Raw genomic sequence first — 57671 nt, forward strand, 5'->3', positions numbered from 1 at the left:
CGGGGCGGGACGGGCGGTCAAGGGTGGCCGCAGGCCATCGCGCAGCGACGCGACCGAAGGGAGCGCCCTTGAGGGCCCGGCACGACACGGACAGATGATGGGACTGACGGGAAACCCCCAAGCCCACCCCGATACCGCCCAACCGAGCCCCCGCCCCCACCCCGCCCCGCTCACCCCACCCTCACCACCGGCGTGATCGTCGTTTCCGCGGGGCCCCGGGAGTCCGCCTCGCGTTGGCGTTCCGCGCTGTCGCTGATGCGGAGGAGCAGGGCGATCATGATCCAGTTGGCCAGGAGGGAGGAGCCGCCCTTCGCCAGGAACGGCAGCGCCTTGCCGGTCAGCGGAATCAAGCCCGTCACGCCGCCCGCCACCACGAAGACCTGGAGCGCCAGCGCCGCAGACAGGCCCACCGCCAGCAGTTTCCCGAAGGGGTCGCGGGCACCCAGCGCCATCCGTAGACCCCGCTGGACCAGGAGCGCGTACAGGAGCAGCACCGCCATGACCCCCGCCAGGCCGAGTTCCTCGCCCACCGTGGTCAGGATGAAGTCGCTGCGGCCCGCGAACCCGATCAGTTCCGGGTGGCCCATCCCCAGTCCCGTGCCCGACATACCGCCCGTGCCGAAACTGAACAGCGCCTGTGCCGACTGGTCCGAAACGACTCCCGGCGGCCGTTCCTTCCAGTAGTACGAGAGGGGTTCCAGCCAGGCCGCCACCCGTCCCTTAACGTGCGGCTCCGTCGAGCCGACGACGAAGGCGCCGACCGCCGCCATGAGCAGACCGGTCACGATCCAGCTGGTGCGTTCGGTGGCGACGTACAGCATCACCACGAACACGCCGAAGAAGATCAGTGACGTGCCCAGGTCGCGCTCGAAGACCAACACCAGCAGCGACATGATCCACACGGTGATGATGGGTCCGAGTTGCCGCATCGGGGGGAGCCGCACGCCCAGGAACTTCCGGCCCGTCAGGGCCAGCGAGTCACGGTGGATGACCAGGTAGCCCGCGAAGAAGATCGCGATCATGATCTTCACGAATTCGCCCGGCTGGAGCGAGAAGCCGAAGAGGATGATCCAGCGCTTCGCGCCGTACGTGTCCGCGCCGAAGAACGCCGGCGCGATCAGCAGCACCAGCGCGACGGCCATCGTGAGGTAGATGAACCGCTGAAGCAGCCGGTGGTCGCGCAACAGCGCCACGACCGCGAGGCAGGCGGCCACGCCGATGACGGTCCACAACAGTTGTCCCGGCGCGTTCGCGTCGCCGCCGAACCGTGCGATGTACGACTGGTCGAGCCGGTGCAGCAGCACCAGGCCCAGCCCGGACAGCAGCATGGCGAGCGGGAAGACCAGCGGATCCGCGTACGCCGCGAACCGGCGCACGCCCAGGTGTCCCACCAGTGCCAGCAGGGTCATGCTGATCGTGAAGCCGGTGAGGTTCGCGGGCAGCTCGCCGTTCATCGCCAGGCCGGCGCTCGCGTGCCCCAGGACGGTGATGGCGATGACGAAGACGAGGAGCAGCGCTTCGGTGCGACGCCGCGCGCCCGCCGTCGTGAGGGGCCTCAGCCCACGCACGGTATGCCGCCACCGTTGAGGGCGGGGGTGAGGGCAGGGGCGGCGGGGGTAGCCGGAGGCGCCCCTGGTGCGTCGCTCGGGCTCGGAGCGGCGGCGCCCGCGGAGGCGGAAGCGGAGGCGGAGCCCTTCGGTCCGTTCTGCTCGGCAATGAGGCGCTTTATCTTCATATCGTCTACGACGCTCATGTCCTCGCCAAGGTTCCTTCCGAACCGCTCGACGGGCGCGTCGTGCTCCCCGTCCGCGCCGGAGGGACTCGGCGAGGCCTTCTCGGCTCCGACCACCGGAGATGCGCACGCCCTCAAGCGTCTCGTACCGGACGGGTGGTGGCGGGGTCAGCCCCCGGGGCACTCGTGGCTGTCGCCGCCGCTGAAGCACTGGCCGTACGTGCCGCGGTAGGTCGAGGTGGGCGCAGGGGAGGGTGGCCGCTGGCTCCCGTGCCATTCGGCGAAGGCCAGGCCGGCGGTGCCCACGAGGAGCGCCGCGCACACCAGCGCCTGGACGCTCCCGGTGACCGGGGCGCGGCCTCGGAAGGCGAAGCCCGAGACCACCGCGGCGACGACCGCCATCGCCCCGGTTCCGGTGAGCAGCCAGACCAGAGCCGTGTGCCCCCGGTCGTCCCCGGTGCCGCTGGGGTCCCAGCTGGCCACGATCGCCACGTACAGGCCGACCCCCACGGCGACGACCTCCAGGCCGGTCGTCAGTACGGCCGTGGAGATGTCCGCGGCCCAGTGCGCTCCGGTGCGTTCGCGTCGCATCTGCGTCGTCATGGCGGCAGTGTCACCCGTGTGGCGCGGGCCGCACCTGAGTACGGGTACTCAGTCCCCGCACGGCCCGGCACGGCATCGGGCCGGGGCCCGGGCGGCCTGCGAGGTGCTGGAAGAGGGGGGCGGGACGCCCTGATTCGGACACCGCGTCGGAGGCGTGTTGGCACTCCGCTTGACCGAGTGCTAATCGCCGGAATAGTCTCGCACCTGGCACTCGCCCCCGGTGAGTGCCAACACAGCGACGGGCAGGTCCGGCACCCGCGACGACGGATCGACCTGGTCGCCACCTCAGACAGTTAACCCCGTGAGATCTCCGAAGGGGGAGGTCGGATCGTGACGACCGCCAGCTCCAAGGTTGCCATCAAGCCGCTTGAGGACCGCATCGTGGTCCAGCCGCTCGACGCCGAGCAGACCACGGCCTCCGGCCTGGTCATCCCGGACACCGCGAAGGAGAAGCCCCAGGAGGGCGTCGTCCTCGCTGTGGGCCCGGGCCGCTTCGAGGACGGCCAGCGTCTCCCGCTGGACGTCAGCGTCGGCGACATCGTGCTGTACAGCAAGTACGGCGGCACCGAAGTGAAGTACAGCGGCGAGGAGTACCTCGTCCTCTCGGCCCGCGACGTGCTCGCGATCATCGAGAAGTAACGAGAAGCAACTCGCTTTCGCTTCACCTGTATTGCTTTGAGCTGCGCCCCTGGTCACCCCGCTGATTGCCGGGCGGCAAGGGGCGCAGTTCGTTAAACCCAAGTTTCCGAGAGGGCTGAACCGCTCCCATGGCGAAGATCCTGAAGTTCGACGAGGACGCCCGTCGCGCCCTCGAGCGCGGCGTCAACAAGCTTGCCGACACGGTCAAGGTGACGATCGGCCCCAAGGGCCGCAACGTCGTCATCGACAAGAAGTTCGGCGCCCCCACCATCACCAACGACGGTGTCACCATCGCCCGTGAGGTCGAGCTGGACGACCCGTACGAGAACCTGGGCGCCCAGCTCGTGAAGGAGGTGGCGACCAAGACCAACGACATCGCGGGTGACGGCACCACCACCGCCACCGTGCTGGCCCAGGCGCTGGTCCGCGAGGGTCTGCGCAACGTCGCCGCCGGCGCCTCCCCGGCCGCCCTGAAGAAGGGCATCGACGCCGCGGTCAAGGCCGTGTCCGAGGAGCTCCTCGCGACCGCCCGCCCGATCGAGGACAAGTCCGACATCGCCGCCGTCGCCGCGCTCTCCGCGCAGGACCAGCAGGTCGGCGAGCTCATCGCCGAGGCGATGGACAAGGTCGGCAAGGACGGTGTCATCACCGTCGAGGAGTCCAACACCTTCGGCCTGGAGCTGGAGTTCACCGAGGGCATGGCCTTCGACAAGGGCTACCTCTCCCCGTACATGGTCACCGACCAGGAGCGTATGGAGGCCGTCCTCGACGACCCGTACATCCTGATCAACCAGGGCAAGATCTCCTCGATCCAGGACCTCCTGCCCCTGCTGGAGAAGGTCATCCAGGCCGGCGGCTCCCGCCCGCTGCTGATCATCGCCGAGGACGTCGAGGGCGAGGCGCTCTCCACCCTCGTCGTCAACAAGATCCGCGGCACCTTCAACGCGGTCGCCGTCAAGGCCCCGGGCTTCGGTGACCGTCGCAAGGCGATGCTCCAGGACATGGCCACCCTCACCGGTGCCACCGTCATCGCCGAAGAGGTCGGCCTCAAGCTCGACCAGGCCGGTCTGGACGTACTGGGCACCGCGCGCCGCGTGACCATCACCAAGGACGACACCACCGTCGTCGACGGTGGCGGCAGCCACGAGGACGTCGCCGGTCGCGTCAACCAGATCAAGGCCGAGATCGAGTCCACGGACTCGGACTGGGACCGCGAGAAGCTGCAGGAGCGCCTGGCGAAGCTCGCCGGTGGCGTCTGCGTCATCAAGGTCGGCGCCGCCACCGAGGTGGAGCTCAAGGAGAAGAAGCACCGCCTCGAGGACGCCATCTCGGCGACCCGCGCCGCGGTCGAGGAGGGCATCGTCTCCGGCGGTGGCTCCGCGCTCGTCCACGCCGTCAAGGTCCTGGAGGGCAACCTCGGCCTGACCGGCGACGAGGGCACCGGTGTCGCGGTCGTCCGCCGTGCCGCGGTCGAGCCGCTGCGCTGGATCGCCGAGAACGCCGGTCTTGAGGGCTACGTCATCACCTCGAAGGTCGCCGAGCTCGACAAGGGCCAGGGCTTCAACGCCGCCAGCGGCGAGTACGGCGACCTGGTCAAGGCCGGCGTCATCGACCCGGTCAAGGTCACCCGTTCCGCGCTGGAGAACGCCGCTTCCATCGCCTCCCTGCTGCTCACGACCGAGACCCTGGTCGTCGAGAAGCCGGCCGAGGACGAGGGCGACGCCGGTCACGGCCACGGTCACGGCCACAGCCACTGACGAGCTGAGCGCCGAGCCACTGAGTCGCTGAGTCGAGAAGGCCCCGGTCACCGCTGCCGAGCGGTGGTGACCGGGGCCTTTCCCGTGCCTGCTGCGCCGTTTCCGACTACATGGCGCCCAGTTCCTTCATCAGGCGTATGGCGTCGTAGTGCCACCAGGCTTCCGCGATCATTCCGTTTTCGCAGCGGATGACCGTGGTTCCGGTCATCGTGCAGGTCTTGCCGGTCGGGGCCATCCCCATGAACTCGCCCTTGTGCTTGCCGGTCCAGGTCCACAGCGTGGTCACGTAGTCGTCCTGCGCCATCTGGGCGTCCCGCGTGAAGGTGAAGTCGAAGCCCTTGCGCCACATCTGCATGTCCTCGCGGATGCCGTCGCGGCCGATCTTGTCCTCGGGGTTGCTGATGTCGTGGTCGTGGTAGTCCGCCGCGAAGATCTCATTGACGACGGACATGTCGCCCTTCATCGCGATCTCGTCGAACATTCGGTTCGCGAGCAGCGCGTTGAGGTGTTCGTCGCGGATGACGTCCAGGTTGGTGAACCGGGGCATCCCCTCGCACAGGGCCACCATCTCCTGGAACATCTTGTCCGTTTCCGGGAGGTGAGAGTTCTTCATGGCCTCTTCGTACGACGGGAATTCGACGAGGTCGACGAAGTGCGTTTCGGATTCCCGGTCCTTGCCCACGACGGAGTGGGACACCGTGCGCTTGCCCTTCGTCTTCGCCAGGTACCGGTCGAGGACCTCGTTGACGGCCTCCGGCCTACTGGTCTCGTAATCGACTATTTGTACGAATGTCATGGCGTCTCCCGGGCTGGATGGGATACGTCCAGTTTAGAGAGATTTCGCCCGTTCGGCCGGTTAGGGAACCGGCCTACCCGTCGGTCACATGAGGGCTACCCGGGTGGGTACTTGGGCTACTGCGGCCCGTACTTGCGGCCCGTGCGGGAGGACACTCCGCCCAGCAGCCCGCGCGGCGTCAGCTTCACCACGCCCATCAACGCCTTGTACCGCGGATCCGGGACGGAGACCGTCTTGCCGCGCGCGAGGTCGGCCAGGGCCGCGGCCACCAGTTTGTCGGCGTCCAGCCACATCCAGTTGGGGATGTTGTCCGTGCCCATGCCGGCCCGCTCGTGGAACTCCGTCCGTACGAATCCGGGGCACAGGGCCATCAGCCGCACGCCCGATCCGGTCAGGTCCTTCGCCGCACCCTGGGTGAACTGCACGACCCAGGCCTTGCTCGCGCCGTACGTACCGCGGGGCACGAAGGCCGCCACCGAGGCCACGTTGACCACGCCGCCGCGGCCACGCGAACGCATCGACCCGGTGGCCGCCGAGGTCAGCCGGAGCACGGCCTCGATGTGCACCTTCAGCATGGTCAGCTCATCGGCCATGGAGACTTCGAGGTAGCGGCCCTTGTTGCCGAATCCCGCATTGTTGATCAGCAGGTCCACCGGGTGCGTGCGGTCGTCGAGACGCCGCTCGACCGCCGCGATGCCCCCGTCGGTGGAGAGGTCGGCGGTGAGCACCTCGGCCTCGATGCCGTGCCGGTCGTGCAGCTCGGTGGCCTGCTCGCCGAGTCGCTCGGAGTTGCGGGCCACCAGCACGAGGTTGTGGCCCTGAGCGGCGAGCCGCCGGGCGAACGCGGCACCGATGCCCGCGGTGGATCCCGTAATCAACGCTGTCGTCATAGGCGCAACCTAGCCGCCCCCGGCGACAGCTCAAGGGGGGCCGGCCCGGCGGTACCCCTTCGTGACGGTTCTGCTCGTGCGCCGTCGCTTCCCGCTTCGGAACTGCTACTTCCGGTTACTTCCGCCGTCCCCGCCGGGCCGGTCCCCGTACTTCTCCACGTACGCGCGGACGGTCTCGTGACCCTGCGGCGCCATCGCCCCGCCCGCCGCCAACGTGCGCGGGAGCAGCGCGCGCTCGGTGGTGAAGGCGCGGAACCAGAGGTCCACCGTCACGTCGTGGTCCGGCCGGTGGATCACCTCGACGGCGTCGCCGGGGGAGACCCGCCCCTCCTGGATCACGCGCAGGTACGCGCCCGGCCGTGCGGCCCGCGTGAACCGCTTGACCCAGCCCTCCTCGCCCAGGGCGCCCTGGAAGGTCCGGCAGGGGATGCGGGCCGAGGCCACCTCCAGGACGAGGTCCGCACCGACCCGCCAGCGGTCGCCGAGCAGCGCGCCGCTCAGGTCCAGGCCGGAGGTGGTCAGGTTCTCGCCGAAGATGCCGGCGGGCAGTTCGCGCCCCAACTCGGCCTCCCACCAGTCCAGGTCCTCGCGCGCGTAGGCGTAGACGGCCTGGTGGTCCCCGCCGTGGTGGCGCAGGTCGCAGACGTCGTCGCCCTCGACGCCACTGGCTGCGGTCCCCTTGGGACCCGGGGCGAAGACGCGGACCGGGCCGGGTACGGGCCGCTTGCCTATCCCGGTGAGCCCGCCGGCCGCATCGGTGTATTCGACGACCGTCGCGCGGCCGGTGTTCACGGAGATCACATGCATGGGCACCATGGGGGACACGCTAACCCAGCGCCCTCAAAGGGTCACGAGGATATTCGCGCTGCCGTCAAAGCGGGGCTTATGCTCGAAGAATGATCGAGGCACGTCATCTCCGGGTGCTGCGCGCCGTGGCCGGTACCGGGTCCTTCTCCGCCGCCGCCCGCGAGCTCGGTTGCACCCAGCCCGCCGTCTCCCAGCAGATGAAGGCGCTGGAGCAGTCGGCCGGCACCCCGTTGCTCATCCGGGCCGGCCGCGAGATGCGGCTGACCCAGGCCGGTACGGCGCTGGTTCGGCACGCCGCCGGAATCCTCGCCGGGCTGACCGCCGCCGAGGAGGAGGTCGCGGCCATCGCCGGGCTGCGCGCGGGCCGGGTCCGGCTGGTGTCCTTTCCCAGCGGCAGCTCCACGCTGGTGCCGACCGCGCTCGCGGCGATGCGTGCGGCGCACCCCGGTACGCGGATCTCGTTGGTCGAGGCGGAGCCGCCCCGCTCGGTGGAGATGCTGCGCGAGGGCGACTGCGACCTGGCGCTGGCCTTCCGGTACGGCGGGGACGGCGGGGACGGCGGGACCGCAGGGGCGACCGGCGCCGCTGCGGCCGAACGGTCCGCTCCGGCGACCGCCGGCGCGGCGTCGGCCGCCACTGCCGAGTGGGACGACCTCGTGGTGCGGCCGCTGCTGACGGACCGGCTCGTCGGGCTGGTTCCCGAGGGGCACCGGCTGGCGGGGGCCGAGCAGGTGGGCATGGCCGACCTCGCCGACGAGCCCTGGATCGCGGGCTGTCCGCGCTGCCGCCGCCATCTGGTGGAGGTGTGCGAGGGCGTGGGATTCACCCCGCGCATCGACTTCGCGACCGACGACTACCCGGCGGTGGTCGGCCTGGTCGGGGCCGGTCTGGGCGTCGCGGTGCTGCCGGAGCTCGCGGTGGAGTCCGTACGGGCCAAGGGCGTGAGCATGGTGGCCGTGGAGCCGGCCGTGGAGCGCGAGATCGTGGCGCTGACCCTGCCCGACCTGGCCCGGGTGCCGGCCGTGGCGGCGACCCTGGCCGAACTGGAAAGGGCCGCCGCGCGCTGATCATTGGCCGTACGGCGGTACGGCCGTACGGCCAATCGTGTGGTCCGGTCCCCGTACCGGAAAGGGAAACGTTCCTTCGCTTATGGCGTCGTACGCCCGGCTCAGTGCGGACGGGTGGGGCTGATCGTGCTCGACGCGGGGATCAGGCGATGGCGGGCGCGGCCCATCAGTTCTTCGCGCTCGTCCTCGGTGAGGCCGCCCCACACCCCGTAGGGCTCGCGGACGGCCAGTGCGTGCGCGGCGCATTCCGAGCGCACCGGGCATCTCATGCAGACCTCTTTAGCCGAGGCCTCGCGCGCGCTCCTGGCCGCGCCCCGCTCGCCTTCCGGGTGGAAGAAGAGGGAGCTGTCGACCCCCCGGCAGGCCGCGAGCAGCTGCCAGTCCCAGAGGTCGGCGTTCGGTCCGGGGAGGCGGGAGAAATCTGCCATGGGTAGTCCTCTTGGTGCCGGTACTGAGACGGATACGGTCCAAGTCTCCACACCTACTGTCGGAGTAGATGTAAATATGACTCATTGGGAATCTAGCCTCAGACACGTGCCGAACGGAAGAAAAGCCGCCAAATAGGGCATAGCTCCAGATGGAGGACGCGCAGCGAGTGGCTCCGGCGTCGTGATCGCCTCCTCACGTAGAGTGCCGAAGGTGTCCGTCCGACCCGTAACTCTTTCGAGTGACCATCGTTGAGAGTGCGAAGGCGGTTGAACCAAGAAGTTCCCGGACAGGTGTCCGAGAGCATCGACCGCACAGGTGACGATACGTACCAGCCTGGAGGCTCAAGGTGACGCGCATCAGCAGCTGCGGAGGGCGGTCATGACTTCCGTCCTCGTCTGCGACGACTCCCCGCTTGCCCGAGAGGCGCTCCGTCGCGCGGTTGCCACCGTGCCCGGCGTCGAGCGTGTGACGACGGCAGCCAACGGCGAGGAAGTCCTCCGCCGCTGGGGTGCCGACCGCTCCGACCTGATTCTGATGGATGTACGGATGCCCGGGCTCGGCGGTGTGGAGACGGTGCGCCGGCTGCTCTCGGCTGATCCCGGCGCCCGCATCATCATGCTGACGGTCGCCGAGGACCTGGACGGCGTGGCCCTCGCGGTCGCCGCCGGCGCCCGGGGATACCTGCACAAGGACGCCTCGCGCGCCGAACTGCGGGCCACGGTCACCCAGGCCCTCGCCGACCCGACCTGGCGACTGGCCCCGCGCCGGCTCCGCTCGGCCGAGATGGGCGCCGCGCCCACGCTCACCGCGCGCGAGATCCAGGTCCTGGAGGGCATGAGTCACGGCCGGTCCAACGCGGAGATCGGGCGCGAGCTCTTCCTCTCCGAGGACACGGTCAAGACGCACGCCCGCCGGCTGTTCAAGAAACTGGGCGCCTCGGACCGGGCGCACGCCGTGGCGCTCGGGTTCCGTTGGGGCCTGGTCCGCTGACCGCGGATCACTGAGAGCGGTCCCGTCCGCCACGGCGGGCGGGGCGGCACGCCAGGTGTCCGCCCGTCCCGCCCGCCCCATCCGTCCCGCAGATCCCGACAGTTCCCGTCCCGCCGTACTCGGTGCGCACCCGAGGATTGGCGGGGCACAATCCGGGGGACGTGTCGCTTCGCGCGCGATGCCGCATGCTTGAGGTGTGGCGCATTTTCTGGGATGGGGCCTCAGGAGTATCCGGTCGAGCGGGAGGGGAGGGCGCAGTGATGAGCTCAGGCGCACCCGCTCATAACGCTTCGACGCACAACACGGGCCGTGGTGCCGCGAATGCTCCGGCGCCAAGGCACCATGGATCGATGCGCGACGACGAGGCCCCGGGGTCACCCGCGGCCACAGGACCCACCGGCGCCGCCAAGGGCGGCAGCGCCGGGGGTGTCAGCGCGCTCGTGCGGCGCGCGGTCGAGGGTGACGAGCAGGCCACGCACGACCTGCTCGCCTTCGTGCACCCGCTGGCCATCCGCTACTGCCGCACCCGGCTCTCGCGGCTGCCGGGTGATGCCCGTCATTTCGTGGAGGACCTGGCGCAGGAGGTGTGCGTCGCCGTCCTGATGGCGCTGCCGCGCTACCGGGACACCGGCCGCCCCTTCGAGGCCTTCGTCTTCGCCATCGCCGCGCACAAGGTCGCCGACCTGCAGCGGGCCGCCATGCGGCACCCGGGCAGCACGGCCGTGCCCTCCGACGAGATGCCCGAACGGCCGGACGACTCGCTGGGTCCGGAGGAGCGTGCGCTGCTCAGCAGTGACGCCGCGTGGGCCAAGAAGCTGCTGGCCAACCTTCCGGAGAACCAGCGCGAGCTGCTCGTGCTGCGGGTGGCGGTCGGGCTGACGGCGGAGGAGACCGGGCAGATGCTCGGGATGTCCCCGGGTGCGGTGCGGGTGGCCCAGCACCGGGCGCTCAGCCGGCTGCGGGCGCTCGCGGAACAGTGAGCCCTGCGGCCAAACTCGTAGCAAGCTACGAAAATGATGGTCGATCTTGATCGTGGAATGAGACGCCGTGCGATCCCGTTAGCATGGACATCCGCGCCGAGCAAGACCATTTGGGAAGGTGTCATGACTGCCGACGGAGTACCCGACAAATTCGCCGCGCTCGGACTGACGTACGACGACGTGCTGCTGCTGCCGGGCGCGTCGAACATGGCGCCGGACGAGATCGACACTTCCTCCCTCATCTCCCGGAACGTGCGCGTGAACGTTCCGCTGCTGTCCGCCGCCATGGACAAGGTCACCGAGGCCCGCATGGCCATCGCGATGGCCCGCCAGGGCGGCGTCGGCGTACTGCACCGCAACCTGTCGATCGCCGACCAGGCCAACCAGGTCGACCTGGTCAAGCGCTCCGAGTCCGGCATGGTCACCGACCCGATCACGGTGCACCCCGACGCGACGCTGCGCGAGGCCGACGAGCTCTGCGCGAAGTTCCGCATCTCCGGCGTCCCCGTCACCGACTCCGCGGGCAAGCTGCTCGGCATCGTCACCAACCGCGACATGGCCTTCGAGTCGGACCGCAGCCGCCAGGTGCGCGAGGTCATGACCCCGATGCCGCTGGTCACGGGCAAGGTCGGCATCTCCGGCGTGGACGCCATGGAGCTGCTGCGCCGCCACAAGATCGAAAAGCTTCCGCTGGTCGATGACGCGGGCACCCTCAAGGGCCTCATCACGGTCAAGGACTTCGTCAAGGCCGAGCAGTACCCGAACGCCGCCAAGGACAAGGAAGGCCGCCTGCTGGTCGGTGCCGCGGTCGGCGTCGCCGGTGACGCGTACGACCGCGCCCAGGCGCTGATCGAGGCGGGCGCCGACTTCATCGTCGTCGACACCGCCCACGGCCACTCCCGCCTGGTCGGCGACATGGTCGCCAAGATCAAGTCGAACTCCTCCGTCGACGTCATCGGCGGCAACGTGGCCACCCGCGACGGCGCCCAGGCGCTGATCGACGCCGGCTGCGACGGCATCAAGGTCGGTGTCGGCCCCGGCTCCATCTGCACCACCCGCGTCGTCGCCGGCATCGGCGTCCCGCAGGTCACGGCCATCTACGAGGCCTCCCTCGCCGCCAAGGCCGCGGGCGTCCCCGTCATCGGCGACGGCGGCCTGCAGTACTCCGGCGACATCGCCAAGGCCCTGGTCGCTGGCGCCGACACGGTGATGCTCGGTTCGCTGCTCGCCGGTTGCGAGGAGTCCCCGGGCGAGCTGCTCTTCATCAACGGCAAGCAGTTCAAGTCGTACCGCGGCATGGGCTCGCTCGGCGCCATGCAGTCCCGCGGCGACCAGCGCTCCTTCTCCAAGGACCGCTACTTCCAGGAGGGCGTGGGCGGCGACGACAAGCTCATCCCCGAGGGCATCGAGGGGCAGGTCCCGTACCGCGGTCCGCTCTCCGCGGTCGTCCACCAGCTCGTCGGCGGACTGCGCCAGTCGATGTTCTACGTCGGTGGCCGCACGGTGCCGGAGCTGCAGGACCGCGGCCGGTTCGTCCGGATCACCTCGGCGGGCCTCAAGGAGAGCCACCCGCACGACATCCAGATGACGGTCGAGGCGCCGAACTACTCCCGCAAGGGCTAGGGGCCGACAGGGCCCAGCTGGGCGGGGTCCAGGCGACGAACGGGTAGGGGCGGGTCCGGACACGGGCCCGCCCCCTCGTCGTTTCCCGGAGCCCGCCCCGGACCCTCCAGTACCGTTTGGGTGGCCCGGGGCCCGGGCCACCGGGTCGCGAACGCGGGCGGGCCGGAGAACGGCGTCCGTACGGCGGTCACCGGAACGCGGGCCGCCGGGGTTCGGGGATACTGGACGGGCAGACCCAGAGGAAAGGCCACCACACGTGACTGAGATCGAGATCGGGCGCGGCAAGCGCGGCCGCAGGGCGTACGCGTTCGACGACATCGCCATCGTCCCGAGCCGGCGTACGCGGGACCCGAAGGAGGTCTCGATCGCCTGGCAGATCGACGCCTACCGCTTCGAGCTCCCGTTCCTGGCCGCTCCCATGGACTCGGTCGTCTCCCCGCAGACCGCCATCCGCATCGGCGAGCTCGGCGGCCTCGGCGTGCTGAACCTCGAAGGCCTGTGGACCCGCTACGAGGACCCGCAGCCGCTGCTCGACGAGATCGCGGAGCTGGACGAGGAGTCCGCCACCCGTCGTCTCCAGGAGATCTACTCCGCGCCGATCCAGGCGGACCTGATCCGCCGGCGCATCAAGGAGGTGCGCGACGCGGGCGTCGTCACCGCCGCCGCGCTCTCCCCGCAGCGCACCGCCGAGTTCTCCAAGGCCGTCGTGGACGCCGGGGTCGACATCTTCGTCATCCGCGGCACCACCGTCTCCGCCGAGCACGTCTCCGGCGCGGCCGAGCCGCTCAACCTCAAGCAGTTCATCTACGAGCTGGACGTCCCGGTCATCGTCGGCGGCTGCGCCACGTACACCGCGGCCCTGCACCTCATGCGCACCGGCGCCGCGGGCGTCCTGGTCGGTTTCGGCGGCGGCGCCGCGCACACCACGCGCAACGTGCTCGGCATCCAGGTCCCGATGGCCACCGCCGTCGCGGACGTGGCCGCGGCCCGCCGCGACTACATGGACGAGTCCGGTGGCCGTTACGTGCACGTCATCGCCGACGGCGGCGTGGGCTGGTCCGGCGACCTGCCGAAGGCCATCGCCTGCGGTGCGGACGCCGTGATGATGGGCTCCCCGCTGGCCCGCGCCACCGACGCGCCCGGCAAGGGCAACCACTGGGGCATGGAGGCCGTCCACGAGGACGTGCCGCGCGGCAAGAAGGTCGACCTGGGCACGGTCGGCACCACCGAGGAGATCCTCACCGGCCCGTCGCACAGCCCGGACGGCTCGATGAACCTCTTCGGCGCGCTGCGCCGTTCGATGGCCACCACCGGCTACAGCGAGCTCAAGGAGTTCCAGCGGGTCGAGGTCACGGTCGCCGATTCCCAGCACCGCCGCTGATCCGTACGCCCCGCAGGGCCGGTACCCCGAAAGGGGTGCCGGCCCTGCGGCGTTCCGTCCTTCGGCCCTTCGGCCGGTCAGTTCTTGCCCTTGGTCCGGCGGTCCATGCAGATGCCCCACGGGATCAGGAAGACGCCCGCGAAGAGCAGCCACTTGAGCAGGTGCTGCGCGTCGTCCTGGGGGATGTGGTCGTGGCGGTCGCCCAGGGCGAGGGCGACCACCAACGTCGACCCGCCGATGAGCAGCCCGGGGACACCGAGCACCCAGAGCAGGGCGGTGAACCACGTCTGCCTCGGCTTGGGGGCAGCCGCCTCCGGCATGCGGGGCTGCGGGATCCGGGCCGGGTCCCGGGGCGGCATGCGGATCACCGAAGCGGGCGGAACGGCAGCGTCCAGCGGGGCGAGCTGCTCGGCGGTGATCCCGTACAGGGTCGGCTCGACGGTCACGGTGAAGCCGTCGTTGCCCACGAGGTGGCGGGCGCCGTCGGGGTAGACCTGCATCAGGGAGCACTCGGCGTAGCGGACGGTGATCTGATTGCGCGGCGAGACGCGGCTGATGCCGTCCTTGGCCACGAGCAGGGCGACCTCCCCGTTCTCCAGCGCGGAGTAGCGCCGTCCGCTGACGGTCTCGGGGGAGTCGGTGGGGGCGGCCGTGATCCCCGCCCAGTCCACGCCCCGGCCGGGTACCTGCATCAGGGCGTCCGCCCACACCTCGCGGGCGATCCGGTGGAGATCGGCGACGGTGACGGCCTCGATCTCGGCCTTCGCCTCGGTGACAGTGAGGTTGGGGTGGCGCAGCAGCAGGTTCACGGCATGCCCGGGGAGCATGCAGGCGGCGAGCTCCGGCGCGTCGAACTGGGCCAGCGCGGAGGCCCGTACGGCGTCCAGGTCGGCCTGTTCGATCCGGCCGGCCCGCAGTTTCGCGAAGACGTCGACGAAGGCGCCGACCAGGGCGTCCTGCTTCTCCGGGAGCACGTCGGCGTACGCGGTGACGGTCGCGGAGTCGGCGTCGCGCGGGCAGTAGTCGGCGGTCGCGGTGTAGGAGTAGCCGCCCTTCTGGCGCAGCTCGCGGAACAACTCCTTGCCCAGGATTTCGGTGAACAGGACCGCGGCGGTGGAGCGGGGCAGGACGGAGGTGAGGACGACACCGCCCTCGTCGCCCTGGAAGTACGCGGGTGTGGTGGGCAGTGCGGAGGTGGCCTGCGGGGCGGGGTGCCACGCCCCGGCCGGGAGCGTGAGGTCGAGGCCGTCGGGGATGCCGTCGCCGGCGATCCACAGGACGGCGTTCTCGGCAGTGAACCGGGTCTGCGCCCAGTCGCGGACGTGGTCCGCGGTGAGGTGGTGCAGGCCCGCTTCGCCGTAGCTGGTGAGGCCGTAGGAGCGGGAGCCGTAGCGCCACAGGGCCGGGGCGTGGCCCGGGCCGCGGCTCTTGCCGGCTGCCTCGGTGCGCAGGATCTCCTTCTCCGTCTCCAGCCGGTCGATCGGGAGGTCGCGCAGCGCGGCGCACACGCCGTTCAGGTACTCGACCACGTCGGCCGCGGTGCCCGTGACGTGGAAGTGGGTGTGCGTGGCGGAGGTTGCCCCGTTGTAGTGCAGGTCGCCGAGGCCGTGTCGGTACAGGGCGAGGTGCTCGACCAGGTGGGTGATGCCGCTGGTGGGGAGGGTTTCGTCAGCGCGTCCGACGCGGAAGAGCAGGCCGGCGGTGACGGGGCCGGAGCGCGGTGCCAGGACGGTGCGGATGCCGCCCACGGTGGTGGTGGTGATGCCGTCGGCGTCCGCGAAGGTGTCGGCGTCGGCGAAGGTGTCGGCGTCGGTCGTGCATGCGGTGGTGTCCTTGTGCATGGTGCCTCTCAGCCCTTCGCCAGGGCGGTCTTGCGGTGGCGGGCGAACTCGGCCACGTGGTCGTAACTGCCGACGTAGCCCCACGGAAACTCGCTGGCGCGGTCGCCGAGGGCGCGGAAGTGCGGGGCCGCCTCGGCGTGCCGGCCCGCTGCGCAGTGCGCGGCGGCGAAGGCGCTGTGGGCGCCGACGAGCTGGTACGCCGCGGCCCGGGCCGAGGGATGCAGGACCGAGTGCGTGGCGGAGTCGAGCAGGGCCCGGTGGGTGTCCGCTCTTCGCAGATACGTTTCTGCGGCCCGGGTGTTCTCGTCGTCCCGAAGGTGCAGGTACTGCTCCATCTGCGCGATGGCGACCAGGGCGCCGTTCGGACTCCCGGGCGGCGCGGCCTTCGCGCACTCCTCGGCGAAGCCGTGCGCGGACTCCCATGTGCCGCCCCACTTGGGGCAGATCTGCTGGAGCAGCTGCTGCTGGCCGCAGTAGTGGTGCGGATGGTGTTCGGCGAGCCGTTCGTAGCGGCGCCGGGTCTCGCCCAGGCCGAGTTGGAGGCCGCGCGAGGTGATGATGCGCAGGTACCAGGCGAGCGCGTACTGCGGGTGCTCGGCACAGACGTCGATGAGCAGCACCTCCGCACGCCGCAGATGGGCGTGGAAGTCGTTGAACTGCTGCTGCGTCACGTGCTGGGCGCGGTACCCCGTACGGATCTTCCAGCCGACCTGGATCAGCCGGTCCGCGAGCAGGGACCGGGCCAGCGGGCCGCGGGGGTCGAGGTCGGCGGCCTCCCGCAGGAACGCATCGCAGTCGGGCGTCTCGGAGACGACCCGGCAGGCGAGGGCGCGGTCGTCCTCGTCGGGGTGCGCGTCGAACGCAGCGGACACGGCGCCCCAGTCGCGGCGGCGGACGGCGTCGCGCAGGGCGCCGAGGGCGGGAGTGTGATCGGCGGGCTCGAAGACGGGCCGGCCGAACGGAGGGTGAGCGGACACGCGCGGATCATATGGCCCTCGGGCCGGCCGCCGACCGGCATTTTCTCGACCGCGCCTGTTCAGCTCCGTGCGGTCAGGTGCCGGCGCCTTCCTTGCCGAACCGGCTCGGCGGGTACGAAATGGCCGGGGTCGCGGGGACTTCGGGCGTGGTCAGAGCCGGTGGGCCGCGCCCGCCGGGCTCGCGCCGCGGGTGTCGAGCAACAACTGGGCCTTGACCGCCAGACCTTGGAGGTCGTACGTGCGGTGGTGCTGGAGCAGGATCGTCAGATCGGCGTTAGCGGCGGCCTCGTACAACGATTCGGCACGGGGGACGGGCTGGTCCCTGACGCGCCATCCGGCGATGTACGGGTCGTGGTAGCTGATCAGGGCGCCGAGGTCGAGGAGACGACTGGCGATCTCGCGGGCCGGGGAGCCCTCCTGATCACCCAGGTCGGGCTTGTAGGTGACCCCGAGCAGGAGGACCCGGGCCCCGCGGGCCGATTTCCCGTGTTCGTTCAGCAGGGTGGCGGAGCGTTGGATGACGTACTGGGGCATCCGGTCGTTGATCTCCTGCGCCAGACCGACCATGCGCAGCGGGTGGCCCGGGGTGCGCGTGGTGTGGGGGAGGTAGTTGGGGTCGAGGGGGACGCTGTGGCCGCCGACTCCCGGGCCGGGCCGGAAGGCCTGGAACCCGTACGGCTTGGTCTCGGCGCAGCGGATGACGTCCCACAGGTCGACGCCGAGGTCGTGGCAGAGCACCGCCATCTCGTTCATGAGGGCGATGTTGACGTGCCGGTAGTTGGTCTCCAGGAGCTGCACGGTCTCGGCCTCGCGCAGACCACGCGCCCGGACCACCTTCTCGGTCAGACGGGCATAGAAGGCGTGCGCGGACTCGGTGCAGGCGGGGGTGAGGCCGCCGATCACCTTGGGGGTGTTGGCGATGCCGTGGGTCCTGTTGCCCGGGTCGAGGCGGCTGGGGGAGTAGGCCAGGTGGAAGTCCCGTCCGGCACGCAGTCCGGAGCCGGCTTCGAGGACGGGGCGCAGGTAGTCCTCGGTGACCCCCGGATGGGCGGCGGATTCGAGGATGACGGTGGTGTGCGGGCGCAGCCGGGCGGCGAGGACGCGGCCCGCCTCGCCGACGGCCGAGAGGTCGAGCGCGCGGTCGGCGCCGAGCTGGGTGGGGGCACAGATGACGGCGGTGCGGACCCTGCCCAGCTCGGCGGAGTTGGTCGTGACCCGGAAACCGGCGGCCGACATGCGGCGGACCTCGGCTGCGGTGAGGGTGGAGTCCGTGGCCGGACCGCTGTCGTAGCCGACCGTCTCGATTCCGGCGGCGACGGCCGCCTGGGCCAGCGGGAGGCCGAGGTGGCCGAGCCCGATGACGGCCAGATCTGCGGGCATGGGTGCTGTCCCTTCCCAGGCATGCACGAGGGGGCTGGGTGCGCAAGCCCTGTGGACCGCACGGGTCCGGTAGGAGCTGGCGCAGTGTCAGACTAGGCGTATATATGACCGAAGTGTCGTATTACGGGGTGTTGGTCGCTGTTGTGTTGTCCGCAGGCGGTGGCTGATGTCGGCGCGGCGGGTCAGAATCGTGAGCGGGGGATGTGAGCGGGATCACTCTCACCCAGCGGGGATCACCCGCACCGACGGGAGGCAGCCGTGAGGACAGCGACACTGGGGCCGGTACAGCGCGCGGAGGCGCTCGCCCGGATGGCCGAGCGGGAACTGGACGTGCTGGTGGTGGGTGCGGGCGTGGTCGGCGCGGGCACGGCGCTCGACGCCGTGACCAGGGGCCTCGCGACGGGGCTGGTGGAGGCGAGGGACTGGGCCTCCGGCACCTCCAGCCGGTCGAGCAAGCTGATCCACGGCGGCCTGCGGTACCTGGAGATGCTCGACTTCGCCCTCGTACGGGAGGCCCTGAAGGAGCGCGGGCTACTGCTGGAGCGGCTGGCCCCGCACCTGGTGAAGCCGGTGCCGTTCCTGTACCCGTTGCGGGGCAAGGGCTGGGAGCGCTTCTACGCCGGATCGGGGGTCGCGCTGTACGACGCGATGTCGGTGTCCAGCGGGCACGGGCGGGGGCTGCCGGTGCACCGGCACCTGTCGCGCAAGCGCGCGCTGCGGGTGGCACCGGCGCTGCGCAAGGACGCGCTGGTGGGGGCCCTGCAGTACTACGACGCCCAGATGGACGACGCGCGGTACGTGGCGACGCTGGTCCGGACGGCCGCGGCGTACGGGGCGCAGTGCGCCAACCGGGCGAGGGTGGTGGGCTTCCTGCGCGAGGGCGAGCGGGTCGTCGGCGCGCGGGTGCGGGACGTGGAGGGGGGCGGGGAGTACGAGGTACGCGCCCGCCAGGTGGTGAACGCGACGGGGGTGTGGACGGACGACACGCAGGCGCTGATCGGGGAGCGGGGCCAGTTCCACGTCCGGGCGTCGAAGGGGATCCACCTGGTCGTCCCGAAGGACCGGATCCATTCGAGCACCGGGCTGATCCTGCGGACCGAGAAGTCGGTGCTGTTCGTCATCCCCTGGGGGCGGCACTGGATCGTGGGGACCACGGACACGGACTGGGACCTGGACAAGGCGCACCCGGCGGCGTCCAGCGCGGACATCGACTACCTGCTCCAGCGCGTGAACTCGGTGCTGGCGGTGCCGCTGACGCGCGACGACGTCCAGGGGGTGTACGCGGGTCTGCGACCGCTGCTGGCCGGGGAGTCGGACGCGACGAGCAAGCTCTCGCGCGAGCACACGGTGGCCCACCCGGTGCCGGGGCTGGTGGTCGTGGCGGGCGGCAAGTACACGACGTACCGGGTCATGGCGAAGGACGCGGTGGACGAGGCGGTGCACGGCCTGGACCAGCGGGTCGCGGAATGCGTGACGGAGGACGTGCCGCTGGTGGGGGCCGAGGGGTACCGGGCGCTGTGGAACGGGCGGGCGCGGATCGCGGCCCGGACGGGCCTTCATGTCGTACGGGTGGAACACCTGTTGAACCGGTACGGCTCGATGACGGACGAACTGCTGGACCTGATCGCGGTCGACCCGTCGCTGGGTGCGCCGGTGACGGGTGCGGACGACTACCTCCGGGCAGAGGTGGTGTACGCGGCCTCGCACGAGGGGGCGAGGCACTTGGACGACGTGTTGACGCGGCGGACGCGGATCTCGATCGAGACGTTCGACCGGGGGACGCGATCGGCAAGGGAGTGTGCGGAGCTGATGGCTCCGGTCCTGGGGTGGGACAAGCAGCAGATCGAGAAGGAAGTGGAACACTACGAGAAGCGGGTACAGGCGGAACGGGAATCGCAGCGCCAGCCAGACGACCAGACGGCGGACGCGGCGCGGCTGGGGGCACCCGACATCGTTCCGTTGTAACTCCGGGATGCGGAGGGGGGAACCGCGGACCCGGGGCGCCCGTCCGTTGCGGAGTGAGGAACAATGAGGGTTCTGCCGGGGCGGGTTACCGCGCGGGTTCTTCCGGGGCCAGCCGCCGGGGATCCCGGAGGCTGCCGGGGCAGCCGGAGCAGGCGGCACGATCGCAGAGGGGACGCATGTCGAAGCCGGAGCACACCGAGTCGCCCGAGTCGCCTGCGGCGAAGCAGGACCGGGCGAAGCCTGTGTCGGCGGAGCCGGAGTCGCCCGCGGTGCCGCCCGAAGCGGAGCCCGCCGGCGCGGCGACGCCGGACGGTGCGAAGCCTGCCACCTCGCCTGCGGCGAAGCCGGATCTGGCCAAGCCCGCCAGGGCGGCGAAGCCTGCCACCTCGCCTGCGGCGAAGCCGGACGGTGCGAAGTCTGCGGCGAAACCCGATCTGGCCAAGCCTGCCGGTGCGGCGAAGCCTGTCACTCCGCCTGCGGCGAAGCCGGACTTGGGCAAGCCTGCGGATGCGGCGGGGTCCGCCGGGGTGGCGAAGTCTGCGGCCGGGGTCGGTAGCGGCGCGCCCGAGGACGCGAAGCCCGTGGTGGCGGTCGAGCCGGAGGATGCGCCGGCGAAGCCGGATCCGGGTAAGCCCGGGGCGACGAAGCCCACTGGCGCGGCGGCGAATTCCGTCGTGGAGAAGGCCGATGCCGTTGCCGCCGCCGTCAAGGCCGCTGCCGCCAAGGCTGCGGAGAGCGGGCAGGACGAGGGGCGGTTGCTCGCCCGTCGGTACCGGCTGCGCGACGTGCTCGGCAAGGGCGGCATGGGTACCGTCTGGCGCGCCGAGGACGAGACCCTCGGCCGCACCGTCGCCGTCAAGGAGCTCCGCTTCAGCACCGGCGTCGACGAGGACGAGAAGCGCCGCCTCATCACCCGTACGCTGCGCGAGGCCAAGGCCATTGCCCGCATCCGCAGTGGGGGCGCGGTCACCGTCTTCGACGTCGTGGACGAGGACGGGCGGCCCTGGATCGTCATGGAGCTCATCGAGGGCCCCTCGCTCGCCGAGTTCATACGTGAACAGGGTCCGCTGACTCCCCACCGCGCCGCCGAGGTCGGGCTCGCCGTGCTCGACGTCCTCCGTGCCGCGCACGGCCAGGGCATCCTGCACCGGGACGTGAAGCCGTCCAACGTGCTCATCGCAGGCAACGGCCGCGTCGTGCTCACCGACTTCGGCATCGCGCAGGTCGAGGGCGACCCCTCCGTCACCTCCACCGGCATGCTCGTCGGAGCCCCGTCGTACATCTCCCCCGAGCGGGCCCGCGGCCAGAAGCCCGGTCCCCCGGCCGACATGTGGTCGCTCGGCGGCCTGCTCTACGCCGCCGTCGAAGGCGTGCCCCCGTACGACAAGGGGTCCGCGCTCGCCACCCTCACCGCCGTGATGACCGAGCCGGTGGAGCCGCCGAAGAACGCGGGTCCGCTGACCGAGGTCATCTACGGTCTGCTGGCCAAGGACCCGGCCCGCCGCCTCGACGACGAACGCGCGCGGGCGATGCTCACCGCAGTCATCAACGCGCCGGAGCCGAAGCCCGCCCCGGTGCTCTCCCCCGCGGTGGAGGAAACCCGGCAGATCTCGCTGGCGGACGCCAAGGAAGCCGCGACGAAGGCCGCCGCCGAGAAGGCGGCCGAAAAGGCGGAGAAGAAGGAACGCGAGCGGATCGAGCGCGAACAGCGCGAGCGGGCCCGGGCGGCGCTGAAGGCGACCCGCAAGGCCGCGGCGGCGGCAGCGGCGACGCAGGCCGCCTCGGCGGCCGAGTCCCCGGCCTCCCGCAAGCCCGCGCCGGTCGCGGCGCCACTCACCGACGTCATGTCCCGCCGCACCATCGCGTTCGCGATCGCGGGCGTGGTCGTCGCGCTGGCCGCGATCGGTTCACTGATCGCCTACGCCTTCAGCGGTGACGACCAGTCCGGCAAGAAGGACCAGGGCAAGGGCGGCCCGGGCACGACGGTTTCCGGTACGCCGACCCCGAGCCCGTCCGCCAAGACGGGCGATGCCAACGCCACCGCGGGCAAGAGCGGCAGCGAAGCCGGCAACGGGAGCACCCCGGCGGGCCAGGGGCAGACGCCGGGCGGGCAGCAGGCCCAGGGGCAGACGCAGGGGCAGACACAGGGGCAGACACAGGGCCAGGGCGCCGCTCCGGGCGGTGCGGCGGCCGGACTCCCCAACGGCTACGCGAAGGTGACGGACCTGGGGTTCCACTTCTCCATGGCGATGCCCTCGGACTTCAAGCAGACGGCCATAGCGGGTGAGAACTCCGGCGCGATATACAGCCGCGACGGCGGCTTCCCGCGCATCCAGGTCGACTACACCTCCCACCCCGGCGAGGACGCCCGCGCCGCGTGGGCCGAGGCGGTAGCGGGGGTGGCGGGCTCCAGCACCAACTACCGGACGATCCGGATCGACCCGACGGAGTACAACGGCTACCCGACCGTCGCCGACTGGGAGTTCGAGCGGGAGCAGAAGGGCATCAAGGTCAGGGTCCTCAACCGCGGTTTCAAGGTGGACGCGAAGCGCGGCTACGCCATCATGATCAGCTGCCCCGCGGACCAGTGGGACGGCCCGGAGTGCACACAGCTGCGCAACACGGCGTTCCAGACCTTCCAGCCGCTGGGCTGACGAGCCTTCTCAGGCCCGGGACGCGGGCGCCCTGCGCGTCGTATCGTGTCAGCGGGGACCACGGAGACGGCCCCGGCACTCGGGGGAGGCGAAGTGGAGGACTACGCGGGCCGGATCCTGGCGGACCGCTACCGTCTGCCGCTACCGCCGTCGGACGAGTACGAGCTGATCGAGACGCGTGCCTTTGACACGCGCAGCGGGCAGGAAGTCCTGGTGCGGCAGGTGCCGTTACCGGAGGTCGTGGACGCCGAGCTCCTGGACGGGGACGGGCACGGGACGCTACCCCCGCCGACCACCGGTCGGCGTCCGGCCGGGGAACCGCCCGCGGTGCGCAGGGCCATTGCGGCGGCACAGGCGGCCGCGTCCGTACCGGACCACCCGCGGCTGGACCAGGTCTTCGACGTGTTCGCCGAGGGCGGGTCCCTTTGGATAGTGAGCGAGTTGGTGCCGGCCCGTCCGCTGGCCGCGCTCATCGCCGACGAACCGCTGAGCCCCTACCGGGCGGCGGAGGTCGCGTCGGACGTGCTGACCGCGTTGCGGGTGCTGCACGCGCACGGCTGGACGCACCGCAACATCACGGTCCGGACCGTGTTGGTATGCGACGACGGGCGGGTCGTGCTCACGGGGCTGGCAGCGGGCGCCGCCGAGGACGCCCTGTGCGGGTACGACCCGGTTCCGTCCGACTCCGGTGCCGGCACCGGCACCGGCGCCCCGGGCGGTGGGCCCGGCTGGGGCACGCCGCCGAGGGGACCGGACTCCGGCACGGCGCCTTCCGTACGCGGGTTGCCGGACGAAGCTCCGGCTGCCGGGCCGGACCCCGACGAGCGCCGCGCCGATCCCGGGTCGGGCGGCTACGCACCGCTCGTGGCACCCGGGTACGACACCGGCCCGCGGTACACCGACCACATCACTCCCGCGACCGCGACCGCAGCCGCGACCGGCACCGCAGCGGAGCGGCCCGATCCCAAGGCAGCGGCGCGGGCCGGGGCCATCGCCGCCTACCGGGCGGGCGCGCAGGCCGCCGCCGCGCGGGTGACCGAGCAGCGCAAGGGCGGGGCCGCACCCGCACCGGAGCCGAGACCGCAGGGGTCGAACCTCCCGCAGGGGTATTCGTTCCCGTACGGCGGTCCGGACGCCGGCACGGGTACCGCCACGCCCTGGCACGGGACCGCTCCGCGCCGCCAAGCCGCCCTTCCTGCGGGCACCCCGACTGGGCCCGGGCCTGGGTCGGAGCCCATTGCCGGGCCGGACTCCGGGCCCCGGCCCGGGTCGGGGTCGGAGTCCCAGTCCGGGGCCGAGCCCGGGTCCCGACCTGAGCCCGGGGCCGGGGATGCCGGTGCCCATGCCGGTGCTGGTGGCGCTGCCGATGCCGGGTTCCGGTCCGGGGGCGGCTCCGGTGCCGGTGCCGAGTCTGCGCCGGGAGCCCGGTTCGATTCCGAGTCCGGTGCCGGTTACGGATTTCCGGCCGAGTCCGGGTCCCGGCCCGCGCCGGGCACGCGGACCGAAGGGGCCGGGGCCCGGGCAGAGTCCGGGGTGGCCGAGTTCGGGTTTCGGGCGGAGCCGGTGGTGCGGTCCGAGGCGGGACCGGTTCGGCCTGCGCTGCCCGCCCCGCTCGCCCTTCCCCAGGGCTACCGTCAGGCCGAGGCCCCGGACCCGACCTCGTACCTTCGCCCGGGTCAGCCCGGCCAGCCGACGGCCCAGCTCCGCCCCGACGGGCCGGAGCGGACCGGCGGGCCGGGCGGGGCCGGTCCTCTCGGCGCGGGCCTGTCGGGTGTGCCCGGGCAGCAGGCGTCTGCGAACCCGTCCTGGTCCGCGGGCTGGGCCGGCGGCGGCCCCCGGAGCGGGTTGGACGCCGAGCGGGCGCGGCAGACGCGGATGGCCGTCGTAGGGGCCGTCACCGAGCGGTGGTCCCCCGAGCAAGCCGGTCCCGTGACGGGACCCTGGCAGCTCGCGGCGCCCGTCGGGCCCGCCACCGACCTCTGGGCGCTCGGTGCACTCCTGTACCGCGCCGTGCAGGGGCACGCCCCGTACCCCGAGGACAGCGTCACCGAGCTCGTCGAGATGGTCTGCGCCGAGGCGCCGGCCTTCGCCGAGGAGTGCGGTCCGCTGAGGCCCGTCGTAGAGTCGCTGCTGCGCCAGGACCCCACCGAGCGGCCCGACTTCGAGGAGCTGCGCGGTTGGCTGCGCTCGCTCGTGCGGTCCGCCCCCGAGCCGGATACCGGCGTCGGCATCGGTATCGGCATCGGCGTCCTGCCGGCGTTGGAGCCGGATCCCGCGCGGCTGCCCGTCGTACGCCGGCGCGGTGAGCTGCACGGCCGGCACCGCAATCCCGCGGCGTCCCGTAAACCGCGTTCGCTCGGACGGACCCTGCTGGTGGGCGTCCTCGCCCTGCTCGCGGGGGCGGTGGCGTACGCGATGCTCTTCATGCCCCGGTCCGTCGACCCGCAGGACACCGCCGCCAAGTCCCCGGTGCAGCAGTCACCGAAGCCGACGCCGACACCGACGCCGAACCAGCAGCAGTCGGGGTCCGGCGGCCGGACACCCACCGGTACGCCCGTGTCGGAGCCGGCGCCCCAGACGGCGGCCCCGGCTCCGCCCGGCTACACGACCCAGCAGGACCCGGAGCACTTCGAGATCGCGGTTCCCAACGGCTGGGTGCGGCGCGGCATGAACGAGGCCGGGCAGGTCCGCTACAGCGACGGGGAGTACGTCCTGATCGTGGTTCCCGGGCGGGACAAGGTCGATGGCAATCCGGACCCGGCGACGTACCAGAAGGACAAGGAGCCGGAGTTGGCCCCGTACCGGTCCTCCACCTGGGCCAGCGGTGGTGATGTGAAGTCCACCAAGGTCGGCCAGCAATTGCGGGTCACGGGCCGGTACACCTGGATCGACGGCAACGGCCGCAGTGTCGTCGCGCGCAACTTCGTCGTGGCGCTCGGCGGCAGCTATCACGTGGTCATGGTGACCGGTCCGCAGGACGGGGAGGGCAAGGTCACCGAAGTCTTCGAGAAGGCCACGGGGAGTTATAAATCGGGCGGATGAGGCAGACTGACGGTGGCTCAGTACGGCGATTGCGTCACAGTGCAGCCGGAACCGCGCCTTCACGGTTCCAGCAGCCCCGAGGGCTCCGTAATCTGGCCCGAAGTGCACAGAGTGGCGGGGTTTCGTGGAACAGCAGACAGGTGCGGGCGCGGTGCTCGCGGGCCGGTACCGGCTCGTGGAGCCCATCGGCAGCGGCGGCATGGGCAAAGTGTGGCGCGCGCATGACGAGCTGCTGCACAGGATCGTTGCCGTCAAGGAACTGACGGCGGGTCTGTACGTCGCCCAGGCCGACCGGGAGGTGTTGCACGCCCGGACCCAGAAGGAGGCCCGGGCCGCGGCCCGGATCCAGCACCCGGCGGTCGTCGTGGTCCACGACGTGCTGGAGCACGATGACCGGCCCTGGATCGTCATGGAGTACATCGACGGCCCCTCCCTCGCGGACGCGGCCAAGGCGGCCGGTCGCATCGACCCCGTCGAGGCGGCCCGGATCGGGTTGCACGTGCTGGGCGCGCTGCGCGCCGCGCACGCGGTCGGCGTCCTGCACCGGGACGTGAAGCCCGGCAACGTGCTGCTGGCCAAGGACGGGCGGGTCCTGCTCACGGACTTCGGGATCGCCGCGATCGAGGGCGACTCCTCCATCACGCGGACCGGCGAGATCGTCGGCTCCATCGACTACCTGGCCCCGGAGCGGGTCACGGGCGGGACCCCGGGTACGGCCTCCGACCTGTGGTCGCTGGGCGCCACCCTGTACACGGCCGTCGAAGCCCGTTCGCCCTTCCGCCGCACCTCGCCCATCTCCAGCCTGCAGGCCGTCGTCAACGACGAACCGCCGGCCCTGCGGCAGTCCGGCGCGCTGGGGCCGGTCATCACCGCCCTGCTGCGCAAGGATCCGGCCGAGCGGCCTTCGGCCCAGGAGACCGAGCGGATGCTGATCGAGGCGATGGAGGGTCGGGAGCCGAAGGCGGCGCAGGCGTACGTGCCCACGCGTGCGGTGACCCCGGAGGAACTCGCCACCGCGCAGCAGCCGGATCCCGAACCCGAGCCCGAGCCGGCTCCGGCGGCGCCCGAGCCCGCGCGCACGGCGGCCCTGCCCGAACAGGCGGGGTCCGCACCCGCGTCGGGGAGCCCGGCCGCGGGCCGGATCAAGCGGGCCGCCGCCGTCGCCCTCGTGGCGGCGCTGGTCGGCGGCGGTGCCGTGTTCGGGGTGCTGAAGTTCACCGGGGACACAGACGCGGACAAGGGCGGCGGCTCCGACAAGAACGCGAGCGCGCCCGACCAGCAGGACGGCGGCGATGAGCCGGCCGCCCCTCCGGCCGGTTTCAGCGAGGTCACCGATCCGACGGGCTTCACGCTGTTCGTGCCGAACGGCTGGAAGCGCCAGATGGACGGGGACCAGATCGACTACACCCCGGACAACGGGAAGCACTTCATCCGGATCGCCTCCGACAGCACGCCGGACTACGACGACCCGTACGTGCACCTGCTCGACCTGGAGAAGCAGCTGAAGCAGCGGACGGACTACAAGCGGCAGAAGCTGAACCAGAACACCTTCCGGGACAGCACCCGCTCCGCCCTGTGGGACTTCACCTGGACCGAGAAGGGAACGCACGCCGGGCCGCGCCGGGCCATCGAGCAGATGTACATCGCCCCGAACGGCACCGAGTACGCGGTGTACATGTCGGGTCCGGCCGCCGACTGGACGACCACCCGCACGCAGTTCGACACCGTGCTCAGCGGTTGGGCGCCGCCCGGCAAGTCGGGCTGAGCCGGCCTCCTCCGGACATCCTGCCAGCGATCACTGGCAGAAATGGCAAAATCCGGTTACCGACGGGTACCCAAAGGCCCGAAGGCGGAATACGCTCACCGCCATGACGGACTCGCAGGCCCCGGCCCCCCTCCGCACCGCACCGCAGCCCACCAACCCGGTCGCCCCCGCCCCGGCCGGTGCCCGCACCGCCGCCGACGTGGTGACCCCCGACCTGGTCGCCCGGCTCACCCGCGGAGTGATCGGCTCCGGCCGGACCGCCAACCACACCCCCTTCACCGGGGCCAAGCTGGCGGACCTCCCCGCGGCCACCCCCGAGGACGTTGCCGAGGCCTTCGACCGGGCCCGCGCGGCCCAGGGCGCCTGGGCGGCCGTCCCCGTGCGCAAGCGGGCCGGCGTACTGCTCCGCTTCCACGACCTGGTGCTGTCCCGGCAGGCCGAGGTGCTCGACCTGATCCAGTTGGAGACCGGCAAGGCCCGCCTGCACGCCCACGAGGAGGTCCAGGCCGTCGCCGTCGCCGCCCGGCACTACGGCCGCAAGGCCCCCGCGTACCTGCGCCCCAAGGGCCACACGGGTGCCATGCCCACCCTCACCAAGGTCACCGAGCTGCGCCAGCCGCGCGGTGTCGTCGGCCAGATCGCACCCTGGAACTACCCGCTGGAGCTGTCGGTCGGCGACGCACTGCCCGCCTTCGTCTCCGGCAACGCGGTCGTCATGAAGCCCGACACCGAGACCGCCCTCACCGCCCTGTGGGCCCGCGACCTGCTGATCGAGGCCGGACTGCCGGCCGAGGTCTTCCAGATCGTCCTCGGTGACGGTCCAGTCGTCGGCCCCGAGGTGGTCCGCCACGCCGACTACGTGTCCTTCACCGGCTCCACCCGCACCGGCCGCGAGGTCGCCCGGGGAGCGGCCGACCGCCTGGTCGGCGTCTCCCTCGAACTCGGCGGCAAGAACGCCATGCTCGTCCTGCACGACGCCGACGTCGAGAAGGCCGCCGCGGGCGCCGTCCGCGCCTGTTTCTCCTCCGCCGGCCAGCTGTGCATCTCCATCGAGCGGCTGTACGTCCACGCCTCGATCGCGGACGCGTTCGTCGAGCGCTTCGCCGCCCGTACGAAGGCCATGCGGCTCGGCGCCTCGCTCGCGTACGGCGCGGACATGGGCTCGCTGGTCGGCGAGCGCCAGCTGGAGACCGTACAGCGGCACGTCGAGGAAGCCGTCGCCAAGGGCGCCACCCTGGTCGCGGGCGGCACGGCCCGCCCCGACATAGGCCCGCTCTTCTACGAGCCCACCATCCTCGACGGCGTGGAGGCGCCGATGGCGGTGTGCGGCGAGGAGACCTTCGGCCCGGTCGTCTCCATCTACCGGTTCACCGACGAGGACCAGGCCGTCGCGCAGGCCAACGCCACCGCGTACGGCCTCAACTCCAGCGTCTGGACCAAGGACGCCCGCCGCGGCCACGCCGTCGCCGCCCGCCTGCGCACCGGCACGGTCAACATCAACGAGGGCTACGCCCCCGCCTACGGCAGCGCCCAGTCGCCCATGGGCGGCATGAAGGACTCCGGTCTGGGCCGCCGGCACGGCTCCGAGGGCATCCTCAAGTACACCGAGGCACAGACGGTCGCCCACCAGCGGCTGCTCCCGATGGCCCCCTCGCTGGGCATGGACGACGAGAAGTACGCGGAGTTCATGACCCGCAGCCTCAAGGTCATGAAGGCTCTCCGCCTGCGCTAAGCGGGCTCGGGGAACCGCTTAGTGCCACCGGCCCGCGACGCCCGGCACGGCACCTCGCCGCGTTGTCGGACCATGCACGTGCGTCCCGTACGAGCCGTGGTCCTCCGCCTTGCGATGCACAGCAGCAGCACCCACCGCCCGCCAAGGAGGCGCGTCAGTGTCAGAGTCGTACGACTACGACGTCATCGTCATCGGATCGGGCTTCGGAGGATCGGTCTCGGCATTGAGGCTGACCGAAAAGGGGTACCGGGTCGGTGTCCTGGAGGCAGGGCGCCGGTTCACCCGCGAGAGCCTGCCGCGCAGCAGCTGGGACCTGCGCAACTACCTGTGGGCCCCGGCCCTCGGGCTGTACGGGATCCAGCGGATCCACCTGCTCGGCAACGTGATGGTGCTCGCGGGCGCCGGCGTGGGCGGCGGCTCGCTCAACTACGCCAACACCCTCTACGTGCCGCCCACCGCCTTCTTCGAGGACCGGCAGTGGGCGTCCATCACCGACTGGCGCGACGAGCTCGCCCCGTACTACGACCAGGCCAAGCGGATGCTCGGCGTACGCCTCAACCCCACGATGACCCCCTCCGACGTCCACCTCAAGGCTGCGGCCGAGAAGATGGGCGTCGGGGACACCTTCCACATGGCCCCGGTCGGCGTCTTCTTCGGCGACGGCGCGGACGCCGAGGGGGGCTGCGGGGCCCGCCCCGGCCAGGAGGTCCCGGACCCCTACTTCGGTGGCGCCGGACCCGCACGCAAGGCCTGCACCGAGTGCGGCGAGTGCATGACCGGCTGTCGGCACGGCGCGAAGAACACCCTGAACGAGAACTACCTCCACCTCGCCGAGAGCGCGGGCGCCGTCATCCACCCGATGACCACCGTCACCGCGCTCGCCGAGCACCCCGAGGGCGGCTACCGGGTCCGCACCGTCCCCACCGACGCCCGCCGCCGCGGCAGGGCCAAGGAACTGCGCGCCCGGTACGTGGTCGTCGCCGCGGGCACGTACGGTACCCAGACCCTGCTGCACACCATGAAGGACAACGGGCTGCTCCCGCGGATCTCGGACCGGCTCGGCGAGCTCACCCGGACCAACTCCGAGGGCCTGGTCGGCGCGCAGACCGACGACCGCCGCTACCGCAGGCGGCACGGTCCGGACCGGCGGGCGGACTTCACCCGGGGCGTGGCGATCACCTCGTCCGTGCACCCGGACGCCGACACCCACATCGAGCCCGTCCGCTACGGCAAGGGCTCCAACGCCATGGGGTTCATGACCGTACTCCAGGTGCCGTACGGCAAGCACCGGGTCCGGGCCTGGTTCGCCCGGACCGCGAAGCACCCGATGCAGCTGGCGCGCTCGCTGTCCAACCGGCGCTGGTCGGAGCGGACGATCATCGGCCTCGTCATGCAGTCGCTGGACAACTCGCTGACGACGTACCGCAAGCCCGGCGGCCTCGGCAAGGGCCTGCTCACGGCCCGCCAGGGGCACGGCGCCCCGAACCCGGTGCAGATCGAGGAGGCCACCCGGGCCGCCACCCTGCTGGCCGAGGAGATCAACGGCTTCCCGGGCAGCAACATCGGCGAGCTGATGGGCACACCGCTGACCGCGCACTTCCTCGGCGGCTGCCCGATCGGCGCCTCGCCCGAGGAGGGCGTGGTGGACCCGTACCACCGGCTGTACGGGCACCCCGGCATCTCGGTGGTGGACGGTTCGGCGGTCTCGGCCAACCTCGGGGTCAACCCGTCGCTGACGATCACGGCGCAGGCGGAGCGGGCGATGTCCTACTGGCCGAACAAGGGCGAGCAGGACCCGCGGCCCGAGCAGGGCGGCGCCTACACCCGCCTGGCGGCGGTGGAGCCGGCCCGTCCGGCGGTTCCCAAGGAGGCGTTCGGTGCCCTGCGGCTGCCGTTGCTGCTGCCGGTGCCGGAGGTTCCGAAGAAGGCGTGACACGTGTATCGGCGACGGGATCTGCGCTCCCCCTCCGAGGGCAGATCCCGCCGTCGCGTACATAAGTGACAGGTGATCAGTCCGGATGGTTGCATGTGATGCCCGTCACGCCGCGAAGTGTGCAACTGTGACCCGCCTTCGGCGGTCTCGATCATCATGGACAAGCGCATCTCCCTTTTGGCAGCTGCGGGGTTGGCGACGCTGAGCCTCAGCGCGGCCGCCCCCGCACTCGCCGCGGAACCCGCCTTCCCACTCAGCGGTCCCTCCGCCCAGGTGCTCCAGCCCTACCCCGACACGGGCGCCCCGAAGGAGAGGAGCCTTCGCTACGCCCTGGACTACGTGGGCCCCGGGAACAGCTTCCCGGGCGAGTTCACCATCACCGTCGACCTGAGCAAGGTCGCCGGCGTCGCATCGGTCCGGCTCGACCCGGCCAAGCCCAGGCCGAACTGCACCGCGAGCGCCACCGCGATCGTCTGCAAGCAGCAGGGCCTGTCGGTCGGGAACGGGACCAACAGCTTCGATCTGCTCGTCTCCGCCGCGCAGGGCAGCAAGAACGGCGCGAGCGGCGCGATCGCGGTCACCGGCACGGTGGCCGGGGCGAGCGTCACGCCCGTCACCACCAAGATGACCGTCGGTGGCCCCGACCTGCTCATGGGTGAGCTGAAGCTCAAGGCGGACGTGGCGGCGGGCCTGCAGCAGGACCTGCCGCTCGCCTTCGCGAACCGGGGCACGCTGGCCGCCAAGTCGGTCGCGCTGGAGCTGGGCACCTCGGCCGGTCTGGAGCCGGTGGAGGCCTACGACAACTGCGTCCGGCGGGATTCGGGCGGCATGGTCGACACCACGGTGTGCCTCGTCGAGGGAGAGTTCCTGCCGGGCGAGAGCTACCGGCTCTCCCCCGACTCGCCCCTGCACCTCAAGACGACCGAGCGGGCCTACCGGGACACGCTGAGGTACGGGGTCGTCCCCGACCCGGCGCCGAGCAAGGATGTGCCTGCGGACAAGCCGGCCACCGGCAAGAAGCTGATGCTGGTCAAGGCGTCGGCTGCCGTGCCGGTCACGGAATCCAACCTGGACCCGAAGGCCGCCAGGCGGGCCGAGGACACCGACCTGAACCCGCGCGACAACGAGCGCTCGTTCGACTTCGACGCCAAGGGTGCCCAGGCCGACTTCGAGGCGGTCACCGCCTCACCCGCCGGCAAGGTGGGTGACACGGTCGTGGCCGAGCTCGGCTTCCGCAACAAGGGGCCGGCCTGGATCAGCCACCTGCGCTCGGGCGAGAGCGTGGCCCGTACCGACATCGTGCTGCCGGCCGGAGTCCAGGTCACGGACGCGCCCCGGAACTGCCGCGGGGTCAATGCCGACGGAAACGACCGCACGGAGCAGCTGGGCGCGCCGCGCTACTTCTGCGATGCCGGGCTGTTCGTGGGCGTCGGCCACCCGTCCACCAACCGGTTCGTGATGAAGATCGAGAAGGCCGTCGCGAACGCCAGGGGCTCGGTCACCGTCGGCGAGCCGGTCGCGGGCGGCACCAAGCTGCACGCCTTCGACCCGGTCGCGGGCAACACGACGGCCGCCCTCGTGGTCGAGGTCAAGGCCGGCGCGAGCCCGAGTCCGAGCGCCTCGGCCTCCACCTCGCCGTCCCCGTCCCCGTCCGCCTCCGCGTCGGTCACGCCGACCACGTCCTCCGGCGCGTCCGCCGCCGGTGGTACGGGCGGCAACCTGGCCTCGACCGGTAGCTCCGTCGGCCCGATCGCGCTGGCCGCGGCGGCTGCCGTGGCCGTGGGCGGTGCGCTGTTCGTGGGGGTGCGCCGCCGGTCCGCCGGGCGCGCGTGACGATCGGCTGACGATCGGCTGAAGACCGCAGGAGAACGGCCGGCTCGGGGCGTCCCCCGGGCCGGCCGTCCTTTTCTGGGGTGACCGGGCTGCTGTCCCCTGCCGTCCGGTCACGCGAAGGAGCGAGGTCCCACGACGCACGTCCCACGGGTCGTACGTCTCATCGCTCCGGCGGAGCCACGCGTGGTGCTGCGGTCCCGCGCCTGGCTGACGCGGCCATCCACACCAACGAAGGGCGTCGGGGCCGGTCACGCGCCGGACGGGTGACGAACGCGCGTCAGACTCGCCCGCGGCACAGCTCCAGCAGCGTCATGGCCAGGGCGGTCCCGGACCTTCCGAGAGCATCGCTCCAGTGCGAGAGCACCTCCATCTCGCGCGAGAGGTGCACCCGGCGACCACCGGAGGAGATCCGAGCCTCCTGGATGACGGTCGAGACGGCCATCCGCTCCTGGATCAGGCCGATGATCCGGTCGTCGATGGCGTCGATGCGCTCGCGGGAGTCGGCGATCAACTGCTCGGGGGTGGTGGTGATCGTGGTCATGGTGGGTCTCCTGTCGGGTGGGTGTCTGATCCGCAGGACCGGAGAAACGCCAGAGCGCCCCGGTCCTGTCGGACCGGGGCGCTCTGGGAAGTCAGCGGCTCAGCGAGCGAGCATCACGAGGACCCATGGCGACCGGACCGGCCGGTGCCATAGGTAAAGAGGAAGCTCAGCTGCTTGCGCATGGAACGGATTATGGCCTTCCGTCCCGCTCCGGGCCAACCCCGTTCGGATGCTGAGACGGCTCGGTGAACGGGGACGCGGCGCCGGGCGCTGTGACCGGGTCGTCGCGGCGCGTCACGGCGCCGCGGCCTCGGACGGTGCGACAAAACGGTAGGTGCCGCCCCCGTTAGAATCGACAGAACAGCCACCTCTTCCGCCGGAAGGCCGCCCCGTGCCAGAAGCACCCTCCGCCGCCCACGACAGCGCCCCGGACACGGTTCTCGTCGTCGACTTCGGCGCCCAGTACGCCCAGCTCATCGCCCGCCGCGTCCGCGAGGCCCGGGTCTACAGCGAGATCGTGCCCAGCACGATGCCCGTGGCCGAGATGCTGGCCAAGAACCCCAAGGCGATCATCCTCTCCGGCGGTCCGTCCTCCGTGTACGAAGAGGGCGCCCCGCGCCTGGACGACGCCCGCGGCCTGTTCGAGGCCGGCGTCCCCGTCTTCGGCATGTGCTACGGCTTCCAGCTGATGGCGACGACCCTCGGCGGCACCGTCGACAACACCGGCGCGCGCGAGTACGGCCGTACGCCGCTGGCCGTGTCCAAGACCGGCTCCACGCTCTTCGAGGGCACCCCCGAGCACCAGTCGGTGTGGATGTCCCACGGCGACGCCTGCTCCGCCGCTCCCGAGGGCTTCACCGTCACCGCGTCGACCAACGTCGTCCCGGTCGCGGCCTTCGAGAACGATGAGAAGAAGCTGTACGGGGTTCAGTACCACCCCGAGGTGATGCACTCCACGCACGGTCAGCTGGTACTGGAGCACTTCCTCTACCGCGGTGCCGGTCTGGAGCCCAGCTGGACCACCGGCAACATCGTCGAGGAGCAGATCGCGGCCATCCGCGAGCAGGTCGGCGACAAGCGCGCCATCTGCGGGCTGTCCGGCGGGGTGGACTCCGCGGTCGCCGCCGCCCTCGTGCAGAAGGCCATCGGCTCCCAGCTGACCTGCGTGTACGTCGACCACGGCCTGATGCGCAAGGGTGAGACCGAGCAGGTCGAGAAGGACTTCGTCGCCGCCACCGGCGTGCAGCTGAAGGTCGTCGACGCGCAGGAGCGCTTCCTGAACGCGCTCGCCGGCGTCTCCGACCCCGAGACCAAGCGCAAGATCATCGGCCGCGAGTTCATCCGCGTCTTCGAGCAGGCCCAGGCCGAGATCATCGCCGAGGGCGGCCCGGACGTGGCGTTCCTGGTCCAGGGCACCCTGTACCCGGACGTCGTCGAGTCCGGCGGCGGCACCGGCACCGCGAACATCAAGTCGCACCACAACGTGGGCGGCCTCCCCGACGACATCGAATTCGAGCTCGTCGAGCCGCTGCGCCAGCTGTTCAAGGACGAGGTCCGGATGGTCGGCCAGGAGCTCGGCCTGCCGGAGGAGATCGTCCAGCGCCAGCCCTTCCCGGGCCCCGGCCTCGGCATCCGCATCGTCGGCGAGGTCACCAAGGAGCGCCTGGACCTGCTGCGCGAGGCCGACGCCATCGCCCGCCACGAGCTGACCGCGGCCGGCCTGGACCGCGAGATCTGGCAGTGCCCCGTCGTCCTGCTGGCGGACGTCCGCAGCGTCGGCGTCCAGGGCGACGGCCGCACGTACGGCCACCCGATCGTGCTGCGCCCCGTCTCGTCCGAGGACGCCATGACAGCGGACTGGACGCGCATGCCGTACGAGGTCCTCGCGCGGATCTCCACCCGCATCACCAACGAGGTGCCGGACGTGAACCGCGTGGTCCTGGACTGCACGAGCAAGCCCCCGGGCACCATCGAGTGGGAGTAGTCCCCACCCCGACGTACGCCGCGAAGCCGCCGACCAGCCCTGCTGGTCGGCGGCTTCGCCGTTTTTCCGGCCGGTCGACGGGGCCGCCGGTGCCTCGCCTACCGGCCCCGGTGGCAAGCCGTCGCGCCCGGAGCGGCTGGACCGGGCGGGGGACGTCAACATCATGAACGGTCAATCACCCGCTCTGACATCGTGCGCAATCCGGAGCACTACCGCAGTGGTGCACAATTCGCTGGCATTGCACCGTAGTTCAGAGAGGCGGCACGCACGTGGCTGTCCAAGAGATGTCCCGAAGTACCCACGGCGGCGCCTGCACCTGCGACGACTGCCCGCACGGCGCACAGGAAGGACACCGGCGCGCGGTCGCCGCGTTCCTGGAGAAGCGGGACGAGTTCGCCGCGGGTCAGGGACTACCGGCGGCGGTGGCCCGGTCCGCCGGGGCGTCCCGGCAGTGGGTCTCCGACGAGCTGACGCTGTCGGCCCGCACGGTCGCCGACCGGGGCCGGGAGGCCGGCAACTCCTGGCTGTACCTGTTCTCACGGCGGGCCGTGCTCGCCGTGTGGATCGCGGCCGGAGTGCTGCTGCTGGTACAGGTCGGCACGGCGCTCGGCACCGGCTGGTCCACGGCGCGCACTGCGGGACTACTGGCCGCGGTGGTCCTGGCCGGGCTGCTCACCGTCGCCGCCCGCCCCCAGTCGCTGCGCGGCGGGCTGTTGGCCCCGCTGGTCGGCGAGGACAACCGGCTGTCCACCTCGAAGGCGGTGCCGAGCGCCTGGGTGGTGCTGACCGGGTTCGCCGCACTGCTGCCCGCCCTCCGACTGGCGTCCTCCTCGCCCGGGCCGGAACGGCAGGCGCTGTACGCGGGGCTCGCGTTGGGGCGGGCGCTGCCGCTGCTGGCGGTGGTCGCGCTGACGTCGGCCGTGGCCGTGGTGGTGCGCCGGGTGGTCACCGTACGCGTCCTGGGTCAGCGGATGCAGAAGCTGCCGGCGGACCGGCCGCGCGGGGTGGACCTGCTGACCGACGACGCGGGCCGGGGGAGCTTCCCGGACGCGCAGTACGTGCTGGTCTCCACGGTGGTGCTGGCCTTCGCGGCGGTGTCGATGGCCCGGTTCCCGGACCGGCTGCCGCGGCTGCCGTGGGCGCTGGCCCTGCTGGTGGCACTGTCGACCGCGGTGTACCTGGCCGCGAAGTGCACGGAGATGACCCGGCCGTTGGTGCTGTCGGTGGTGCGCCGACGCGAGCCGGGGGACCTCGACGCGGCCGTCCGCCCGGGGGACGACATCGAGATCCGGGGCCTGGGTTTCGTGCCGCCGGGGGCGCAGACGCCGGAGATGCTGGCCCGGCTGGTGGTGCGGATCGGGGCGGTGCACGTGCACGTGCCGCTGGTTCCGGTGGCGGGCGGGTTCACCAATCCCTCGGACACGGTGCTCACGGTCCCGGTCCCGGCGGAAGTGGAACCGGGGCGCGTCGACGTCCAGGTGGTCACCGCGGCCGGAGTGGAATCCAACCGCTGCGTCATCGACGTGGCGGAGTGAACCGGGTACACATGGGGCGTGACCCGAACTGACGACCTTTCCGCCGTCCTTTCCGCCGCCCCTGTCGGACTGCGGGAACGAGCCGCCACGTACGCACTCCTGCCGCTGCGGATCTTCCTCGGAGCGACCTTCGTCTACGCGGGCCTGGACAAGCTGACCGATTCCGTGTTCCTGTCCGCCACCGGCAACGGCTCCATCGGCGAGCTGATGCACGGCGTGCGCGACACGTCCGCGATCCCGCTCCTGGTCGACGGCGCCCTGCTGTCGCCCGTCGGCTTCGCCGTCCTGCTGGCCATCGGGGAGGTCCTGGTGGGCCTGGGCGTGCTGGCCGGCCTGCTGACCCGGATCGCGGCCACCGGCGGAGCACTGATCTCGCTCAGCCTGTGGCTCACGGTGTCCTGGCAGGTGTCCCCGTACTACTACGGCAACGACCTGATCTACCTGATGGCCTGGACCCCGATCATCCTGGCCGGTGCGCCCTACCTCTCGCTGGACTCGTTGATCCGGTCGCGCCGGTCCCTGCGTACGGCATAGGTCACCATCCCCACCAGCGCGGCGAGGCATAGCCCGCCCATCGCCATCGGGACGACCAGGAACCAGGGCAGATCGGCCTCACCGGTCGCGTCGAGCAGGTACAGCACGCCCGCGGTCAGCAGGACCAGACCGGCCAGCAGCCGTCCCGGCTGGAACTCATGACGCCGCACGGGCCACCTCCACCTGTCCCACACCTGCGCTCAGGTGCAGCTCGATCGTTCCCCCGGCCTCGGTGTCGGCGGGCGGTTTGAGGGTGGCCTGCTGGGTTTCGCCGCCGCTCTTGATGCGCACCTGCTGGCTGGTTTCCCCGGGCAGCCTGATGTCGCCCAGTCGCACGGACACGTCGGCCTGCGCGGTGACCTCCCGGGGCAGGATCACCTTGAGCCGACCGGCCTCGATGGCGGCACGGACGGACACGGTGGTGCCCTTCGACACGTCCAGACGGCTCAGGTCCAGCGTGGCCAGCCCGGTGCCCGACTCGTACACGGGCCGTACGTCGGCCACCGCGGTCGGCCGCCAGGCCACGTTCCGCCAGTCGGTCCCGATGTCGCGGGGCAGCGCGGACGCGCAGGCCAGCAACCCGGCGGTGAGGAGCGCCAGCAGGACCGTACCGAAGCCCGTGCGGCCCTTGACCGAGCTGACCGCAAGGCCGAGGCCGAAGACCGCCAGGGCCGACGCGAGTCCGATCTGCAAGGCGTGGGAGAGGGTGTTGCCCTGCCAGACGGCAGCGGTGGCGGCGCCCCCGGCCAACACGGCCAGCACGAACACCCGGCCGCCGATGCCGCCGCGCGGGACCGCGGGTACGGTCGCCCGCTCGGGCACGGGTGCGGCCCGGCCACCCGCAGGGCTCCGCACGGGCCCGACGGAATCGTCCGGCCCCCACAGGTAACCGGTGGCCCCGACCGGGCCGGTGGTGCCGTCCTTGACCAGCGGGTCCCGCCACCAGGACGGGCCACCGGGAGCCGGCGGTGCCTTGGTCTCCGGCGGCGCCTTGGTCTCCGGCGGGCCCGGGCGGTGGGCGGCCTGCGGCTCCGCCTCGGGGGCGGCTGCCTTCCGCCGGCGCTGTGACCAGTACGCGGCGCCGCCGAGGGCCAGGATGACCAGGACGGAGAAGACGGCCAGACCGCCGTTGTCCAGCATCGACAGGAACAGCGAGCAGCCGACCAGGGCCGCGAACACCGCGGCGAGGGTGGCACCCTCGACCCGGCCGGTCAGCATCTTCTTCGCCTCGCTGTCGTCCTCGCCGTCCACCGGCAGCAGCAGCCACGCGAAGCCGTAGAAGATCAGTCCGACCCCGCCGGTGATCGCCAGGACGCCGAGCACGATGCGGAAGATCACCGGGTCCAGGTCGAAGTACCGGCCGAGGCCGCCGCACACCCCTGCGAGGACCTTGTCGCGCTTGCTACGGCGCAGGGGCGGTCGTTCGGCGGCCTTGTCGGCGGGTTGGCCGCCCGGCGGCGGTGCCGCGTCGGCACCAGCCGGCGACGGCGGGGAGTCGTGCTTGGTCATGGGTCCATGGTGACCGGCCGCAGCGCCCCGCGGCACCGGGCCCGACCCTGGCGCAACCCTGATATCCCCCCGACGGAACTGGGGGGATGCCCTGATGCCCCGGGCACCCCGCGCGTGTGACCATCGTTGACATGCCCGTTTCCGCCGCCCCCCGCATCCCGCACGTACCGGAGCCCGACGAACCGCCGCAGCGCAGGCTCTACCGCAGCGCCGACGGCCGGATGCTCGGCGGTGTCGCGCGCGGTCTCGCCGGGCACCTCGGGCTGCCGGTCGTCTGGGTCCGGCTCGCGTTCCTCGGCCTGTTCCTGTGGGGCGACGGACTCGGCGTCCTGCTGTACGCCGCGTTCTGGGTCTTCGTACCGCTCGGCGTGGGCGGGCGCACCGGGCACCGCTCCTTCTTCGAGACCCTCCCCGACGGCAGCCGACGCCTGCGCAAACCGGACAAGGGGCAGATCACCGCGCTCATCGCCCTGTTCGTCGGCGCCGGGATCTTCATCGCCAAGGTCCAGGTCGGCGGCGCGTCCGGACGGTACGTGTGGCCGACGCTGCTGGTCGGCGCGGGTGTCGTCCTCGTGTGGCGGCAGGCCGACAACGCCCGCCGCGCCCACTGGGGCGCCGCCGCCGGGCGCAACGCGCGGCTGCTCCAACTGGGCCGCGCCTTCGCCGGGGTCGCACTGGTCGGCGTGGGCCTGACCGTCTTCATCGTCGTGCGCGGCTCGGCGGCGCAGCTCGGCAACGTGCTGACCGCCGCCCTCGCCGTCCTCGTCGGCATCGCCCTGCTGGCCGGGCCCTGGCTGATCCGGATGACCCAGGACCTCTCCGAGGAACGCCTGATGCGCATCCGCGCCCAGGAGCGCGCCGAAGTGGCCGCGCACGTCCACGACTCGGTGCTGCACACGCTCACCCTGATCCAGCGCAACGCGGAGGACGTCGGCGAGGTGCGCCGCCTCGCCCGGGCGCAGGAGCGGGAGCTGCGGAACTGGCTGTACAAGCCGGAGGGCACGGGCAAGGAGGAGGCCGAGGAGCCGGCCACCCTCGCGGAGGCCGTGAAGCAGACCGCGGCCGAGGTGGAGGACCACCACGGGGTCCCGATCGAGGTCGTCGTGGTCGGCGACTGCCCGCTGGACGAGAAGCTGGCCGCACAGATCCAGGCCGCGCGCGAGGCGATGGTCAACGCCGCCAAGTACGGTGGCGAGGGAGGGCCGGTGCAGGTGTACGCCGAGGTGGAGGGGCAGCTCGTGTTCGTGTCCGTACGGGACCGGGGGCCGGGCTTCGACATCGACGCGGTACCGGACGACCGCATGGGCGTACGAGAATCGATCATCGGCCGGATGCAGCGCAACGGCGGGACCGCACGGCTGCGGTCCGCGCCCGACGGCGGCACGGAAGTCGAGCTGGAGATGGAGAGGGCGGCGAACGCAGCATGACCGAAGAGACCGGCAGCGCAGGGGTGGCCAGGCAGGTCCGGGTGGTGCTCGTAGACGACCACCGGATGTTCCGCACGGGCGTGCAGGCCGAGATCGGTGAGACCGCCCGCACCGGGGTCGAGGTCGTCGGAGAGGCGGCCGACGTCGACCAGGCCGTCACCGTCATCACCGCCACCCGGCCCGAGGTGGTCCTGCTCGACGTGCACCTGCCCGGCGGCGGAGGGGTCGAGGTGCTGCGGCGCTGCGCCCCGCTGATGACCGCGGCCGAGAACCCGGTGCGGTTCCTGGCCCTGTCGGTGTCGGACGCGGCCGAGGACGTCATCGGCGTCATCCGGGGCGGCGCGCGCGGGTACGTCACCAAGACCATCACCGGGGCCGACCTGGTGGACTCGATCTTCCGGGTGCAGGACGGGGACGCGGTGTTCTCGCCGCGACTGGCTGGCTTCGTGCTCGACGCCTTCGCCTCGACGGACGCACCGCCGGTGGACGAGGACCTGGACCGGCTCACGCAGCGCGAACGGGAGGTGCTGCGGCTGATCGCGCGCGGGTACGCGTACAAGGAGATCGCCAAGCAGCTCTTCATCTCGGTGAAGACGGTGGAGTCGCACGTGTCGGCGGTCCTGCGCAAGCTCCAGCTGTCCAACCGGCACGAGCTGACCCGCTGGGCGACGGCCCGCCGCCTGGTCTGAGCCGCCGCCCGCCGCCCGCCTCCCGCCTACCTTCCGGGTCCGCGTCCGACGGGGCCGGGCCCTCGCCTGTGATCCATACCGCAGGCCCTTCCGGGAACCCGGGCGCATCGCGCGGCCCTCTTGGGTGGCGTGATGAGCTTGACGGGGACACCCCTCTTCGCGACGGCGATCGCCCTCACGGCGATCGCCGTCCTCCTGCCGCTGGTCGTGTGGAGCAAGGTGCGCGGCCCTGCCGCCGTGCGCGTTGCCACCCGCGGCCTGATGATGGTGTTCGCCCAGGTCACCGCCATCGCCGTGGTGTTCATCGGGGTCAACCGGGACATGAACTTCTACGCCACCTGGGGTGATCTGTTCGGCACCGGCAAGTACGTCACGGCCGCCCCCGACCTCGGCCCGGACGGACTCGGCGGGAAGAAGGCCGAGCAGGTCAAGGAAGCGCCGAAGGTGCGCCAGGTGTTCGAGCCCGTCGAGGGGCTCGGCGGCCGGGTCAAGAAGACCGAGCTCGACGGAAAGATCTCCGGGGTCAAGGGCGACGTCATGGTGTGGCTGCCGCCCCAGTACGACGATCCGGCCTTCAAGGACAAGAAGTTCCCCGTGGTGGAGCTGATCCCGGGCATACCCGGGACGGGGAAGTCCTGGTTCCAGGGGCTCAAGGCGCACGAGGTGCTGGAACCGCTCATGAAGAGCGGCAAGGTGCAGCCGTTCATCCTGGTCTCGCCGCGCGCCATGCTGCTCGGCAACGCCGATACGGGCTGCGCCAACATCCCCGGCAAGGTCAACGCCGACAGCTGGTTCAGCGTCGACGTCCGCAAGATGGTCACCGACAACTTCCGCACCTCCGACGAGGCGCGCACCTGGGGCGTGGCCGGCTACTCGGCCGGTGCGTACTGCGCCGCCAAGCTGGCGATCGCACACCCCGACCGATACAGCGCGGCCGTCTCCCTCTCCGGCTACAACGACCCCGGCCAGGAGCCCTCCTCGCTGGTGGCCAAGGACCCGGAACTGCGCCGCACCCACAACCTGAAGCACGTGCTCCAGGCCGCGCCCGTACCGCCGGCGGTCGCGCTGTGGATGTCGGGGGCCGAGCAGGACGGCTACCTGTCCGGCACGGACCTCAAGGCCATCGCGAAGAGCCCGACCGTGGTGCATGCGGAGAAGGTCACCGGCGGGCACAACCTCGACTCGTGGTCGAAGCAGCTGCCGCAGACCTTCGGCTGGCTGAGCCAGCAGGTCAAGACGCCGTAGCGGGCTCCGCGGGAGTGGGTCAGGCCGGACGGGAGGCGCCGGCCCACGGCATGGAGTCGATCGGGGCCACGCGGACCGTCGAGCCCGGGCGGGGTGCGTGGATCATCTGGCCGTTGCCGATGTACAGGCCGACGTGGGTGATCCCGGAGTAGAAGAACACCAGGTCGCCGGGGGCCAGCTGGTCGCGGGAGACGCGCTGTCCGGCATTGATCTGGGTGTAGGTGGTGCGGGGGAGGGAGACCCCGGCCGAGCGCCAGGCCGCCTGGGTCAGGCCGGAGCAGTCGAACGAGCCCGGTCCCGTGGCGCCCCAGACGTACGGCTTGCCGATCGCCCCGTACGCGAAGGCCACGGCGCGGGCGGCCCGCGAGCCGTCCGAGGCCGGCGGGGCTGACGGGGCCGACGGGGTCGTGCTCTGCGGCCCGGCGGGGGCCGCACCGGCGGACTGGGCCTCGTACGCGGCCCGCTCCTCGGCGGTGAGCTTCGCCAGTAGTCGCCGGGCGGCGTCGAGTTTGCCCTCGACGGCGGCCTTGGACGCGGCGAGCTCGCCCTCGTGGGCGCGCAGGTCGGCGAGGTGGTCGGCCGCCTTGCCCTTCAGCTGTCCGACCTCGTCGAGCTGCCGGCGTACGGAGGAGATCTCGGCGGCGTGGCGGTCGCCGGCCCGGTTGAGGAGCGAGGCGCGGTCCAGGTAGTCCTGCGGGTCCTCGGCCAGCGCCAGTTGGACGCCGGGGCCCAGGGTCCCGCTGCGGTACTGGCCGGCGGCCAGCGCACCGAGCGCCCGGCGGGCGGTGTTGAGCCGGTCGGTCTTGCGGGCCGTCTCGTCGCGCAGTGCGTCCAGCGCGCGCTGTGCCCCGTCGGCCTTCTCCTTCGCCCCGTTGTACTGCTCGGTCGCGGCCTCGGCCTCCTCGTAGAGCCGGTCGACCTCCGACTTCACCTGGGACGGGGTCTGCTGGGGCTCGGCGTGGGAGATGCCTTCGAAGGCGGTGGCGGTGGCAGCGCCCGCGAGGGCCAGCGTGGCGGCGGTCCGTACGGTGCCGCGGGAGAGCGGGCGCTGCCTGGGCTTTCGGTGACTGGCCACGAGGGCCTCACGTCCTTCCTCACTCGGGAGCTCGGTGCTTGGAGGAGGACGCTAGACCCGAAGATAACGGTCGAATGACGGGATGATCGCAAGTGGCCCGACGTGACCGGATATGGCGGTTGCGGATCAGTGCCAGAGGACGGCGATAAAGATATTGACCAAGGTCAGTCCGCCGACCGCGCCGAACAGCGCCTTCTCCACCCGTTCCTCGTCGCGCTTGACGTAGACGAGGGCGAGGATCACGAAGAGGACGGCGAGCTTCACGCCGATCTTGATGTTGTTGACGCCGGTCCCGTCCATCTCGCGGAAGCCGACCAGCAGGACGCCGGTGACGAGCATCGTCAGCGCGCCGTGCAGCATCGCGGGCACGAAGCGGGCGGTGCCGGCGCTCATAGCCTTCATCTGGGTCAGGAATCCGCCGAGGAGGGCGGCGATGCCGATGATGTGCAGGCCGACGAAGACATTGAGGAGTACGTCCATGGCTGTGAGCGTACGGGGGCTCCCGGTCAGCCCAGGAAGCGGGTCAGTTCGTCGACGACCACCTCCGGCCGTTCCTCCGGGAGGTAGTGGCCGCTGCCGTCGACGCGCACGACCCGGGTGTCGGCGGGGCGTGGGCGAACAGTCAGTCCAGCAGGTGGTGGAAGCGGCCGGCGAGCAGTTGCTCGGGGAGGCCCTCGGTCTGGCAGTGTCCGTACGAGATCTGCGTACAGTGGGGGCATGCCTGCCGCTGCCGAGCTGACCCACCCCCACCCAGAGGACCTCGAACTGGCCGAGGTGCTCGCGGCCCTCGGCCACCCCGTCCGGCTGGAGATCGTCCGCAAGCTCGCTTCCGGCGGGGAGACCTCCTGCGGCGAGGTGGCCCCCGACCTGCCCAGGTCGAGCGTCACGCACCACCTCAAGACGCTCCGCGAGAGCGGCGTGATCTGCCAGCGTCCGCAGGGCCGCAAGCTCCACCTCACGCTGCGCAGGACCGACCTGGAGCTGCGCTTCCCGGGCCTGCTGGAGCTGGTGCTCCGGTAAGCCCCCCCGGAAGGGGCCGGGGGCAGGCGTCCGCCGAGGTTGCGGCCGATTTTCCGCGGCCGGGACCGGGTGTCGGTCCGGCCCCCTAGACTCGGAAGGCGATGAGCAGCCTCTTTGACGACAGTTTCCTGGCGGACCTCACCCCCTCCGACGAGGTCCCTCCGCCGCCCGAGGAGCACGCCGCCCCGGAGCCGGGCGCGGACGATCTCTTCGGGGGCCGGTTCGACCTGCCCCTGAGCGGTGACGCGTACTACCGGGACGGCGCCCCCAAGCCCGTCATCGACCCGGCGGCGCTCCTGCACGGGCTGAACGAGCAGCAACGTGCGGCCGTGGTGCACGCGGGTTCCCCGCTGCTGATCGTGGCCGGCGCCGGTTCCGGCAAGACCCGGGTGCTGACCCACCGCATCGGCCACCTGCTGGCCGCGCGGAACGTCCACCCCGGCCAGATCCTGGCGATCACCTTCACCAACAAGGCCGCCGGCGAGATGAAGGAGCGCGTCGAGAGCCTGGTCGGCCCGCGCGCCAACGCCATGTGGGTGTCCACCTTCCACAGCGCGTGCGTGCGCATCCTGCGCCGCGAGTCGAAGCGGCTCGGCTTCACCTCGTCCTTCTCGATCTACGACGCGGCCGACTCGAAGCGACTGATGGCGCTCGTCTGCCGCGACCTGGACCTGGACCCGAAGAAGTTCCCGCCCAAGTCCTTCAGCGCCAAGATCTCGAACCTGAAGAACGAGCTGATCGACGAGGACGCCTTCGCCGCACAGGCGGTGGACGGCTTCGAGAAGACGCTCGCCCAGGCGTACGCCATGTACCAGGGGCGGCTGCGCGAGGCCAATGCGCTCGACTTCGACGACATCATCATGACGACCGTCCACCTGCTCCAGGCGTTCCCGGACGTCGCCGAGCACTACCGGCGGCGCTTCCGCCACGTCCTGGTGGACGAGTACCAGGACACCAACCACGCCCAGTACACGCTGGTGCGCGAGCTGGTGGGCACCGGATACCCGGACCTGCCGCCGGCCGAGCTGTGCGTGGTCGGCGACGCCGACCAGTCGATCTACGCCTTCCGCGGCGCGACCATCCGCAACATCCTCCAGTTCGAGGAGGACTACCCGAACGCGACGACGATCCTGCTGGAGCAGAACTACCGCTCCACGCAGACGATCCTCTCCGCAGCCAACGCGGTCATCGAGCGCAACGAGAACCGCCGCGCCAAGAACCTGTGGACCGAGGCCGGCACCGGCTCCGTCATCACCGGCTACGTCGCGGACACCGAGCACGACGAGGCCCAGTTCGTCGCCGACGAGATCGACCGGCTGACGGACGCGGGCGACGCCAAGGCGGGCGACGTCGCGATCTTCTACCGGACGAACGCACAGTCGCGCGTGTTCGAGGAGATCTTCATCCGGGTCGGGCTGCCCTACAAGGTCGTCGGCGGGGTCCGCTTCTACGAGCGCAAGGAGGTCCGGGACGTCCTCGCGTACCTGCGCGTCCTCGCCAACCCGGAGGACAACGTCCCGCTGCGCCGCATCCTGAACGTGCCCAAGCGCGGCATCGGCGAGCGAGCGGAAGCGATGATCGACGCCCTCGCGATGCGCGAGAAGATCACCTTCCCGCAGGCGCTGCGGCGCGTGGACGAGGCGTTCGGCATGGCCGCGCGCTCGACCAACGCGGTGAAGCGCTTCAACGTGCTGATGGAGGAGCTCCGCACCATCGTCGACTCGGGTGCGGGCCCGGCAGTGGTGCTGGAAGCGGTGCTGGAGCGCACGGGCTACCTCGCCGAGCTCCAGGCCTCGACCGACCCGCAGGACGAGACCCGAATCGAGAACCTCCAGGAACTCGCGGCCGTCGCCCTGGAGTTCGAGCAGGCCAGGGGCGAGGACGATCCGGGGACGCTCGCCGAGTTCCTGGAGCAGGTCGCGCTCGTCGCCGACTCCGACCAGATCCCCGACGAGGACGAGGACGGCTCGGGCGTCATCACGCTGATGACCCTGCACACCGCCAAGGGCCTGGAGTTCCCGGTCGTCTTCCTGACCGGCATGGAGGACGGGGTCTTCCCGCACATGCGGGCGCTGGGCCAGACCAAGGAACTGGAAGAGGAACGCCGCCTCGCGTACGTCGGCATCACCCGGGCCCGCGAGCGGCTCTACCTGACCCGCTCCTCGATGCGCAGTGCGTGGGGCACTCCCTCGTACAACCCGCCGTCGCGGTTCCTCGAAGAGATTCCGGCGGAGTACCTGCAGTGGAAGCGCACGGGCGCGGCGCAGAAGCCGGCGGGCCCGATGCGCAGTTCCGGCTACGGGTCCGGTACCGGGGCCGGGTTCGGATCGGGTTCCGGGAAGGCCAGCTTCGGCACCTCTCCGGAGGCGTTCCTGTCCTCGTCGCGTACGAAGTCGGGGCCGTCCGGGTTCGCGACGCGTCGGGCCGCCGACAAGCCGGTCATCGCGCTGGCGGTCGGGGACCGGGTCACGCACGACCAGTTCGGGCTGGGCACGGTCATGGAGGTCAGGGGCGCCGGCGCGGACGCGCAGGCCACCGTCGACTTCGGGGACGACAAGCCGAAGCGCCTGCTGCTGCGCTACGCGCCGGTGCAGAAGCTGTAGGAGCAGGAGCCGTAAGGGCAGGAGCCGTGAGGCTCAGGTCGGGTCCAGGCCGTGGCTGCGGAGCCACGGCAGGGGGTCGATCGCCGAGCCGCCGCCGGGCCGTACCTCGAAGTGGAGGTGCGGGCCGGTGGAGTTGCCGGAGTTGCCCGAGTACGCGATGACGTCGCCTGCCTTGACCTTGCCGGACCGGATCTTGGTGCTGCTGAGGTGGCAGTACCAGGTCTCGGTGCCGTCGGGCGAAGTCACTATGGCCATGTTGCCGTAGGCGCTGTTCCACTGGGTGCGCACGGTGCCGTCGGTGGCGGCCATGACCGGCGTCCCGTAGGAGACCGGGAAGTCGATACCGGTGTGCACGGACATCCACATGCCACCGGCCTGACCGAAGCTGGCGCTGAGGCCGTGCTGTTCGACCGGGATCGCGAACTTGGGGCGGGCCGCTTCCTTGGCCGCCGCCTCCTCCGCCTTCTTCTTCTTCTCGTCCTCCTGGCGCTGGCGCAGGTCGATGCGCTCCTGCGTGCGGCTCGCGCGGTCCGCGAAGTCGCCCGCGTCGGCGCTGAGCGCGGCCAGTTGGGTGTCGAGCTTGCTGTTCGCCGCAACGGGCTGCACCGACGCCGGGTCGGGCGCGGCCATCGTGGTGGTGCCCTCGGCGGGCTTGTCCGCCGAGGTGAGTCCGCCGACGGAAGCGGCCGCGACACCGGCGACGCCCATCACGCAGGCGGAGGGAACGGCCACGGTCAACAGGGCGGAACGCTTCGCAGGGGTGCGGCGACGGCTGTTGCCGCCCGTGGACGCGGACGTGGTCGCGGTCTTGCCCGTGGCCTTGGGCGTTGCCGTCGTCTTCGACTTGGCGCCGGCGCGGCGCGAGGCGCGCGGTACGGGCGCGGCGGCCGTGACCGGCATGGCCTGGGTGGGAAGGTCGTGCACCTGGGCGGCCGGGAGGTCGAGGTCGAGGTCGGCCTCCGGCTCCGGTTCCGCTTCCGGTTCGGGTTCCGGCGCGTGGCCCGCGTCGTCGAGGACCTCGAAGACGGCGGTCTCGCTGTAGGCGACGTCGGTGGCCGGCGGCTCGTAGGAGTACGCCGCGTCCTGCTGCTGCCCGCCCTGGTACTGGTGGTCGTACGAGAAGGTCTGGGTCTGCTGCTCGTGGAGCGGGACGGTGTTCCAGGTGGTGGCGTCGTACGCGCCGGTCTCGGTGCCGGTGGTGCCGTAGCCCGGCATCGCCCACTGCCCGGTCTGCTCGTAGCCGAAGGGGGTGGCCTGGAACTCCGTGCTGGTCGGCTGGTTCCAGGCGTTCGTGTCCGTCCCCCAGCTGCCGCCGGCAGCCGCCTCCTGGCCCGTTGTGGCGTCGTCGAGGACACCGCCCTGGGTGGGAATGCTCGGCAGGTAGCCGCCGTCCTGCGGGTAACTGCCCTGGGGGGCCCATGCGGTGGTGTCGTACGCGCCGGTCTCGTAGGAGGCGTAGGCGGCGTAGTCGTACCCCTGGCCCTGCGTTTCATAGGAAACGTAGGCCGAATCGCCAGAGAAAGTGGTGTTGGAAAGGCCGTCGTACTCGGAATCGGAGTACAGGCCCGACGAGGGGCGGTCGTTCACCAACTTCTCTTTCGCCTCGGCAGTGGGGGGCCTGGGTGGCCAAGGAACGTGAGGTTCCTCAGGGAGAGCAGTGGCGTGACTGTACCCGGCGGTTACTGGCAACGACAATCTTCGAGGGGTTCCGGACTTTGCGGAACCGGGCATTCGGCCGTCTTTCGGTCGCGGCAAGGCCGAGCCTTGGCCTTGAGTTCGAAATCCGTTCGAGTTTGGGTGGGTTGATGTTCACGCAACGGAAGCGGCATCTCCCAAGCCTTCGAGGGTGACCCGGCCGGGGCCGTCGAGGGTGCGCCGGACCGCCGCCGTCACTGCGGGATGGGCGGGCAGGGCGAGATGCCCGATCCCGGTGACCTGCACGTTCTCCGCCCGGAGATCGGGATGGTCGATGCGTGCCGTCTCGATCGGGTCCATGAGCGCGTCGAACTCGCTCCAGAACGCCACGCACCGGGTCCGGCAGCCCGGCGCGGGCGCCCGCAGTTCGGCCATCACCTCGGACTCCGGACGGACCTGCCGCACCAGGGGGTGGGCGTCCATGAAGGGGGCGACCCGCGTACCGGAATGCGGGGTGCCGAGCGTGACGAGCGTGCGGACCCGGGCGTCGCCGCCGAGGCGCTGGACGTAGTACCGCCCGACCAGCCCGCCCAGGCTGTGCCCGACCAGGTCCACCCGCTCCTGTCCGGTGCGCTCGCACAGCTCCTCGACCCGCTGGGCGAGGTGGCGGGCGGTGATGCGCAGGTCCTGGGTGAAGGGGGAGTAGTTGTACGCCTCCACCTGCCGCCGGCCGCCCGCGGCGAGGGTGCGGCGCAGCAGGACGAAGACGGACCGGTTGTCGGTGAACCCGTGCAGCAGGAGCGCGGGCGCCTGCCCGCCGGCGCTTTCTCCGGTTTCGGCCGGCTTCTCCTGACGTATCCCGGTCGGGTAGAGCAGCAGGTGCCCGCCGAGGACGACCGCTTCTAGCACCCCGGCCCGCAGTGCGGCCCCGGACGTGGCGACGGATACGGGTACGGACAGCCCCATTGACGGCCTCCCCTAAGCCTTTTGGGACTGCGGCCGGCCGCGCCACCGTGCCGTGCGGCTGTCGGTACGGTGGCGCGGCGCCCCGGTGCGGCTCCCCTGGCGGTGATTCAACGCCGTCCCACGTGTGATTTCCCCCTCGTGGTTGACCGTGAAACGGCGGCGTGCGCGATGCTGTACTTAACGTTCGTTCACTCGGGAGGCAGTGCGATGGGTGTGACCGGTCCGATCCGTGTGGTGGTGGCCAAGCCGGGTCTCGACGGCCACGACCGCGGCGCCAAGGTGATCGCGCGTGCCCTGCGCGACGCGGGCATGGAGGTCATCTACACGGGCCTCCACCAGACCCCCGAGCAGATCGTGGACACCGCCATCCAGGAGGACGCCGACGCGATCGGCCTGTCGATCCTCTCGGGCGCGCACAACACGCTGTTCGTCCGGGTCCTGGAACTGTTGAAGGAGCGCGAGGCCGAGGACATCAAGGTCTTCGGCGGCGGCATCATCCCGGAGGACGACATCGCCCCCCTGAAGGAGAAGGGCGTGGCGGAGATCTTCACCCCGGGCGCGACGACGACCTCGATCGTCGACTGGGTCCGCGGACACGTCCGCCCCGCGTAATCCGCTCCCGGTCCGACCCGGCGTGGCCCGACCTGGCCTGGCCCGGCCCCGCACGCGGGTCGGGCGGGCCGGTGCACCGGCCCGGTCGCGCCGGGGGCGCGGGTCAGGGGCGCGGGTCAGGGCTCGGGGCGAGCTCCGCGAGCATCGTCGCGCGTAGGCGCAGGGTGGCCGCCAGGCGCTGGAAGGCCTCGGACCAGTACGCCGCCGCGCCCGGCGACGCGTCCGGCGGTCCGTCCGACGCCGCCGTCAGGGATTCCAGATGGCAGGCCTGCGCAGGGTCGAGGCAGCGTTCCGCGAGCCCCATGACCCCGCTGAAGCTCCACGGGTAGCTGCCCGCCTCCCGCGCGGCGTCCAGCGCGTCCACCACGGCCCGCCCCAGCGCCCCGGCCCACGGCACCGCACACACGCCGAGCAGCTGGAACGCCTCCGACAGCCCGTGGGCCCGTACGAACTGCGCCACCCACTCGGCGCGTTCCCCGTCCGGCAGGATCGACAGCAGCTTCGCCCGCTCCGCGAGCGACGCCGTGCCCGGGGCCGTCGCGGGCGGCGCCGACGCCGCGCCGAGCAGCGCCTTCGCCCACGGGGCGTCGCGCTGGCGCACCGCTGCCCGGCACCACGCCGCGTGCAGCTCCTCCCTCCAACTGTCGCCCTCGGCCACGGGCAGCGCCACGATCTCCGCCGGGCCGAGCCCCCCGAAGCGCTCCCGCCAGCAGGACAGCGGCGCCGCCTCCACCAGCTGGCCCAGCCACCAGGCCCGCTCCCCGCGGCCGGCGGGCGGTCGCTTGACCACCCCGTCCTGCAGCATCGCCGCATCGCACTCCACCGGTGGCGTCACCCCCTGAGGCCCGACGCAGGCCAGTGCCCGTTCCGCCATCCGGCCGGCCAGCGCCGACCCCGGAAGGGCGGACAGCAGCTCGGCGGCCGTCGCCCGGACGTTGCGACTGCGGTCGCCCAGCGCCGCCTCCAGGAAGGGCTCGTCCTCCTCCGACAGCCCCACCCGCAACGAGTCGAGGAACATCAGGCGGTCCTCGGCCCGTTCCGTGGCCCAGGTGGTCGACAGCAGCTGCGTCGCGGCAGCCGCCTCGTGCGCCCGGACGGCGCCCAGCAGGGCCACCCGCTCGGCGAACAACCCCTCCTGCCAGAGCCGTTCCCGCCCCGCCCGGTCCTCGGCTTCGGGCAGTTCCCCCGCACGGCCCGCCCCACCCCGAAGGGCGAACCGCCAGTCCGGGTTCAGTCGGGCCAGCCACAGCCCCCGCGCCCCGGCCAGGGCCAGGGCCAGCGGGCGCAGGTCCGTACGGGCCCGGGCCGTGTCCAGCAGCGCCGGCACCAGTTCGGCCGGCGCCCGGTAGCCGTGCCGCACGGCGGCGGCCAGCCACTGCGGCAGCAGCTCCGTCAGGTCCGGGGCGGCCCCCCGCCGCCCGCCGCCGCTGCCCGGGCCGGTCCGGTCGGCCAGCAGCTGCGCGAGCCGCCGCCGGGCCGGCTCCGGCGGAGCCGGGCGCGGATCCCGCGGCGCGGGCTCCGGCCGCGGACCCGCCTCGGCGGGCCGCAGCCCGGCCCGGCGCCGTACGGTCTGCACGGCCGCCGCGTCCAGCAGTGCCGTCGGGCTTCCGCGCCGCCGTTCGGTGCCCAGCAGTGCGGCGCCGACCAGCTCCTCCCACTCCCCGTAACCCGTCTCCGTCGCCCCGGACCCGTTCACAGCGGCCATCGTGTCCCTCCCTCTTGTCGTGCGGTGCTCCGGTCCCGCCCCCTCCGCGGGACCGGAGCAGTTCTCGCCCCCGTTGGCAGACCCTTCAGCTCGCGTGGTTGTCGTTCACAAAAGCCCCCCGGCTTCCTTGTCTCTTCACGCCGACGCCCCCGCGCCCGCGTGCCCCACCTCGGCCCGGCGCTCGCGCGCCGGCCCGTTCTCGCTCTTTCCTCTGTGGCCGTGGCCGTGGCCGTGTTCGTGGACCTCGTCCGGTCAGACCAGGACCACGGGCTCCGGGCAGCCCGGCTGCCACGCCGTCAGCGGCGTGAATCCGCGGTGGCCGCACTCACCGAACACGGTCACCGGGCCGCCGCCCGACAGCGCGGCCAGCTGCCACAGCCCCGACCGCGACCGGTTGCCCGACCCGCTCAGGGCCACGGGCAGGGCGGAAGTGCCCTCCGCGTCCGCCAGTTGCCAGCCCAGCTCTCCCGGTATCGGGACCACCGGGCCCAGCACCACCGGCCAGGAGTCCAGCCACGGGTCCTCCCGCAGCGCCGCCCCGTACGCCTCCAGTGCCGCCCCCGTACTGACCCCGGCCGGTACCTCCGGGCACGGCACGGCACGGCCGTGGACTCCCCCGGCTACCGCTGGGGGTGCCGCCGCCCCTGGGTGCCCCCACCCGCCGAGGTCGGCCCGCAGACCCGCCGAACCGGGCCGGAAGCGAGCCTCCGCCTCCAGCACCAGCCCCACCGGCAGCGCCAGCGACGGAGGCCGCCCGGGCGGTCCGAAGTCCAGCACCAGGGCCGGGCGCCCGCTCCCCAGCCCGCGCAGCCATATCCGGCGGGTGGTGAGCCGGCCGTCGGGGGACACCGAGTCGCGCATGGCCAGCACCAGCCAGCGGTCCCGTACGACCTCCCCCTCCGCGGCGGTACCCGGTAGCCCCACCCTGCTCCGGACCGTCGCGGCGAGCGGCTCCGGCAGGCCTGCCACCCCGAGCCAACCCCGGTTCAGCAGGTGCAGCAGCGCGCCCTCCTCCAGCATCCGGGCGGGCCAACCGGGACCGCAACTGGGTATCGTCCCCAACTCCCTGACCCGGGCCGCCAGTCCGGGAGCCTGCGCGTCGACCATCCGGGCGGCGGTCTCCTCCCAGGCCGCGTATCCCGCCTGTTGTTGTCCGGCCAGGCCCCCGCGCAGCAGGTCCGCGAGCCGTCGCTCCAACTCGGTGACCCCCGCACTGATCCGGGCCGCCCTCCGTTCGGCCCGGCGCTTCGCCGCCTCCTCGTCCACCGGCCCGGTCGCCTTGGTGGCCGAGCGCGCGGCCTTCGCCGCCCGCTCGGTCAGCCACGCGCCGGCCCAGTCCGGCGCTTCGCCGGGCTCGCCGAAGTCCTCCGCCGCCCAGAGCAGCAGCAGGCCGAGCGCGTGCTTGCACGGGAACTTCCGGCTCGGACAGGAGCACTTGTACGCCGGGCCCGTCAGGTCCACGACCGTCCGGTACGGCGTGCTGCCGCTGCCCTTGCACAACCCCCACACTGAACCGGAAGCGGAACCTCCGGTCTGTGACCACGGCCCCGCCCCGCCCAGCTTGGCCCCCGCCTTGCGTGACGCATCGTCAGGAGCCAGAGCCAGTACCTGTTCCGCTGTCCAGCGGACCCCCTGCTCAGTCATGTGAACCACCGTAGAGACCCCCACTGACAATCGCTCTGACCTGCAACGACGCAATGGGGGAGGGGCGTTGTCAGTGGCGTGGTGCACCGTGGTTGCAGCAGTCGGAAGCGGCTGCCGAGCATTGGAGGGGGACCATGAGCATGCCCGAGAACGGCACCGGAGCCGAGGCGCTGCGACCGCACGCCGAAGACGCCTTCGCGGACGAACTGAAAGCCCTGGCTGCCGCCGACGACCGGCCCCGCCCCACCCGCTGGAAGCTCTCCCCGTGGGCCGTCGCGACCTACCTCCTGGGCGGCACGCTGGACGACGGCACGGTCATCACGCCCAAGTACGTCGGCCCGCGCCGCATCGTCGAAGTCGCCGTCACCACCCTCGCCACCGACCGCGCCCTGCTCCTGCTCGGAGTCCCCGGCACCGCCAAGACCTGGGTGTCCGAGCACCTCGCCGCCGCCGTCAGCGGGGACTCCACCCTCCTCGTCCAGGGCACCGCCGGCACCCCCGAGGAAGCGATCCGGTACGGGTGGAACTACGCCCGGCTCCTCGCCCACGGGCCCAGCCGCGAGGCCCTCGTACCGAGCCCCGTCATGCGGGCCATGGCCGAGGGCATGACCGCCCGCGTCGAGGAGCTCACCCGCATCCCGGCCGACGTCCAGGACACCCTCATCACCGTCCTGTCCGAGAAGACCCTCCCCGTACCGGAGCTCGGCCAGGAGGTGCAGGCCGTACGCGGCTTCAACCTCATCGCCACCGCCAACGACCGGGACCGCGGGGTCAACGAACTCTCCAGCGCGCTGCGGCGCCGCTTCAACACCGTCGTGCTGCCCCTGCCCGCCACCGCCGACGCCGAGGTCGACATCGTCGCCCGCCGCGTCGACCAGATGGGTCGCGCGCTCGACCTGCCGGCCGTGCCCGAAGGCCTGGAGGAGATCCGCCGCGTCGTCACCGTCTTCCGCGAGCTGCGCGACGGGGTCACCGACGACGGCCGCACGAAGGTGAAGTCGCCGAGCGGCACCCTGTCCACCGCCGAGGCCATCTCCATCGTCACGGGCGGCCTCGCCCTGGCCGCCCACTTCGGGGACGGCGTCCTGCGCCCCTCCGACGTGGCGGCCGGAATCCTCGGCGCCGTCGTCCGCGACCCGGCCGCCGACCAGGTCGTCTGGCAGGAGTACCTCGAAACCGTGGTCCGGGAGCGGGACGGCTGGAAGGACTTCTACCGCGCCTGCCGGGAGGTGACGGCATGAGCAGCCCGGCCGCCGAGCGGCGGGGGCCGCTGCTGCTCGGCGTACGGCACCACGGGCCCGGATCGGCCCACGCGGTGCGGGCCGCCCTCGACGCGGCCCGCCCGGCGGCCGTGCTGATCGAGGGCCCGCCGGAGGGGGACGCACTGCTGGCACTGGCCGCGGACCCCGGGCTCCGGCCGCCCGTCGCCCTGCTCGCGCACGCCGCCGACGACCCGGGCAGGGCCGCGTTCTGGCCGATGGCCGCGTTCTCGCCCGAGTGGGTCGCCATCCGCTGGGCGCAGGAGCAGGACGTACCGGTTCCGGTGCGGTTCATCGACCTCCCCGCCGCCCACACGCTGGCCGCGCAGGACCCCGGCGCGCAGGCGGACCCGAACGCCTGCGATTCCGTCCGGCTGGACCCCCTCGCGGTCCTCGCCGAGACCGCCGGGTACGACGACCCCGAGCGCTGGTGGGAGGACGTGGTCGAGCACCGGGGCGCCGTACGGGAGGATCCGCTCGCCGCGTTCGAGGCGCTCGGGGAGGCCATGGGGGCGCTGCGCGAGGCGTACGGGGGCGGCGGCCACGCCCGGGACCTGGTGCGCGAGGCGCACATGCGGCAGCGGATGCGGGCCGCCCGCAAGGAGTTCGGCGACGCGTACGCCGTGGTGTGCGGAGCCTGGCACGTTCCGGCGCTGCGCGCGAAGACCACGGCGACCGCCGACAGGCAGCTGCTGACCGGGCTGCCCAAGGTCAGGGTGGAAACCACCTGGGTGCCGTGGACCCACCGGCGGCTCGCCCGGGCCGGCGGGTACGGCGCGGGCATCACCTCACCCGGCTGGTACGCGCACCTCTTCGCGGCCCGGGACCGGCCGGTGGAGCGGTGGCTGACCGAGGTCGCCGGGCTGCTGCGCGAGGAGGACCGGCAGGTCTCCTCGGCGCACGTCATCGAGGCGGTCCGGCTGGCCGACACGCTGGCCGCCGTGCGCGGCCGGCCGGTCCCGGGACTGACGGAGACCCTGGAGGCCGTGCGGGCCGTCATGTGCGACGGCTCGGACGTACCGCTCGCGCTCGTCCAGGACCGCCTGGTCGTCGGTGACGTCCTCGGCGAGGTCCCGGAAGGGGCGCCCGCCGTACCCCTCCAGCGGGACCTGACCCGGCAGCAGCGCTCCCTGCGGCTCAAAGCGGAGCCCCAGGAGCGCGAGCTGGAACTCGACCTGCGCAAGGACACCGACGCGGCCAAGTCCCTGCTGCTGCACCGACTGCGGCTGCTCGGCATCGACTGGGGCGCGCCAACGACCTCGCGGGGCAGCACCGGCACGTTCCGCGAGACGTGGCGGCTGAGCTGGGAACCGGAGCTGTCGGTGCGGGTCGCCGAGGCGGGGATCTGGGGAACCACCGTCCTCGCGGCCGCCACCGCCAAGGCCGAGGCCGACGCTGCCGGTGCGCAGGAACTCGGCGAGATCACGGCGCTGGCGGAGCGGTGCCTGCTGGCCGGGCTGTCCGAGGCGCTGCCCGCCGTGCTGCGGGCGCTCGCGGACCGTGCCGCGCTGGACACCGACGTGGCACGGCTCGCCAAGGCCCTTCCGGCGCTGGCCCGTTCGCTGCGGTACGGGGACGTGCGGGGGACCGATGCGACGGCGCTGGGCACGGTCGCGACCGGGATCGCCGAGCGGATATGCGTGGCGCTGCCGCCCGCCTGCTCCGCCGGCCTGGACGCGGACGCGGCGGCCGAGCTGCGGGGCCAGGTGGACGGGGTACACGCGGCGATCGGACTCCTCGACGTGGACGACCTGCGCGAGCGCTGGTCGGCGGTGCTACGGGCGCTGGCCGGCCGGGACACGGTGCCCGGGCTGATCCGCGGCCGGGCGGCGCGGCTGCTCCTCGATGACGGGCGGCTGCCGGCACAGGAGACGGCGCGGCTGATGGGGCTCGCGCTGTCCCCGGCCGCCGTGCCGGTCGACGCGGCGGGCTGGATCGACGGCTTCGCCGGGGGAGGGGCGGGCAGCGGCACCCTGCTCGTCCACGACGACCGGCTGCTGGGGCTGATCGACGCGTGGCTCGTCTCGGTGCCGGACGGCGCGTTCATCGACGTACTGCCGCTGCTGCGCAGGACGTTCGGGGCGTACGAGACGGGCGTCAAGCGGACGCTGGGCGAACTGGTCCGGCGTGGCCCCAGCGGCCCGACGGCGGCGCCCGCGCGGGGCTCGGCCCCCGAGGGCTTCGCCCCGGACCTCGATCCGGTCCGCGCGGACGCGGTGTTGGACCTGGTCCGCCTGCTGCTCACCGGTCCGGCGGGATGACGGGCTCATGGACAGCGGGGGCCCGGAAGGGGAGTACGGCTCGGGCGGGTACGGGGGTCCCGCCCGGGCCGGGGACCAACAAGGCGCCGGCGGCAGGAGCCGGCCCCGACGAGTACAGGGGGACGACAGATGACCGGCACGGTGATCCCGGGAGCCAATGGCCCCGCCGAAACGGAGCGGTTGCGCCGGTGGCGGATGGTGCTGGGCGGGGACGGGGACGGAACCGGGTACGCGTTGAGCGGGCGGGACGCGGCCATGGACGCCGCCCTCGGCGCGCTCTACGCGAGCGGCGGGCCGCGCAAGTCCACCGGGGAACGCGGCGGCGGGCTCGGCGGTTCGGCGCCGAACGTGGCCCGCTGGCTCGGTGACATCCGTACGTACTTCCCCAGCTCGGTCATCCAGGTCATGCAGCGGGACGCCATCGAGCGGCTCGGCCTGTCCGCCCTCCTGCTGGAACCGGAGATGCTCCAGGCCGTCGAGCCGGACGTGCACCTCGTCGGCACCCTGCTCTCCCTCCACCACGCAATGCCGGAGACGACCCGGACCACGGCCCGCGCGGTCGTCCGCAAGGTGGTCGAGCAGTTGGAGAAGCGGCTCGCTACGCGCACCCG

The 57671-nt window shown here is 72.0% G+C and carries 44 protein-coding genes (1 of these 44 running past the window's edge); 26 read left to right on the forward strand and 18 right to left on the reverse strand.

Going from position 1 to position 57671, the window contains the following annotated elements; genetic code table 11:
• Positions 1-170: 170 nt before the first annotated feature.
• Positions 171-1568, reverse strand: a complete 1398-nt coding sequence (locus ABZZ20_RS03090) for an FtsW/RodA/SpoVE family cell cycle protein (RefSeq protein WP_356866164.1) — start codon at positions 1566-1568, stop codon at positions 171-173.
• 332 nt (positions 1569-1900) lie between these two features.
• Entirely contained in the window at positions 1901-2335 is a 435-nt protein-coding gene (locus ABZZ20_RS03095) for a DUF6234 family protein (RefSeq protein WP_356866166.1), read from the reverse strand.
• A 330-nt stretch (positions 2336-2665) separates the two neighbouring features.
• Between ABZZ20_RS03095 and groES the strand changes: the two genes are divergently transcribed.
• Positions 2666-2974, forward strand: coding sequence for a co-chaperone GroES (gene groES / locus ABZZ20_RS03100; RefSeq protein ID WP_179174625.1), 309 nt, complete (start codon positions 2666-2668; stop codon positions 2972-2974).
• A gap of 128 nt (positions 2975-3102) precedes the next feature.
• Complete coding sequence (groL, locus tag ABZZ20_RS03105; RefSeq protein ID WP_356866168.1) at positions 3103-4731, forward strand: chaperonin GroEL; 1629 nt, start codon at positions 3103-3105, stop codon at positions 4729-4731.
• A 106-nt stretch (positions 4732-4837) separates the two neighbouring features.
• Here groL and ABZZ20_RS03110 read toward each other — a convergent pair whose 3' ends face one another.
• From ABZZ20_RS03110 to ABZZ20_RS03120, 3 genes are all read right to left on the reverse strand, one after another.
• Positions 4838-5527 (reverse strand): ester cyclase, encoded by a 690-nt coding sequence (locus tag ABZZ20_RS03110; RefSeq protein ID WP_356866170.1) that lies wholly within the window; start codon positions 5525-5527, stop codon positions 4838-4840.
• Positions 5528-5643: 116 nt separating this feature from the next.
• Entirely contained in the window at positions 5644-6417 is a 774-nt protein-coding gene (locus ABZZ20_RS03115; protein ID WP_356866172.1) for an SDR family oxidoreductase, read from the reverse strand.
• 105 nt (positions 6418-6522) lie between these two features.
• Positions 6523-7224 carry an MOSC domain-containing protein gene (locus ABZZ20_RS03120; RefSeq protein WP_356867166.1) on the reverse strand — a complete coding sequence of 234 codons (702 nt, stop codon included), beginning with the start codon at positions 7222-7224 and terminating at the stop codon, positions 6523-6525.
• An 89-nt stretch (positions 7225-7313) separates the two neighbouring features.
• Between ABZZ20_RS03120 and ABZZ20_RS03125 the strand changes: the two genes are divergently transcribed.
• Positions 7314-8291 carry a LysR family transcriptional regulator gene (locus ABZZ20_RS03125; protein ID WP_356866174.1) on the forward strand — a complete coding sequence of 326 codons (978 nt, stop codon included), beginning with the start codon at positions 7314-7316 and terminating at the stop codon, positions 8289-8291.
• A gap of 101 nt (positions 8292-8392) precedes the next feature.
• Here the strand turns inward: ABZZ20_RS03125 and ABZZ20_RS03130 are convergent, their stop codons facing one another.
• Entirely contained in the window at positions 8393-8719 is a 327-nt protein-coding gene (locus ABZZ20_RS03130) for a WhiB family transcriptional regulator (RefSeq protein ID WP_356866176.1), read from the reverse strand.
• 379 nt (positions 8720-9098) lie between these two features.
• Here ABZZ20_RS03130 and ABZZ20_RS03135 point away from each other — a divergent pair, with 379 nt between their 5' ends.
• The 4 genes from ABZZ20_RS03135 to ABZZ20_RS03150 all read left to right on the forward strand — a co-directional run bounded on the left by ABZZ20_RS03135 (position 9099) and on the right by ABZZ20_RS03150 (position 13694).
• Positions 9099-9710 (forward strand): response regulator transcription factor, encoded by a 612-nt coding sequence (locus ABZZ20_RS03135; protein WP_003948568.1) that lies wholly within the window; start codon positions 9099-9101, stop codon positions 9708-9710.
• A gap of 350 nt (positions 9711-10060) precedes the next feature.
• Entirely contained in the window at positions 10061-10690 is a 630-nt protein-coding gene (locus ABZZ20_RS03140; RefSeq protein WP_356866178.1) for a sigma-70 family RNA polymerase sigma factor, read from the forward strand.
• 123 nt (positions 10691-10813) lie between these two features.
• Positions 10814-12313 carry an IMP dehydrogenase gene (gene guaB, locus ABZZ20_RS03145; protein WP_356866180.1) on the forward strand — a complete coding sequence of 500 codons (1500 nt, stop codon included), beginning with the start codon at positions 10814-10816 and terminating at the stop codon, positions 12311-12313.
• A 256-nt stretch (positions 12314-12569) separates the two neighbouring features.
• Complete coding sequence (locus ABZZ20_RS03150) at positions 12570-13694, forward strand: GuaB3 family IMP dehydrogenase-related protein (protein WP_356866182.1); 1125 nt, start codon at positions 12570-12572, stop codon at positions 13692-13694.
• Positions 13695-13771: 77 nt separating this feature from the next.
• On the opposite strand, the gene ABZZ20_RS03155 is transcribed toward ABZZ20_RS03150, so the two are convergent.
• From ABZZ20_RS03155 to ABZZ20_RS03165, 3 genes are all read right to left on the reverse strand, one after another.
• Entirely contained in the window at positions 13772-15535 is a 1764-nt protein-coding gene (locus ABZZ20_RS03155; RefSeq protein WP_356866184.1) for an insulinase family protein, read from the reverse strand.
• Positions 15536-15543: 8 nt separating this feature from the next.
• Positions 15544-16512, reverse strand: a complete 969-nt coding sequence (locus ABZZ20_RS03160; RefSeq protein ID WP_356866186.1) for a hypothetical protein — start codon at positions 16510-16512, stop codon at positions 15544-15546.
• A gap of 150 nt (positions 16513-16662) precedes the next feature.
• On the reverse strand, positions 16663-17892 hold the full coding sequence (locus ABZZ20_RS03165; RefSeq protein WP_356866188.1) for a nucleotide sugar dehydrogenase: 1230 nt from the start codon (positions 17890-17892) through the stop codon (positions 16663-16665).
• 258 nt (positions 17893-18150) lie between these two features.
• On the opposite strand from ABZZ20_RS03165, the gene ABZZ20_RS03170 reads away from it, so the two are divergent.
• The 7 genes from ABZZ20_RS03170 (at position 18151) to ABZZ20_RS03200 (ending at position 32816) form a co-directional block, all read left to right on the forward strand.
• Positions 18151-19857, forward strand: a complete 1707-nt coding sequence (locus ABZZ20_RS03170) for a glycerol-3-phosphate dehydrogenase/oxidase (RefSeq protein WP_356866190.1) — start codon at positions 18151-18153, stop codon at positions 19855-19857.
• Positions 19858-20033: 176 nt separating this feature from the next.
• Positions 20034-22511: a protein kinase gene (locus tag ABZZ20_RS03175; RefSeq protein WP_356866192.1), complete on the forward strand. Its 2478-nt coding sequence runs from the start codon at positions 20034-20036 to the stop codon at positions 22509-22511.
• Positions 22512-22604: 93 nt separating this feature from the next.
• Complete coding sequence (locus tag ABZZ20_RS03180; RefSeq protein ID WP_356866194.1) at positions 22605-25553, forward strand: serine/threonine protein kinase; 2949 nt, start codon at positions 22605-22607, stop codon at positions 25551-25553.
• Positions 25554-25677: 124 nt separating this feature from the next.
• The gene (locus ABZZ20_RS03185; protein ID WP_356866196.1) at positions 25678-27318 is read left to right on the forward strand and encodes a serine/threonine-protein kinase; all 1641 of its coding nucleotides are present in this window, start codon (positions 25678-25680) and stop codon (positions 27316-27318) included.
• A 103-nt stretch (positions 27319-27421) separates the two neighbouring features.
• On the forward strand, positions 27422-29050 hold the full coding sequence (locus tag ABZZ20_RS03190; protein ID WP_356866198.1) for a succinic semialdehyde dehydrogenase: 1629 nt from the start codon (positions 27422-27424) through the stop codon (positions 29048-29050).
• A 157-nt stretch (positions 29051-29207) separates the two neighbouring features.
• On the forward strand, positions 29208-30983 hold the full coding sequence (locus ABZZ20_RS03195; protein ID WP_356866200.1) for a GMC family oxidoreductase: 1776 nt from the start codon (positions 29208-29210) through the stop codon (positions 30981-30983).
• Between the two features lie 156 nt (positions 30984-31139).
• Positions 31140-32816, forward strand: coding sequence for a peptidase (locus ABZZ20_RS03200; protein WP_356866202.1), 1677 nt, complete (start codon positions 31140-31142; stop codon positions 32814-32816).
• Positions 32817-33093: 277 nt separating this feature from the next.
• Here ABZZ20_RS03200 and ABZZ20_RS03205 read toward each other — a convergent pair whose 3' ends face one another.
• Complete coding sequence (locus ABZZ20_RS03205; RefSeq protein ID WP_356866204.1) at positions 33094-33357, reverse strand: chorismate mutase; 264 nt, start codon at positions 33355-33357, stop codon at positions 33094-33096.
• A gap of 391 nt (positions 33358-33748) precedes the next feature.
• On the opposite strand from ABZZ20_RS03205, the gene guaA reads away from it, so the two are divergent.
• The 3 genes from guaA to ABZZ20_RS03220 all read left to right on the forward strand — a co-directional run bounded on the left by guaA (position 33749) and on the right by ABZZ20_RS03220 (position 37410).
• Entirely contained in the window at positions 33749-35341 is a 1593-nt protein-coding gene (guaA, locus tag ABZZ20_RS03210) for a glutamine-hydrolyzing GMP synthase (protein WP_356866206.1), read from the forward strand.
• 269 nt (positions 35342-35610) lie between these two features.
• Positions 35611-36876 (forward strand): hypothetical protein, encoded by a 1266-nt coding sequence (locus ABZZ20_RS03215; RefSeq protein ID WP_356866208.1) that lies wholly within the window; start codon positions 35611-35613, stop codon positions 36874-36876.
• A gap of 18 nt (positions 36877-36894) precedes the next feature.
• Positions 36895-37410 carry a DoxX family protein gene (locus ABZZ20_RS03220; protein WP_356866210.1) on the forward strand — a complete coding sequence of 172 codons (516 nt, stop codon included), beginning with the start codon at positions 36895-36897 and terminating at the stop codon, positions 37408-37410.
• On the opposite strand, the gene ABZZ20_RS03225 is transcribed toward ABZZ20_RS03220, so the two are convergent.
• The gene (locus tag ABZZ20_RS03225) at positions 37356-37580 is read right to left on the reverse strand and encodes a hypothetical protein (protein ID WP_356866212.1); all 225 of its coding nucleotides are present in this window, start codon (positions 37578-37580) and stop codon (positions 37356-37358) included. The genes ABZZ20_RS03220 and ABZZ20_RS03225 overlap by 55 nt on opposite strands.
• Positions 37567-38919, reverse strand: coding sequence for a PspC domain-containing protein (locus tag ABZZ20_RS03230; protein ID WP_356866214.1), 1353 nt, complete (start codon positions 38917-38919; stop codon positions 37567-37569). Before ABZZ20_RS03230 ends, ABZZ20_RS03225 begins: the two co-directional genes overlap by 14 nt.
• Before the next feature lie 131 nt (positions 38920-39050).
• Between ABZZ20_RS03230 and ABZZ20_RS03235 the strand changes: the two genes are divergently transcribed.
• The 3 genes from ABZZ20_RS03235 to ABZZ20_RS03245 all read left to right on the forward strand — a co-directional run bounded on the left by ABZZ20_RS03235 (position 39051) and on the right by ABZZ20_RS03245 (position 42280).
• Positions 39051-40346, forward strand: coding sequence for a PspC domain-containing protein (locus ABZZ20_RS03235; RefSeq protein ID WP_356866215.1), 1296 nt, complete (start codon positions 39051-39053; stop codon positions 40344-40346).
• The gene (locus ABZZ20_RS03240) at positions 40343-41035 is read left to right on the forward strand and encodes a response regulator transcription factor (protein WP_356866217.1); all 693 of its coding nucleotides are present in this window, start codon (positions 40343-40345) and stop codon (positions 41033-41035) included. Before ABZZ20_RS03235 ends, ABZZ20_RS03240 begins: the two co-directional genes overlap by 4 nt.
• A 132-nt stretch (positions 41036-41167) precedes the next feature.
• On the forward strand, positions 41168-42280 hold the full coding sequence (locus tag ABZZ20_RS03245) for an alpha/beta hydrolase-fold protein (RefSeq protein ID WP_356866219.1): 1113 nt from the start codon (positions 41168-41170) through the stop codon (positions 42278-42280).
• 19 nt (positions 42281-42299) lie between these two features.
• Here the strand turns inward: ABZZ20_RS03245 and ABZZ20_RS03250 are convergent, their stop codons facing one another.
• Together ABZZ20_RS03250 and ABZZ20_RS03255 are read right to left on the reverse strand one after the other, a co-directional pair.
• Entirely contained in the window at positions 42300-43355 is a 1056-nt protein-coding gene (locus tag ABZZ20_RS03250; protein ID WP_356866221.1) for a C40 family peptidase, read from the reverse strand.
• Positions 43356-43481: 126 nt separating this feature from the next.
• Entirely contained in the window at positions 43482-43835 is a 354-nt protein-coding gene (locus ABZZ20_RS03255) for a hypothetical protein (RefSeq protein WP_356866223.1), read from the reverse strand.
• Positions 43836-44072: 237 nt separating this feature from the next.
• On the opposite strand from ABZZ20_RS03255, the gene ABZZ20_RS03260 reads away from it, so the two are divergent.
• Together ABZZ20_RS03260 and pcrA are read left to right on the forward strand one after the other, a co-directional pair.
• Entirely contained in the window at positions 44073-44375 is a 303-nt protein-coding gene (locus tag ABZZ20_RS03260) for a helix-turn-helix domain-containing protein (protein WP_356866225.1), read from the forward strand.
• Positions 44376-44476: 101 nt separating this feature from the next.
• Positions 44477-46978 (forward strand): DNA helicase PcrA, encoded by a 2502-nt coding sequence (pcrA, locus tag ABZZ20_RS03265; RefSeq protein WP_356866227.1) that lies wholly within the window; start codon positions 44477-44479, stop codon positions 46976-46978.
• 33 nt (positions 46979-47011) lie between these two features.
• On the opposite strand, the gene ABZZ20_RS03270 is transcribed toward pcrA, so the two are convergent.
• Both ABZZ20_RS03270 and ABZZ20_RS03275 read right to left on the reverse strand, forming a co-directional pair.
• Positions 47012-48565 carry a peptidoglycan DD-metalloendopeptidase family protein gene (locus ABZZ20_RS03270; protein WP_356866229.1) on the reverse strand — a complete coding sequence of 518 codons (1554 nt, stop codon included), beginning with the start codon at positions 48563-48565 and terminating at the stop codon, positions 47012-47014.
• A 222-nt stretch (positions 48566-48787) separates the two neighbouring features.
• Positions 48788-49579 (reverse strand): alpha/beta fold hydrolase, encoded by a 792-nt coding sequence (locus tag ABZZ20_RS03275; protein WP_356866231.1) that lies wholly within the window; start codon positions 49577-49579, stop codon positions 48788-48790.
• Positions 49580-49786: 207 nt separating this feature from the next.
• Here ABZZ20_RS03275 and ABZZ20_RS03280 point away from each other — a divergent pair, with 207 nt between their 5' ends.
• On the forward strand, positions 49787-50191 hold the full coding sequence (locus tag ABZZ20_RS03280; RefSeq protein WP_356866233.1) for a cobalamin B12-binding domain-containing protein: 405 nt from the start codon (positions 49787-49789) through the stop codon (positions 50189-50191).
• 103 nt (positions 50192-50294) lie between these two features.
• Here the strand turns inward: ABZZ20_RS03280 and ABZZ20_RS03285 are convergent, their stop codons facing one another.
• Positions 50295-51896 carry a DUF5691 domain-containing protein gene (locus ABZZ20_RS03285; protein ID WP_356866235.1) on the reverse strand — a complete coding sequence of 534 codons (1602 nt, stop codon included), beginning with the start codon at positions 51894-51896 and terminating at the stop codon, positions 50295-50297.
• Positions 51897-52148: 252 nt separating this feature from the next.
• Positions 52149-53540 carry an SWIM zinc finger family protein gene (locus ABZZ20_RS03290; protein WP_356866237.1) on the reverse strand — a complete coding sequence of 464 codons (1392 nt, stop codon included), beginning with the start codon at positions 53538-53540 and terminating at the stop codon, positions 52149-52151.
• Between the two features lie 134 nt (positions 53541-53674).
• Between ABZZ20_RS03290 and ABZZ20_RS03295 the strand changes: the two genes are divergently transcribed.
• The 3 genes from ABZZ20_RS03295 to ABZZ20_RS03305 all read left to right on the forward strand — a co-directional run.
• Positions 53675-54781 carry an AAA family ATPase gene (locus ABZZ20_RS03295; RefSeq protein ID WP_356866239.1) on the forward strand — a complete coding sequence of 369 codons (1107 nt, stop codon included), beginning with the start codon at positions 53675-53677 and terminating at the stop codon, positions 54779-54781.
• Complete coding sequence (locus ABZZ20_RS03300; RefSeq protein ID WP_356866241.1) at positions 54778-57060, forward strand: DUF5682 family protein; 2283 nt, start codon at positions 54778-54780, stop codon at positions 57058-57060. Before ABZZ20_RS03295 ends, ABZZ20_RS03300 begins: the two co-directional genes overlap by 4 nt.
• 129 nt (positions 57061-57189) lie before the next feature.
• Positions 57190-57671: the start of a VWA domain-containing protein gene (locus tag ABZZ20_RS03305; protein WP_356866243.1), read on the forward strand. 685 nt of this gene lie beyond the right edge of the window; the window shows 482 of its 1167 coding nt (coding positions 1-482); it begins with the start codon at positions 57190-57192; its stop codon lies off the right edge, out of view.

The sequence above is a fragment of the Streptomyces sp. NPDC006430 genome, assembly GCF_040612395.1.
GTDB lineage: Bacteria > Actinomycetota > Actinomycetes > Streptomycetales > Streptomycetaceae > Streptomyces.

What these genes read in the sequence shown, in the direction of transcription:
- ABZZ20_RS03095 (WP_356866166.1), bottom strand. Translation starts at nt 2,335, where the DNA reads ATGACGACGCAGATGCGACGCGAACGCACCGGAGCGCACTGGGCCGCG.
- groL (WP_356866168.1), top strand. Translation starts at nt 3,103, where the DNA reads ATGGCGAAGATCCTGAAGTTCGACGAGGACGCCCGTCGCGCCCTCGAG.
- ABZZ20_RS03110 (WP_356866170.1), bottom strand. Translation starts at nt 5,527, where the DNA reads ATGACATTCGTACAAATAGTCGATTACGAGACCAGTAGGCCGGAGGCC.
- ABZZ20_RS03115 (WP_356866172.1), bottom strand. Translation starts at nt 6,417, where the DNA reads ATGACGACAGCGTTGATTACGGGATCCACCGCGGGCATCGGTGCCGCG.
- ABZZ20_RS03120 (WP_356867166.1), bottom strand. Translation starts at nt 7,224, where the DNA reads ATGCATGTGATCTCCGTGAACACCGGCCGCGCGACGGTCGTCGAATAC.
- ABZZ20_RS03125 (WP_356866174.1), top strand. Translation starts at nt 7,314, where the DNA reads ATGATCGAGGCACGTCATCTCCGGGTGCTGCGCGCCGTGGCCGGTACC.
- ABZZ20_RS03130 (WP_356866176.1), bottom strand. Translation starts at nt 8,719, where the DNA reads ATGGCAGATTTCTCCCGCCTCCCCGGACCGAACGCCGACCTCTGGGAC.
- ABZZ20_RS03135 (WP_003948568.1), top strand. Translation starts at nt 9,099, where the DNA reads ATGACTTCCGTCCTCGTCTGCGACGACTCCCCGCTTGCCCGAGAGGCG.
- ABZZ20_RS03140 (WP_356866178.1), top strand. Translation starts at nt 10,061, where the DNA reads ATGCGCGACGACGAGGCCCCGGGGTCACCCGCGGCCACAGGACCCACC.
- guaB (WP_356866180.1), top strand. Translation starts at nt 10,814, where the DNA reads ATGACTGCCGACGGAGTACCCGACAAATTCGCCGCGCTCGGACTGACG.
- ABZZ20_RS03155 (WP_356866184.1), bottom strand. Translation starts at nt 15,535, where the DNA reads ATGCACAAGGACACCACCGCATGCACGACCGACGCCGACACCTTCGCC.
- ABZZ20_RS03165 (WP_356866188.1), bottom strand. Translation starts at nt 17,892, where the DNA reads ATGCCCGCAGATCTGGCCGTCATCGGGCTCGGCCACCTCGGCCTCCCG.
- ABZZ20_RS03175 (WP_356866192.1), top strand. Translation starts at nt 20,034, where the DNA reads ATGTCGAAGCCGGAGCACACCGAGTCGCCCGAGTCGCCTGCGGCGAAG.
- ABZZ20_RS03190 (WP_356866198.1), top strand. Translation starts at nt 27,422, where the DNA reads ATGACGGACTCGCAGGCCCCGGCCCCCCTCCGCACCGCACCGCAGCCC.
- ABZZ20_RS03200 (WP_356866202.1), top strand. Translation starts at nt 31,140, where the DNA reads ATGGACAAGCGCATCTCCCTTTTGGCAGCTGCGGGGTTGGCGACGCTG.
- ABZZ20_RS03205 (WP_356866204.1), bottom strand. Translation starts at nt 33,357, where the DNA reads ATGACCACGATCACCACCACCCCCGAGCAGTTGATCGCCGACTCCCGC.
- ABZZ20_RS03230 (WP_356866214.1), bottom strand. Translation starts at nt 38,919, where the DNA reads ATGACCAAGCACGACTCCCCGCCGTCGCCGGCTGGTGCCGACGCGGCA.
- ABZZ20_RS03235 (WP_356866215.1), top strand. Translation starts at nt 39,051, where the DNA reads ATGCCCGTTTCCGCCGCCCCCCGCATCCCGCACGTACCGGAGCCCGAC.
- ABZZ20_RS03240 (WP_356866217.1), top strand. Translation starts at nt 40,343, where the DNA reads ATGACCGAAGAGACCGGCAGCGCAGGGGTGGCCAGGCAGGTCCGGGTG.
- ABZZ20_RS03245 (WP_356866219.1), top strand. Translation starts at nt 41,168, where the DNA reads ATGAGCTTGACGGGGACACCCCTCTTCGCGACGGCGATCGCCCTCACG.
- ABZZ20_RS03255 (WP_356866223.1), bottom strand. Translation starts at nt 43,835, where the DNA reads ATGGACGTACTCCTCAATGTCTTCGTCGGCCTGCACATCATCGGCATC.
- ABZZ20_RS03260 (WP_356866225.1), top strand. Translation starts at nt 44,073, where the DNA reads ATGCCTGCCGCTGCCGAGCTGACCCACCCCCACCCAGAGGACCTCGAA.
- pcrA (WP_356866227.1), top strand. Translation starts at nt 44,477, where the DNA reads ATGAGCAGCCTCTTTGACGACAGTTTCCTGGCGGACCTCACCCCCTCC.
- ABZZ20_RS03275 (WP_356866231.1), bottom strand. Translation starts at nt 49,579, where the DNA reads ATGGGGCTGTCCGTACCCGTATCCGTCGCCACGTCCGGGGCCGCACTG.
- ABZZ20_RS03280 (WP_356866233.1), top strand. Translation starts at nt 49,787, where the DNA reads ATGGGTGTGACCGGTCCGATCCGTGTGGTGGTGGCCAAGCCGGGTCTC.
- ABZZ20_RS03285 (WP_356866235.1), bottom strand. Translation starts at nt 51,896, where the DNA reads ATGGCCGCTGTGAACGGGTCCGGGGCGACGGAGACGGGTTACGGGGAG.
- ABZZ20_RS03290 (WP_356866237.1), bottom strand. Translation starts at nt 53,540, where the DNA reads ATGACTGAGCAGGGGGTCCGCTGGACAGCGGAACAGGTACTGGCTCTG.
- ABZZ20_RS03295 (WP_356866239.1), top strand. Translation starts at nt 53,675, where the DNA reads ATGAGCATGCCCGAGAACGGCACCGGAGCCGAGGCGCTGCGACCGCAC.
- ABZZ20_RS03300 (WP_356866241.1), top strand. Translation starts at nt 54,778, where the DNA reads ATGAGCAGCCCGGCCGCCGAGCGGCGGGGGCCGCTGCTGCTCGGCGTA.